Annotated in this window: 53 protein-coding genes and 1 pseudogene (2 of these 54 only partly in view); 21 read left to right on the top strand and 33 right to left on the bottom strand. The window is 61.4% G+C overall.

Features of this window, described 5'->3' with window-relative positions:
• From atpD to rpmH, 17 genes are all read right to left on the bottom strand, one after another.
• Positions 1-157, bottom strand: the start of a protein-coding gene (atpD, locus tag FFS12_RS06915) for a F0F1 ATP synthase subunit beta (protein ID WP_137886154.1). 1220 nt of this gene lie to the left of the window's left edge; the window shows 157 of its 1377 coding nt (coding positions 1-157); its start codon is at positions 155-157; its stop codon lies beyond the left edge, outside the window.
• 30 nt (positions 158-187) lie between these two features.
• On the bottom strand, positions 188-1048 hold the full coding sequence (gene atpG, locus FFS12_RS06910; protein ID WP_137817548.1) for a F0F1 ATP synthase subunit gamma: 861 nt from the start codon (positions 1046-1048) through the stop codon (positions 188-190).
• Between the two features lie 50 nt (positions 1049-1098).
• Positions 1099-2643 (bottom strand): F0F1 ATP synthase subunit alpha, encoded by a 1545-nt coding sequence (gene atpA, locus FFS12_RS06905; protein WP_137886153.1) that lies wholly within the window; start codon positions 2641-2643, stop codon positions 1099-1101.
• 21 nt (positions 2644-2664) lie between these two features.
• Positions 2665-3201, bottom strand: coding sequence for a F0F1 ATP synthase subunit delta (locus FFS12_RS06900; RefSeq protein ID WP_137817550.1), 537 nt, complete (start codon positions 3199-3201; stop codon positions 2665-2667).
• Positions 3202-3215: 14 nt separating this feature from the next.
• Positions 3216-3686: a F0F1 ATP synthase subunit B gene (locus FFS12_RS06895; RefSeq protein ID WP_137886152.1), complete on the bottom strand. Its 471-nt coding sequence runs from the start codon at positions 3684-3686 to the stop codon at positions 3216-3218.
• A 70-nt stretch (positions 3687-3756) separates the two neighbouring features.
• Positions 3757-4014, bottom strand: a complete 258-nt coding sequence (atpE, locus tag FFS12_RS06890; RefSeq protein WP_002555987.1) for a F0F1 ATP synthase subunit C — start codon at positions 4012-4014, stop codon at positions 3757-3759.
• Positions 4015-4190: 176 nt separating this feature from the next.
• Positions 4191-5060 carry a F0F1 ATP synthase subunit A gene (atpB, locus tag FFS12_RS06885; RefSeq protein WP_137886151.1) on the bottom strand — a complete coding sequence of 290 codons (870 nt, stop codon included), beginning with the start codon at positions 5058-5060 and terminating at the stop codon, positions 4191-4193.
• 16 nt (positions 5061-5076) lie between these two features.
• Positions 5077-5484 (bottom strand): F0F1 ATP synthase subunit I, encoded by a 408-nt coding sequence (locus FFS12_RS06880; protein WP_137886242.1) that lies wholly within the window; start codon positions 5482-5484, stop codon positions 5077-5079.
• A 187-nt stretch (positions 5485-5671) separates the two neighbouring features.
• Entirely contained in the window at positions 5672-6544 is an 873-nt protein-coding gene (locus FFS12_RS06875; protein ID WP_137886150.1) for a ParB/RepB/Spo0J family partition protein, read from the bottom strand.
• A 9-nt stretch (positions 6545-6553) separates the two neighbouring features.
• Complete coding sequence (locus FFS12_RS06870; protein ID WP_137886149.1) at positions 6554-7342, bottom strand: ParA family protein; 789 nt, start codon at positions 7340-7342, stop codon at positions 6554-6556.
• Positions 7335-8015 carry a 16S rRNA (guanine(527)-N(7))-methyltransferase RsmG gene (gene rsmG / locus FFS12_RS06865; RefSeq protein ID WP_137886148.1) on the bottom strand — a complete coding sequence of 227 codons (681 nt, stop codon included), beginning with the start codon at positions 8013-8015 and terminating at the stop codon, positions 7335-7337. Before rsmG ends, FFS12_RS06870 begins: the two co-directional genes overlap by 8 nt.
• A complete protein-coding gene (mnmG, locus tag FFS12_RS06860; protein ID WP_137886147.1) occupies positions 8015-9907 on the bottom strand; it encodes a tRNA uridine-5-carboxymethylaminomethyl(34) synthesis enzyme MnmG in 1893 nt (630 codons plus the stop codon). The genes rsmG and mnmG overlap by 1 nt, the downstream gene beginning before the upstream one ends.
• 569 nt (positions 9908-10476) lie before the next feature.
• Positions 10477-11844 (bottom strand): tRNA uridine-5-carboxymethylaminomethyl(34) synthesis GTPase MnmE, encoded by a 1368-nt coding sequence (mnmE, locus tag FFS12_RS06855; RefSeq protein WP_137886146.1) that lies wholly within the window; start codon positions 11842-11844, stop codon positions 10477-10479.
• 179 nt (positions 11845-12023) lie between these two features.
• Positions 12024-13766: a membrane protein insertase YidC gene (yidC, locus tag FFS12_RS06850; protein WP_137886145.1), complete on the bottom strand. Its 1743-nt coding sequence runs from the start codon at positions 13764-13766 to the stop codon at positions 12024-12026.
• Positions 13767-13768: 2 nt separating this feature from the next.
• Positions 13769-14014: a membrane protein insertion efficiency factor YidD gene (gene yidD / locus FFS12_RS06845; protein ID WP_137817560.1), complete on the bottom strand. Its 246-nt coding sequence runs from the start codon at positions 14012-14014 to the stop codon at positions 13769-13771.
• Positions 14007-14408 (bottom strand): ribonuclease P protein component, encoded by a 402-nt coding sequence (rnpA, locus tag FFS12_RS06840; protein WP_218568965.1) that lies wholly within the window; start codon positions 14406-14408, stop codon positions 14007-14009. The genes yidD and rnpA overlap by 8 nt, the downstream gene beginning before the upstream one ends.
• A gap of 16 nt (positions 14409-14424) precedes the next feature.
• Positions 14425-14559, bottom strand: coding sequence for a 50S ribosomal protein L34 (gene rpmH / locus FFS12_RS06835; RefSeq protein ID WP_002551315.1), 135 nt, complete (start codon positions 14557-14559; stop codon positions 14425-14427).
• Between the two features lie 528 nt (positions 14560-15087).
• On the opposite strand from rpmH, the gene dnaA reads away from it, so the two are divergent.
• The 5 genes and pseudogenes from dnaA to FFS12_RS06810 form a co-directional block, all read left to right on the top strand.
• A complete protein-coding gene (dnaA, locus tag FFS12_RS06830; RefSeq protein WP_137886143.1) occupies positions 15088-16563 on the top strand; it encodes a chromosomal replication initiator protein DnaA in 1476 nt (491 codons plus the stop codon).
• A gap of 38 nt (positions 16564-16601) precedes the next feature.
• The gene (gene dnaN / locus FFS12_RS06825) at positions 16602-17705 is read left to right on the top strand and encodes a DNA polymerase III subunit beta (protein WP_137886142.1); all 1104 of its coding nucleotides are present in this window, start codon (positions 16602-16604) and stop codon (positions 17703-17705) included.
• Positions 17706-17728: 23 nt separating this feature from the next.
• Positions 17729-18832 carry a DNA replication/repair protein RecF gene (gene recF, locus FFS12_RS06820; RefSeq protein ID WP_137817564.1) on the top strand — a complete coding sequence of 368 codons (1104 nt, stop codon included), beginning with the start codon at positions 17729-17731 and terminating at the stop codon, positions 18830-18832.
• A gap of 4 nt (positions 18833-18836) precedes the next feature.
• Complete coding sequence (gene gyrB / locus FFS12_RS06815) at positions 18837-21254, top strand: DNA topoisomerase (ATP-hydrolyzing) subunit B (RefSeq protein WP_137886141.1); 2418 nt, start codon at positions 18837-18839, stop codon at positions 21252-21254.
• A gap of 127 nt (positions 21255-21381) precedes the next feature.
• Positions 21382-21744: pseudogene (locus FFS12_RS06810) on the top strand (transposase); the annotation flags it as partial.
• A 35-nt stretch (positions 21745-21779) separates the two neighbouring features.
• On the opposite strand, the gene FFS12_RS06805 reads toward FFS12_RS06810, so the two are convergent.
• Entirely contained in the window at positions 21780-22625 is an 846-nt protein-coding gene (locus FFS12_RS06805) for an AraC family transcriptional regulator (RefSeq protein WP_137886140.1), read from the bottom strand.
• An 83-nt stretch (positions 22626-22708) separates the two neighbouring features.
• On the opposite strand from FFS12_RS06805, the gene FFS12_RS06800 reads away from it, so the two are divergent.
• The 4 genes from FFS12_RS06800 (at position 22709) to FFS12_RS06785 (ending at position 27079) form a co-directional block, all read left to right on the top strand.
• A complete protein-coding gene (locus FFS12_RS06800; protein WP_137886139.1) occupies positions 22709-23332 on the top strand; it encodes a glutathione S-transferase family protein in 624 nt (207 codons plus the stop codon).
• 130 nt (positions 23333-23462) lie between these two features.
• Positions 23463-24794 (top strand): SidA/IucD/PvdA family monooxygenase, encoded by a 1332-nt coding sequence (locus FFS12_RS06795; RefSeq protein ID WP_137886138.1) that lies wholly within the window; start codon positions 23463-23465, stop codon positions 24792-24794.
• Positions 24795-24861: 67 nt separating this feature from the next.
• A complete protein-coding gene (ectB, locus tag FFS12_RS06790; RefSeq protein ID WP_137886241.1) occupies positions 24862-26184 on the top strand; it encodes a diaminobutyrate--2-oxoglutarate transaminase in 1323 nt (440 codons plus the stop codon).
• Positions 26174-27079, top strand: coding sequence for a DMT family transporter (locus tag FFS12_RS06785; protein ID WP_137886137.1), 906 nt, complete (start codon positions 26174-26176; stop codon positions 27077-27079). The genes ectB and FFS12_RS06785 overlap by 11 nt, the downstream gene beginning before the upstream one ends.
• 391 nt (positions 27080-27470) lie before the next feature.
• Here FFS12_RS06785 and FFS12_RS06780 read toward each other — a convergent pair whose 3' ends face one another.
• The 4 genes from FFS12_RS06780 to glyQ form a co-directional block, all read right to left on the bottom strand.
• Positions 27471-28244 carry a 1-acyl-sn-glycerol-3-phosphate acyltransferase gene (locus tag FFS12_RS06780; protein ID WP_137886136.1) on the bottom strand — a complete coding sequence of 258 codons (774 nt, stop codon included), beginning with the start codon at positions 28242-28244 and terminating at the stop codon, positions 27471-27473.
• A 31-nt stretch (positions 28245-28275) separates the two neighbouring features.
• On the bottom strand, positions 28276-28818 hold the full coding sequence (gene gmhB / locus FFS12_RS06775) for a D-glycero-beta-D-manno-heptose 1,7-bisphosphate 7-phosphatase (RefSeq protein WP_171011838.1): 543 nt from the start codon (positions 28816-28818) through the stop codon (positions 28276-28278).
• Between the two features lie 84 nt (positions 28819-28902).
• Positions 28903-30957: a glycine--tRNA ligase subunit beta gene (gene glyS, locus FFS12_RS06770; protein WP_137886134.1), complete on the bottom strand. Its 2055-nt coding sequence runs from the start codon at positions 30955-30957 to the stop codon at positions 28903-28905.
• Positions 30954-31946: a glycine--tRNA ligase subunit alpha gene (glyQ, locus tag FFS12_RS06765; protein WP_137886133.1), complete on the bottom strand. Its 993-nt coding sequence runs from the start codon at positions 31944-31946 to the stop codon at positions 30954-30956. The genes glyS and glyQ overlap by 4 nt, the downstream gene beginning before the upstream one ends.
• Positions 31947-32026: 80 nt before the next feature.
• Here glyQ and FFS12_RS06760 point away from each other — a divergent pair, with 80 nt between their 5' ends.
• Together FFS12_RS06760 and FFS12_RS06755 are read left to right on the top strand one after the other, a co-directional pair.
• Entirely contained in the window at positions 32027-32584 is a 558-nt protein-coding gene (locus FFS12_RS06760) for a DNA-3-methyladenine glycosylase I (protein WP_137886132.1), read from the top strand.
• A gap of 108 nt (positions 32585-32692) precedes the next feature.
• Positions 32693-33580: a lysophospholipid acyltransferase gene (locus FFS12_RS06755; RefSeq protein WP_137886131.1), complete on the top strand. Its 888-nt coding sequence runs from the start codon at positions 32693-32695 to the stop codon at positions 33578-33580.
• A gap of 54 nt (positions 33581-33634) precedes the next feature.
• On the opposite strand, the gene FFS12_RS06750 is transcribed toward FFS12_RS06755, so the two are convergent.
• The 5 genes from FFS12_RS06750 to def all read right to left on the bottom strand — a co-directional run bounded on the left by FFS12_RS06750 (position 33635) and on the right by def (position 38434).
• Complete coding sequence (locus tag FFS12_RS06750) at positions 33635-33955, bottom strand: tetratricopeptide repeat protein (RefSeq protein WP_137886130.1); 321 nt, start codon at positions 33953-33955, stop codon at positions 33635-33637.
• Between the two features lie 110 nt (positions 33956-34065).
• A complete protein-coding gene (gene trkA / locus FFS12_RS06745) occupies positions 34066-35439 on the bottom strand; it encodes a Trk system potassium transporter TrkA (protein ID WP_137886129.1) in 1374 nt (457 codons plus the stop codon).
• A gap of 12 nt (positions 35440-35451) precedes the next feature.
• A complete protein-coding gene (gene rsmB, locus FFS12_RS06740) occupies positions 35452-36780 on the bottom strand; it encodes a 16S rRNA (cytosine(967)-C(5))-methyltransferase RsmB (protein WP_137886128.1) in 1329 nt (442 codons plus the stop codon).
• Positions 36777-37715 (bottom strand): methionyl-tRNA formyltransferase, encoded by a 939-nt coding sequence (fmt, locus tag FFS12_RS06735; RefSeq protein ID WP_171011833.1) that lies wholly within the window; start codon positions 37713-37715, stop codon positions 36777-36779. The genes rsmB and fmt overlap by 4 nt, the downstream gene beginning before the upstream one ends.
• 212 nt (positions 37716-37927) lie before the next feature.
• Entirely contained in the window at positions 37928-38434 is a 507-nt protein-coding gene (def, locus tag FFS12_RS06730) for a peptide deformylase (RefSeq protein WP_137886126.1), read from the bottom strand.
• Positions 38435-38587: 153 nt separating this feature from the next.
• Here def and FFS12_RS06725 point away from each other — a divergent pair, with 153 nt between their 5' ends.
• The 3 genes from FFS12_RS06725 to FFS12_RS06715 all read left to right on the top strand — a co-directional run bounded on the left by FFS12_RS06725 (position 38588) and on the right by FFS12_RS06715 (position 41461).
• Positions 38588-39613 carry a LysM peptidoglycan-binding domain-containing protein gene (locus FFS12_RS06725; RefSeq protein ID WP_137886125.1) on the top strand — a complete coding sequence of 342 codons (1026 nt, stop codon included), beginning with the start codon at positions 38588-38590 and terminating at the stop codon, positions 39611-39613.
• A 105-nt stretch (positions 39614-39718) separates the two neighbouring features.
• Positions 39719-40813 (top strand): DNA-processing protein DprA, encoded by a 1095-nt coding sequence (dprA, locus tag FFS12_RS06720; protein ID WP_137886124.1) that lies wholly within the window; start codon positions 39719-39721, stop codon positions 40811-40813.
• Between the two features lie 90 nt (positions 40814-40903).
• A complete protein-coding gene (locus FFS12_RS06715; RefSeq protein WP_137886123.1) occupies positions 40904-41461 on the top strand; it encodes an L-threonylcarbamoyladenylate synthase in 558 nt (185 codons plus the stop codon).
• 132 nt (positions 41462-41593) lie between these two features.
• On the opposite strand, the gene FFS12_RS06710 is transcribed toward FFS12_RS06715, so the two are convergent.
• Positions 41594-42571 (bottom strand): NADPH:quinone reductase, encoded by a 978-nt coding sequence (locus tag FFS12_RS06710; protein WP_137886122.1) that lies wholly within the window; start codon positions 42569-42571, stop codon positions 41594-41596.
• Positions 42572-42879: 308 nt separating this feature from the next.
• On the opposite strand from FFS12_RS06710, the gene hemF reads away from it, so the two are divergent.
• Together hemF and aroE are read left to right on the top strand one after the other, a co-directional pair.
• Positions 42880-43800: an oxygen-dependent coproporphyrinogen oxidase gene (gene hemF / locus FFS12_RS06705; protein WP_137886121.1), complete on the top strand. Its 921-nt coding sequence runs from the start codon at positions 42880-42882 to the stop codon at positions 43798-43800.
• Positions 43800-44618, top strand: coding sequence for a shikimate dehydrogenase (gene aroE, locus FFS12_RS06700; RefSeq protein WP_137886120.1), 819 nt, complete (start codon positions 43800-43802; stop codon positions 44616-44618). The genes hemF and aroE overlap by 1 nt, the downstream gene beginning before the upstream one ends.
• A 194-nt stretch (positions 44619-44812) precedes the next feature.
• Here the strand turns inward: aroE and FFS12_RS06695 are convergent, their stop codons facing one another.
• The 3 genes from FFS12_RS06695 to betC all read right to left on the bottom strand — a co-directional run bounded on the left by FFS12_RS06695 (position 44813) and on the right by betC (position 49072).
• Positions 44813-46381 carry a SulP family inorganic anion transporter gene (locus FFS12_RS06695; protein ID WP_137886119.1) on the bottom strand — a complete coding sequence of 523 codons (1569 nt, stop codon included), beginning with the start codon at positions 46379-46381 and terminating at the stop codon, positions 44813-44815.
• 198 nt (positions 46382-46579) lie between these two features.
• Positions 46580-47506 carry a choline ABC transporter substrate-binding protein gene (gene choX / locus FFS12_RS06690; protein WP_137886118.1) on the bottom strand — a complete coding sequence of 309 codons (927 nt, stop codon included), beginning with the start codon at positions 47504-47506 and terminating at the stop codon, positions 46580-46582.
• A gap of 42 nt (positions 47507-47548) precedes the next feature.
• Positions 47549-49072 (bottom strand): choline-sulfatase, encoded by a 1524-nt coding sequence (gene betC, locus FFS12_RS06685; protein WP_137886117.1) that lies wholly within the window; start codon positions 49070-49072, stop codon positions 47549-47551.
• 130 nt (positions 49073-49202) lie between these two features.
• On the opposite strand from betC, the gene FFS12_RS06680 reads away from it, so the two are divergent.
• From FFS12_RS06680 to FFS12_RS06665, 4 genes are all read left to right on the top strand, one after another.
• Complete coding sequence (locus FFS12_RS06680; RefSeq protein WP_137886116.1) at positions 49203-50099, top strand: LysR family transcriptional regulator; 897 nt, start codon at positions 49203-49205, stop codon at positions 50097-50099.
• Between the two features lie 201 nt (positions 50100-50300).
• Complete coding sequence (locus FFS12_RS06675; protein ID WP_137886115.1) at positions 50301-51290, top strand: phospholipase; 990 nt, start codon at positions 50301-50303, stop codon at positions 51288-51290.
• Complete coding sequence (locus tag FFS12_RS06670) at positions 51271-52551, top strand: peptidylprolyl isomerase (protein ID WP_137886114.1); 1281 nt, start codon at positions 51271-51273, stop codon at positions 52549-52551. Before FFS12_RS06675 ends, FFS12_RS06670 begins: the two co-directional genes overlap by 20 nt.
• Positions 52548-53144 (top strand): hypothetical protein, encoded by a 597-nt coding sequence (locus FFS12_RS06665; RefSeq protein WP_137886113.1) that lies wholly within the window; start codon positions 52548-52550, stop codon positions 53142-53144. The genes FFS12_RS06670 and FFS12_RS06665 overlap by 4 nt, the downstream gene beginning before the upstream one ends.
• 327 nt (positions 53145-53471) lie before the next feature.
• Here FFS12_RS06665 and FFS12_RS06660 read toward each other — a convergent pair whose 3' ends face one another.
• Together FFS12_RS06660 and FFS12_RS06655 are read right to left on the bottom strand one after the other, a co-directional pair.
• On the bottom strand, positions 53472-54581 hold the full coding sequence (locus FFS12_RS06660; protein ID WP_137886112.1) for a hypothetical protein: 1110 nt from the start codon (positions 54579-54581) through the stop codon (positions 53472-53474).
• A 560-nt stretch (positions 54582-55141) separates the two neighbouring features.
• Positions 55142-55513 (bottom strand): helix-turn-helix domain-containing protein, encoded by a 372-nt coding sequence (locus tag FFS12_RS06655; RefSeq protein ID WP_137886111.1) that lies wholly within the window; start codon positions 55511-55513, stop codon positions 55142-55144.
• 132 nt (positions 55514-55645) lie between these two features.
• Between FFS12_RS06655 and FFS12_RS06650 the strand changes: the two genes are divergently transcribed.
• Positions 55646-56979: the 5' portion of a site-specific DNA-methyltransferase gene (locus FFS12_RS06650; RefSeq protein WP_137886110.1), read on the top strand. The gene runs 268 nt beyond the window's last position; 1334 of the gene's 1602 nt are visible here — the first part of the coding sequence; it begins with the start codon at positions 55646-55648; its stop codon lies off the right edge, out of view.

Here is a 56979-nt window from a genome sequence, read left to right as displayed (position 1 = left end):
TGGTACGGACCACGCCGTCGCCCAGCTGCTGCTGGACTTCCAGGGTGGTTTCGGCGCCTTGGACTTTCAAGGCGTCGTAGATGCTCGGGACCTGATCGCGTGGAAATTCCACGTCGATCACGGCGCCGATGATTTGTACGATACGTCCGCTACTCATAGCTGGATCCTCTGAATATTTGAACCGGTATCAGACCGCGGCAGCGCCGCCAACGATTTCCGAGATCTCTTGGGTGATCGCCGCCTGACGCGCCTTGTTGTAGATCAGCTGCAAATCGCTGATCAGGTCACCGGCGTTGTCGGTAGCGTTCTTCATCGCGATCATCCGCGCCGCTTGTTCAGCCGCGTTGTTCTCGACCACCGCCTGGTACACCTGCGACTCCACGTAGCGCACCATAAGGCCGTCAAGCAGCTCTTTAGCGTCGGGTTCGTAGAGATAGTCCCAGTGATGCTTGAGCTCTTGATCCGGATCAGCCACCAGCGGAATCAACTGCTCCACTGTCGGCTGTTGCGTCATGGTGTTGATGAACTTGTTGGAAACCACGGACAGGCGATCGATGCGGCCATCCAGGTAGGCATCCAGCATCACCTTGACGCTGCCGATCAGATCATTGATCGACGGTTCTTCGCCCAAGTGGCTGATTGCAGCGACGACGTTACCGCCGAAGTTGCGGAAAAATGCCGCACCCTTGCTGCCTACTACGCAGATATCGATCTCTACGCCTTGTTCGCGGTTTACCGCCATGTCCTTGACCAGGGCCTTGAACAGGTTGGTGTTCAAGCCACCGCACAGACCACGGTCACTGCTCACGACTACATAGCCGACACGCTTGACTTCGCGGTCGATCATGAACGGGTGACGGTATTCCGGGTTAGCGTTGGCCAGATGACCAATCACCTGGCGGATGCGCTCCGCGTAGGGACGGCTGGCAGCCATGCGCATTTGAGCCTTGCGCATCTTGCTGACAGCCACCTTTTCCATGGCGCTGGTGATCTTTTGCGTGCTTTTGATGCTCGCAATCTTGCTGCGAATCTCTTTTGCGCCTGCCATGTAACACCTATCGGGTTAGCAGGCGGGGGTCTTGCGACCCCCGCTGCGGCTTACCAGGTTTGGGTGGCCTTGAACTTCTCGATGCCGGCTTTGATGCCTGCGTCGATTTCGTCATTGAAGTCACCCTTCACGTTGATCTTCGCCATCAAGTCGGCGTGATCGCGGTTGAAGTAAGCAATCAGAGCTTGTTCGAAGCTGCCGATTTTGACGATCTCGATGTCCTGCAGGAAGCCACGCTCGGCGGCGTACAGGGACAGCGACATGTCGGCGATAGACATCGGCGCGTATTGCTTCTGCTTCATCAGTTCGGTAACGCGCTGACCATGCTCAAGCTGCTTACGGGTGGCTTCGTCCAGGTCAGAGGCGAACTGGGCGAAAGCCGCCAATTCACGGTACTGAGCCAGAGCGGTACGGATACCACCGGAGAGCTTCTTGATGATCTTGGTCTGAGCGGCACCACCCACACGGGATACCGAGATACCGGCGTTCACTGCCGGACGGATGCCGGAGTTGAACATAGCCGATTCCAGGAAGATCTGGCCGTCAGTGATCGAGATCACGTTGGTCGGAACGAACGCGGAAACGTCGCCAGCCTGGGTTTCGATGATCGGCAGAGCGGTCAAGGAACCGGTCTTGCCTTTCACGGCGCCATTGGTGAACTTCTCGACATACTCTTCGGATACGCGGGAAGCGCGCTCCAGCAGACGGCTGTGGAGATAGAACACGTCGCCTGGGTAAGCTTCACGGCCTGGCGGACGGCGCAGCAGCAAGGAAATCTGGCGATACGCCACGGCTTGCTTGGACAGATCGTCATAGACGATCAGCGCGTCTTCGCCGCGGTCACGGAAGTACTCGCCCATGGTGCAACCGGCGTACGGTGCGATGAACTGCAACGCAGCGGATTCGGAAGCACTGGCCGCGACGATGATGGTGTTAGCCAACGCGCCGTTTTCTTCCAGCTTGCGCACCACGTTAGCGATGGTCGATTGCTTCTGACCGATAGCGACGTAGACGCAGCGGATGCCGCTGTCTTTCTGGTTGATGATCGTGTCGATCGCCAGAGCGGTTTTACCGATCTGACGGTCACCGATGATCAGCTCACGCTGGCCACGGCCAACCGGGATCATGGCATCGACGGACTTGTAACCAGTCTGTACCGGCTGGTCGACCGACTTACGCCAGATCACGCCCGGTGCAACCTTCTCAACCGCGTCGGTAGCGACGTTGTTCAGAGGGCCTTTACCGTCGACCGGGTTACCCAGGGCATCGACTACGCGACCTAGCAGTTCCGGACCAACCGGCACTTCCAGGATGCGGCCGGTGCACTTGGCACTCATGCCTTCGGCCAGCGACTGGTAGGCGCCGAGAACCACGGCGCCGACGGAGTCGCGCTCCAGGTTCATCGCCATACCGTAGACGCCACCCGGGAACTCGATCATTTCGCCGTACATAACGTCGGCCAGACCGTGAATCCGCACGATACCGTCGGACACGCTGACGACTGTGCCTTCGTTACGGGCTTGGGAGGTCACATCGAGCTTTTCGATGCGGCCCTTGATGATTTCACTTATTTCGGAAGGATTGAGTTGCTGCATTGCTCTGCTGCCCCTTCAAACTCAAGATTTCAATGCTTCGGCTAGTTGCGCGAGTTTGCCGCGAACTGAGCCATCGATAACCAGGTCGCCGGCGCGGATCACGACACCACCGATCAAGGTGGCATCCTCCGCAGCGTGCAGGCGCACTTCCCGGCCGAGCCGTGCACTGAGAACCTTGGCGAGTTTGTCTTGCTGTTCTTCGTTCAATGCAAAGGCACTGGTGACGTCCACATCTACCGATTTTTCCTGTTCGGCCTTAAGCAGCTCGAACAGTTCGGCGATCTCCGGCAACAACTCCAGACGGTTGTTCTCGGAAATGACGTGAAGGAAATTCTGTACCTTGGCGTCGAACTTATCACCACACACCTCGATAAAGGTGGTGGCCTTATCTGTACTCGTCAGACGCGGGGCCGTGAGCACGCGCTGCATGCGGTCGTCTTGCGACACCGCTGCAGCCAGGCCGAGCATGGCTGACCAATTGGCCAGTTGCTGGTGGGCCTGAGCGTACTCAAAAGCAGCCTTGGCGTAAGGTCGGGCCAACGTGGTCAGTTCTGCCATGATCGCGCCCTCGCTTAAATTTCGGCTGCCAGTTTGGAAACCAGCTCCGCATGCGCGTTACGGTCGATAGTGGCGCCCAGAATCTTCTCAGCACCGCTGATCGCCAAGCCACCCAGTTGGGCCCGCAGGGCGTCTTTGACGCTGTTCAGTTCCTGTTCGATCTCGGCCTGAGCCTGAGTCTTCAGGCGCTCACCTTCAACACGGGCCTGATCGCGAGCTTCGTCGACGATCTGGGTAGCGCGTTTCTTGGCTTGCTCAATGATTTCAGCTGCCTGGGTTTTGGCTTCGCGCAGTTGCAGACCCACTTTTTCGTGGGCGAGCTCCAAATCACGAGCCGCACGGCTGGCAGCGTCCAGTCCATCCGCAATCTTCTTCTGACGCTCCTGCAAAGCCGCGATGACCGGAGGCCACACGAACTTCATGCAGAACAGCACAAAGATGAAGAAGGCAACGGACTGGCCAATCAGGGTTGCATTAATGTTCACGCCAACACCTCGCTCGTTCGTTGTCCGTCAAACCAATCACTCGAAATCCCATCGCTGGGATTTCAGAGCATTAGCCTGCGAGTTGACCAACGAAGGGGTTCGCGAAGGTGAAGAACAGTGCGATACCGACGCCGATCATGGTCACGGCGTCCAGCAGACCAGCGACGATGAACATTTTAACTTGCAGCATCGGAACCATTTCCGGCTGACGCGCTGCGCCTTCCAGGAACTTGCCGCCCAGCAGGCCGAAACCAATGGCGGTACCCAAGGCACCCAGGCCAATCAGCAGTGCAACGGCGATCGCGGTCAGACCAACTACAGTTTCCATCTTTCCTCCCGACTTTTTATGTCGTATTGGTTAAGGTTTTTAAGGTAAAGCGGTAAAGCAAAATCGGTTGTTGCCTTTGCCCTTGCGGGCATCCACTCAAAACACCGCACACCCTCTTCCGCCCTTCGGGCGCCCTCTCCCTAAAGGGAGAAGGTCAGCGGGTGCGCTACGCGTTTTTAATGGTTGTCTTCGTGAGCCAGCGACAGATAGATGATGGTCAGCACCATGAAGATGAACGCTTGCAGGGTGATGATCAGGATGTGGAATACCGCCCACGCCCACTGCAGTGCTACGCCCAGACCACTCAGCCAGAGAATGCCGGTGCCAAACATCACGGCGATCAGGATGAACACCAGTTCGCCGGCATACATGTTGCCGAACAGACGCAGTGCCAGCGAAATCGGCTTGGCTATCAGGGTCACGAACTCCAGCAGGAAGTTGACCGGAATAAACAGCGCTTGAACGACCAGGTTCTTGCTGCTGAACGGGTGCAGGGTCAGTTCGCCGATGAAACCACCGATGCCCTTGATCTTGATGCTGTAGAAAATGATCAGCGCGAACACCGACAGGGACATGGCCAAGGTGGCATTCGGATCGGTAGTCGGCACGGCGCGGAACACCAGATGCTCATTCCCGGAAATGAACGCCGCCACCTGGGGAATCCAGTCCACTGGAACCAGGTCGATGGCATTCATCAGGAAGATCCAGACGAAGATCGTCAGGGCCAGCGGGGCAATCAGCGGGTTACGGCCGTGGAAGGTGTCCTTGACGCTGCCGTCGACGAACTCAATCATCACTTCAACGAAGTTCTGCAGACCACCCGGTTGACCGGAGGTCGCCTTTTTCGCGGCCAGGCGGAACAGCAGGATAAAGATCAGACCCAGGGCAATGGACCAGCCCAAAGTGTCGACATGAAATGCCCAGAAGCCCATTGCTTTGGCTTCTACTGCAGTGTGGGCGAAACCCCAATCACCATTCGGCAGTTGCCCGAAAGTCAGGTTCTGCAAGTGGTGCTGGATATAGCCCGAAGCGGTTTGTTCTGCCATGTTTGCCTCAAACGCCCTAAGGTCTCAAAAGTCTTATTTTCATCAGCAGGGGCGCAAACCAATTGACCAACTGGGTCAATAGGAACACGCCAAATACCGCCAGCGCTTCCAATGGCTTCACACCTGCAAACGTCAGCGCGAACAGCACTGCCGTCAAAATCAGTTTGCCCGCTTCACCGGCATAAAAAGACCGGACTATGGCTTGGGCAGCCCGCGCTCCCGTGAAACGGAACGCCTTGTGGGCAAAATACACATTCGGCAGCCAGGCAATCAGCCCGCCACACAGCCCAGAGTATCCACTTACCGCTCCGCGCCACCGCCACAATACGACCGCGGCAAGTAACAGCACGACGAACTGGGCAAGCAGAACGGGAAACACCGGTAAACGATGGAAGGGCAGGCGGTTGGGCGTGCGGACATCCATCAAGCTTTATCTCCGGCTTTTCGGCCTCTGGTGTCAGTCGCTTGCAAGTACCAACTTGGCAACGACTTGGCATAGTTTGTGCCGACAAAATGCGCGCAGAGTATAGGGGGCGTTCCCCCCCTATTCAACTGCCCGCTAGTGATTTTCGACTAGCCGCTAGATGGGCAATTGTTTCAGCGCCATGGTTTTAGCGAATGTGGGCCAGCACACCTTGCAACTCATCCAACGAGTTGTAGCGGATAACCAATTGCCCCTTACCCTTTTGCCCGTGCTTGATCTGCACCGGAGAGCCCAGGCGCTCGGCCAGGCGCTGCTCCAGACGGCTGATGTCCGGGTCGACCTTGGGGGGTTCAAGCGGCTTTTCTTTGCTGTTCAGCCAGTGGCGTACCAGCGCTTCGGTTTGGCGCACGGTCAGACCGCGTGCGACAACATGTCGCGCCCCTTCGACCTGCTGTTCTGCCGGTAAACCGAGCAAGGCACGGGCATGCCCCATCTCCAGGTCACCGTGGGACAGGAGGATTTTAATCTCTTCCGGCAGGGCAATCAGGCGCAGCAGGTTGGTGATGGTGACGCGCGATTTACCGACCGCTTCGGCGACTTGCTGCTGGGTCAGTTGGAACTCCTGCTGCAAACGCTGCAAGGCGACCGCTTCCTCGATCGGGTTGAGGTCTTCGCGCTGGATGTTCTCGATCAAGGCCATGGCGATGGCCGCCTCATCCGGCACTTCGCGCACCATCGCCGGAATCTTGTCCAAGCCAGCTTGCTGGCTGGCGCGCCAACGCCGTTCACCGGCGATGATCTCGAACCGGCCGGCACCAATCGGGCGCACCACGATGGGCTGCATCACGCCTTGGGCCCTGATCGATTGCGCCAGTTCGTCCAGCGCGGTGGCGTCCATGTCGCGACGCGGCTGGTATTTACCGCGCTGGATCAGGTCCAGCGGCACGTATTGCAGCTCACGGGTATCGGTCTGCGCAGCTTCTTCTTGCAAAGCATTGACACTGCTGCCCCCCAACAGGGCGTCCAGTCCGCGTCCAAGACCTCGTTTTTTGGTGGCCATGCGAGTTCCTTATGCTTTTGCGGTTCGGGTGGCGCTGCGCTGACGCCGCGACAATTCACCGGCCAAGGCCAGGTAGGCGAGGGCACCACGGGATTGCTTGTCATAGACCAGCGCCGGCATACCGAAGCTCGGCGCTTCGGCCAGACGCACGTTGCGCGGGATCACGGTGTCGTAGAGTTTGTCGCCGAAGTGTTCTTTCAGCTGGGCGGAAACATCGTTGGTCAGGCTGATGCGGGGGTCGTACATGGTGCGCAGCAGACCTTCGATCTTCAGCGCCGGATTGAGCAGCTTGCCAATCCGCTGGATCGAGTTGACCAAGTCGCTAAGCCCTTCCAGTGCGTAATACTCGCACTGCATCGGAATGATCACCCCATCGGCGGCAACCAGCGCATTGACCGTCAGCATCGACAGTGACGGCGGGCAGTCGATGAGGATGTAGTCGTAGTTTTCGCGAATCGGCGCCAATGCCTGGCGCAGGCGGTTTTCCTTGGCCGGCATGTCCAGCAGGGCAACTTCGGCGGCGGTCAGGTCGCGGTTGGCCGGCAGCAGCTGATAGCCGCCGTGCTCGGAGAACTGCATGGCCTCGCCCAGGCTGCACTCGCCGATCAAGACGTCGTAGATCGAATGCTCGAGCGCCAGCTTGTCGACACCGCTACCGGTGGTCGCGTTGCCCTGCGGATCGAGGTCGATCAACAGCACCCGGCGCTTGGTGGCAACCAGGGAAGCCGCGAGGTTGATGCAGGTGGTGGTCTTGGCGACACCGCCTTTCTGATTGGCGATGGCGAATACTTTAGCCATGGTCAGCGTCTGTCCCGGTTTGAGGCCCTAGGGTGCGGCGCAGTATCAGCAGATGGCGTTGGCCTTGGCAACCGGGAACCTTGAGCACATGGGTAGCGGTCAGCCGGAAGTCCGCCGGCAACGCCTGCAGCTCGTCGTCCGGATGCACGCCTTTCATCGCCAACCAGCGCGTATTGAGATCGCCCAGGTGACGAGTCCAGTTGGCAAAATCTTCCAGCGAACTGAACGCCCGCGAACAGATACCGGCGAACGGCTGCGCAGGCGTGAAGCTTTCCACCCGGCTGTGGATAACTTCCAGATTGGCCAGTTTCAGTTCCAGCTTCACCTGAGTGAGGAAACGAGTCTTCTTGCCGTTGGAATCCAGCAGCGTGAAGTGGCGCTCGGGGAACAGAATCGCCAGTGGAATACCCGGCATACCGCCGCCGCTGCCGACGTCGAGCCAGTTATCCCCAGCTTCGCGCACGAAGGGCACCACGCTGAGGCTGTCGAGCAAGTGCCGCGAGACCATTTCGTCGGGATCGCGCACGGCGGTGAGGTTATAGGCCTTGTTCCACTTGATCAGCAGTGCCAGGTAAGCCAGCAACTGGCGGTGCTGGCTTTCACTCAGGCTGACGCCCAACTGTTCGGCACCACGGGTCAGTTCAGTTGCGTGTAACGCGGTAACCAGGGACATCAGGCGCTTTGCTCCAACTGACGCCCGGCGCCGCGTTTTTTCAGGTGAATCATCAGCAGGGAAATCGCCGCCGGGGTGACCCCGGGAATCCGTGAGGCCTGCCCGAGGGTTTCCGGGCGAGACTGGCCGAGCTTGTGCTGGATCTCTTTCGACAGGCCGGAAATACCCGCGTAGTCGATATCCTCGGGCAGTTTGATCTCTTCACTGGCGCGCAGACGGGCGATCTCGTCCTGTTGGCGGTCGATGTAACCGGCGTACTTGGTCTTGATCTCGACCTGTTCCGCGACTTGCGGATCGCTGCTACCCGCGCCTGTGACTTCGATCAGCCCGGCGTAATCGATTTCCGGGCGAGTCAGCAGGTTGAGCAGGTTGTATTCGTGGGTCAGCGGCGTGCCGAAACGCTCGGCAAGCGCATCGCCCTGGGCTGTGCCCGGACGCACCCAGGTGCTTTTCAGCCGTTGCTCTTCCAACTCGATGCCTTCGCGCTTGGCGCAGAACGCCGCCCAACGCCGATCATCGACCAGGCCGAGTTCGCGGCCTTTTTCGGTCAGGCGCAGGTCGGCGTTGTCCTCACGGAGGATCAGCCGGTATTCGGCCCGCGAGGTGAACATGCGGTAGGGTTCTTGCGTGCCCAGGGTGATCAGGTCGTCGACCAGCACGCCGATGTAGGCCTCGTCGCGACGTGGACACCAGCTGTCTTTGCCCTGGGCGCGCAACGCGGCGTTAGCCCCGGCGAGCAGACCTTGGGCGCCGGCTTCTTCGTAACCGGTGGTGCCGTTGATCTGGCCGGCGAAGAACAGCCCGCCGATCACCTTGGTTTCCAGGCTGTATTTCAAGTCGCGCGGATCGAAGTAGTCGTACTCGATGGCATAGCCCGGACGCACGATGTGGGCGTTTTCCAGGCCGCGGATCGAGCGCACCAGTTCCAGCTGCACATCGAAGGGCAGGGAGGTGGAGATACCGTTCGGGTACAGCTCGTGGGTGGTCAGGCCTTCAGGCTCGATAAACACCTGGTGACTGTCCTTGTCGGCGAAGCGATGGATCTTGTCTTCGATCGACGGGCAGTAGCGCGGACCAATCCCTTCGATCACCCCGGAATACATCGGCGAGCGATTGAGGTTGGCGGCGATGATTTCGTGGGTGCGCGCATTGGTGTGGGTAATCCAGCAGCTGACTTGCTGCGGATGCTGCTCTTTCGAACCGAGAAAGGACATCACCGGAATCGGCGTGTCGCCGGGCTGCTCGGTCATCACCGAGAAATCCACCGAGCGGCCATCGATACGCGGCGGTGTGCCGGTTTTCAACCGGCCGACGCGCAGCGGATGTTCACGCAGGCGTTGCGCCAAGGCAATCGACGGCGGGTCGCCGGCACGGCCGCCGGAATGGTTCTGCAAACCTATGTGGATAAGTCCACCGAGGAAGGTGCCGGTGGTCAGCACCACCGATTCGGCGAAGAAACGCAGCCCCATCTGCGTCACGACGCCACGAACCTGATCCTGCTCGACGATCAGGTCGTCACAGGCTTGCTGGAATATCCACAGGTTCTCTTGGTTTTCCAGGCTGTGGCGGATCGCCGCCTTGTACAGAACACGGTCGGCCTGGGCACGCGTAGCGCGTACGGCCGGGCCTTTGCGGCTGTTCAGGACCCGGAATTGGATGCCACCTTGGTCGGTGGCTTGCGCCATAGCGCCGCCGAGGGCGTCGATTTCCTTGACCAGATGGCTTTTACCTATGCCGCCGATGGCTGGGTTACAGCTCATCTGCCCGAGGGTTTCCACGTTATGGGTCAGCAACAGGGTTTTCACGCCCATACGTGCAGCCGCTAGCGCAGCCTCGGTACCGGCATGGCCGCCGCCGATGACGATCACATCAAAACGGGAAGGGAAATCCACCACGCACCTCGTGCCTGTTGAGAATTGGGGAGGCTTTTAACTTGGGAAAAGCGGAAAGGCGGCAAGTATAGGGACTAAGCCGTGGTGAAAGAAGCCTTTTGCACAAAAAATAGCCAGTTGAGCTTTGGCTCGAAAAGGACGGCGGTTAATAAAGATTAAGAGAATGAATTTTTATAAAGCTTTGTTTTTATGTTTATTACTTATGAATAGCTTTTCTGTGGATAGATCGCTAGAGGCCAATGAATTCAAGCTACTCAGAGTTGTATAAGGCTGTGCCCAGTAGGCCAAGAGGCCCTTGGATAAGTGCTTTAAGGCTGTGGATGAAATGCCTAGTTGTACACAGGGGGGATTATCCTCAGTTTTTAGGCCTAGTTATCGACTGGCCTTAGGCGGGGTTTTCCACAGGGCTTATCCGTCCATGTAGTCACCTTTGCTCCAGGCGAAAAGCGCCCGCAGAGAGGCCTAGAAGCGCTAAAGCTTCCAAGCCTCTCGAAGGAGACAGGGGGATCAGGAATGTTGACGGCTTAGCGAGGAGACGGTTGGGCTGTTTCCCAACCTTGATGGCAGGCTTATTTACCGATGCAGAAGCTGGAGAAGATCCGCCCGAGCAGGTCGTCAGAGCTGAAGGCGCCGGTAATTTCCCCCAGTGCCTGTTGCGCCTGGCGTAAGTCTTCCGCCAGTAGCTCACCGGCACCGGCCTGGGTCAGTTGGGCACGCCCATGCTCGAGGGAGGCGCTGGCCAGGGCTAGCGCTTGCAGGTGGCGTCTGCGCGCGCTGAAGCTGCTTTCAGAGGTCTGTTCGTAGCCCATGCAGGCCTTCAGGTGTTCACGCAACAGCTCCAAACCGGCCGTGGATTTGGCCGAGAGGCTGATGCTGACGTGGCCGTCAGTGCTGACTTCCAGGGCGATGGCTTCAGCCGTCAGATCTGCCTTGTTGCGAATCAGCGTGACCTTGGCCGGATCCGGCCGCTGATCGAGAAACTCCGGCCATAGGGCAAAGGGGTCGGCGGCCTCGGGGGCGGTGGCATCGACCACCAGCAGCACCCGATCGGCTTCGCCGATAGCCTTGAGTGCCCGTTCTACCCCGATTTTTTCCACCTGATCCTCGGTGGCGCGCAAGCCGGCGGTATCCACCACATGCAGCGGCATGCCATCGATGTGGATATGTTCGCGCAAGACATCTCGAGTGGTGCCGGCGATCTCGGTGACGATGGCCGCTTCCCGCCCGGCCAGGGCATTCAGCAGGCTGGATTTGCCCGCATTCGGCCGACCGGCGATCACCACTGTCATGCCGTCGCGTAGCAATGCACCCTGACCGGCCTCGCGTACCACCTTGGCCAGTTCGGCACGCACTTCATCCAACAGGCCGAGGACGTGACCGTCGGCAAGAAAATCGATTTCTTCCTCGGGGAAGTCGATGGCGGCTTCGACATAGATGCGCAGGGCAATCAGCCGCTCGGTCAACTCATGCACGCGCCGGGAAAACTCACCCTGCAGTGAGCGCAAGGCATTGCGCGCCGCTTGTTCGGAACTGGCTTCGATCAGGTCGGCAATCGCTTCAGCCTGGGCCAGGTCGAGTTTGTCATTGAGAAAGGCCCGTTCGCTGAATTCCCCCGGTCGGGCCAGGCGGGCACCCAACTCCAGGCAACGGCGCAACAGCAGGTCGAGGACGACCGGGCCGCCATGACCTTGCAGTTCGAGCACGTCTTCGCCGGTGAAGGAGTTCGGCCCGGGGAAATACAGGGCCAAGCCTTCATCGAGCACCTGGTCATGGCCATCATGGAATGGCCCGTAGTGGGCGTAGCGCGGTTTCAGTTCCCGCTGGCTCACCGCTTTGGCAATCTTCGCGGCCTGCGGCCCGGAGACGCGCACGATGCCCACGCCAGCACGGCCCTGAGCGGTGGCGACGGCGGCGATAGTTTCACGAAGGGTGCTCATGGCGGTGTCTCTCACATTCGTAGGCTGGTGTAGAGCGCCAGCGAAACCCAGCGCTTTTAGATTTCAGGATCGCTGGGTTTCGCCAAAAAGCCGGCTCTACCCAGCCTACGAGGCTGAACGGCGCATAGCAAAACGCCCCAACAAGAGGGGCGTTTTGTTTTATCTCGGAGCGACTGTAATCAGGCGTCGGCCTTCTTCGTGGCTGCTTCGATTTTGCGGGTAATGTACCACTGCTGGGCGATCGACAAGCAGTTATTGACCACCCAGTACAGCACCAGACCGGCGGGAAACCAGAGGAAGAAGAAGGTGAAGATGATCGGCATCAGCTTCATCACCTTGGCCTGCATCGGATCCGGCGGGGTCGGGTTCAGTTGCTGCTGGATAAACATGGTGGCGCCCATGATGATCGGCAGGATAAAGAACGGGTCCTTGATCGCCAGGTCGGTAATCCAGAACATCCACGGCGCCTGGCGCATTTCCACGCTTTCCAGCAACACCCAGTAAAGCGAGAGGAACACGGGCATCTGCACCAGAATCGGCAGACAGCCACCGAGCGGATTGATCTTCTCTTTCTTGTACAGCTCCATCATCGCTTGCGACATCTTCTGCCGGTCATCGCCATGCTGCTCTTTCAGAGCGGCCAGTTTTGGCGCGACGGCACGCATGCGGGCCATGGACTTGTAGCTAGCCGCCGACAGCGGGAAGAAGGCCAGTTTGATCACGATGGTCAGCGCGATAATCGACCAGCCCCAGTTACCCAGCAGGCTGTGGATATGTTGCAGCAGCCAGAAGATGGGTTGGGCGATAAACCAGAGAATGCCGTAGTCGACGGTCAGCTCAAGACCTGGGGACAACTGTTTGAGGTATTCCTGGCTTTTCGGACCGGCGTAGAGGGTCGCCGCGGTTTCCGCCTTGGCGCCCGCCGCGACAGTCAAGCTTGGGCCGGTGAAACCGATGATGTAGTTGCCCTGGCTGTCTTTGCGAGTCTGCACCAGGTTGCTGCTGTCCTTGGCCGGAACCCAGGCAGTCACGAAGTAATGCTGCAACCAGGCGACCCAACCGCCTTCGACCGTCTCTTTCAGCGGCTGTTTGTCGATGTCTTTCATCGACACTTTCTTGTACGGCTCTTCCTTGGTCCAGAGTGCCGCACCGAGATAGGTAGCGGTGCCGGTGGCGGTGGTCGAGGACGGATCGTCGCTGGAATCACGCTTGAGCTGAGCGAACAGGTTACCGGTCCAGGCTTGGGTGCTTTGGTTATCGATCAGGTAACGAACATCCACCTGATAGGACGAAGCATCGACACAGCCGGTTTTTTTCTGTTGCTGTTCCTTGGCGGAACACTGCGGATTCAAACCGCGCTTGAAGCTGAAGCGTTTGATGTAGTTAACACCGTCGGCACTGTAATTCAGGTCGACAGTCAGTTGATTTTTCCCCTCGGCCAGCGCGTAGGAACTCTGCGCGCTGCTGTAAAGCGGCCGACCGTTGCTGCTGGCATCCGGGCCGTTGGCGCCGGTCAGGCCACTTTGCGCCTGATACAGACGTTCGCCACCGTTATCGAACAGCTGGAACGGCACATCGGGGTGATCTTGCCGGCGCGGGTATTGCGGCAGAGTCAACTGCACGATATCGCCGCCACGTGGGTCGATGGCCAGCTCAAGAACATCGGTCTTGACCCGAATCAGCTTGTCGCTGGTCGCTGCCGGTGCCATTGCGCCAGGTTCACTCTGCGCAACGTTGGTTGTTGGCACATCGTCACTGGCGGTATTCGCGGCAGGGGTATCCGGCAACGAGGAAGCAGCGCTGTTGGTGGCTGCACTCGGAGTTGGCAGCGCGGCTTGACCGTAGTCCTCGTTCCACTTGAGAACCATGACATAGGACACGATTGCCAGGGCGGCGATCAGGATCGAGCGTTTAATATCCATGATTACTCGGCCATCGAAGGGGGTCGGGAAGTTGGGGCGACTGGAACCGGATCGTAACCACCGGGATTCCACGGGTGACAGCGACCAAGCCGACGCAAGGTTAGCCAGCCACCGCGTATGAGGCCATGATGTTCGATGGCTTCATACGCGTAGCAGGAACAACTGGGGTAAAAGCGACAGTGACTGGCCATCAGCGGACTGATGGCATAGCGGTAAACCTGAATCGAGGCGAGTGCCAGTTTACGCATGGGGACTGTCGGTTACCCCTGCTTCGGTGAGGACTTCCGGGCGTGGCCGACTGCGTGCCAAGCGTTTCCAAAGCTTGCCGAACTGTTGAGCGAGTTCGGAATTCTCTAGATCACCTAGGCCTTTACGCGCAACGATCACGATATCCCAACCCACCAAGGACTCTTGGTTCAGGCGAAATGAATCGCGAATCACCCGCTTCAGGCGATTGCGCTCAACCGAGAGCTTGACGCTCTTCTTACCGATGACCAAACCCAGGCGGGGATGATCAAGATCGTTGTTGCGCGCGAGCAGCAGGACGTTTTTACCCGGAACCTTACCGCTGGGGGAGTCAAAGACAGCCTTGAATTGTCGAGGGGTCAGCAGGCGCTTTTCCCGACTGAAGTCTTGACTCACCGCCGGTGCCGAATTATCAGACTGCCAGACGCTTACGGCCTTTGGCGCGACGACGCGACAGAACTGCACGACCGTTCTTGGTGGCCATGCGGGCACGGAAGCCGTGGGTGCGAGCGCGCTTGATAGTGCTGGGTTGGAAAGTGCGTTTCATGGTGCGTTACCTGGGTGGTCGACTACGGGCCGGAATGGCCCCCGTTTTAAGAGACCGGCAATTCTAGAGAAAGCAGACGGTCAGGTCAATTTCCAACCAACCTTTCCTGTGCAGATAAAGAATATTAAGAAAGAAGATATTTAAATCTTTTAGTGATGTTAATAACTCTTAGAGGAGCGTTTTTCTGTGGATAACCTTATGCAGCCCTTCTACGGCGTGGATTTCAGCGCTTTGAAAGGCTGTCGAGAAACCGTGCTCCGGGTGTGCGATGCCGGCGGATAAGCTGGGGATAGAGTCGGTAGTTATGCACAGAGCGGTTATCCACCCGGTTCCGCTGGTGGTTATCCAGGGAGCTTACGAAAGGTTATCCACAGAGATTCATGGATGCCGACCAGAACCCATGAAACCCGAGTAAAGCATTGATTTTACTTGCTGAGAACGCACGCTTCGTGTGGATAACTCCCTCTCCGGTCGCTACAATGACGGCTGTTTTTGGCCTCGCGGCCTTTTCGACCTTAGGGGATATCCGTGTCAGTGGAACTTTGGCAGCAGTGCGTGGAGCTTTTACGCGACGAGCTGCCTGCCCAGCAATTCAACACCTGGATCCGTCCGTTGCAGGTCGAAGCGGGTAGCGACGAGTTGCGCATTTATGCGCCGAATCGCTTCGTCCTCGATTGGGTCAACGAAAAATACCTGGGCCGCTTGTTGGAGTTGCTGGAGGAGCGCAGCGAGGGCATGGCTCCGGCGCTTTCCTTATTAATAGGCAGTAAGCGCAGTGCCGCTGCTCGCGTTGCTCCTGCTGCGCCGCTAGCTGCCGCTGTTGCACCGGCAAGCAATGTTGCCCGTAGCGATGAGCCGACTACGGCTACTGCTGTTGCGAATGAGCCTTCGCGCTCCAGCTTCGATCCGATGGCCGGAGCCAGCACTCAGACTGCGCCGGTACGCACCGAGCGTTCGGTTCAAGTAGAAGGTGCGCTGAAGCACACCAGCTATCTGAATCGTACCTTTACCTTCGAAAACTTCGTTGAGGGTAAATCCAACCAGCTGGCTCGCGCGGCGGCTTGGCAGGTGGCGGACAACCCTAAGCACGGCTACAACCCGCTGTTTCTCTATGGCGGCGTCGGTCTGGGGAAAACCCACCTGATGCATGCGGTGGGTAATCACCTATTAAAGAAGAACCCGAATGCCAAGGTGGTCTACCTGCATTCGGAGCGCTTCGTTGCGGACATGGTCAAGGCGCTGCAGTTGAACGCGATCAACGAGTTCAAGCGGTTCTACCGTTCGGTGGATGCCCTGCTGATCGACGATATTCAATTCTTCGCCAAGAAAGAGCGTTCCCAGGAAGAGTTCTTTCACACCTTTAACGCGCTTCTGGAAGGCGGCCAGCAGGTGATCCTCACCAGCGACCGCTACCCGAAGGAAATCGAAGGTCTGGAAGAGCGCCTCAAGTCGCGTTTCGGCTGGGGCCTGACGGTGGCCGTGGAGCCGCCGGAACTGGAAACGCGGGTGGCCATCTTGATGAAGAAGGCCGACCAGGCGAAGGTCGATCTACCCCATGATGCGGCCTTCTTTATTGCTCAGCGCATTCGCTCCAACGTACGTGAGCTGGAAGGTGCGCTGAAGCGGGTGATTGCCCACTCGCACTTTATGGGCCGCGATATCACCATCGAGCTGATCCGTGAATCGCTGAAGGATCTGTTGGCGCTGCAAGACAAGTTGGTCAGCGTCGACAATATTCAGCGCACGGTCGCCGAGTACTACAAGATCAAAATTTCCGATCTGCTTTCCAAGCGCCGTTCGCGTTCTGTCGCGCGTCCGCGTCAGGTCGCCATGGCCTTGTCGAAAGAACTGACCAACCATAGCTTGCCGGAAATTGGTGACGCCTTCGGCGGTCGTGATCACACCACGGTATTGCACGCTTGCCGTAAGATTGCTGAACTTAGGGAATCCGACGCGGACATCCGCGAGGACTACAAGAACCTGCTGCGCACGCTGACCACCTGACACCACACGACGCAGCCCACGAGGCAAGGGACGAGACCATGCATTTCACTATTCAACGCGAAGCCCTGTTGAAACCGCTGCAACTGGTCGCCGGCGTGGTTGAACGCCGTCAGACTTTGCCGGTGCTGTCCAATGTGTTGCTGGTGGTTGAAGGCCAGCAGCTGTCGCTCACCGGCACCGACCTGGAAGTCGAACTGGTTGGCCGCGTGGCGCTCGAAGAACCTGCTGAACCGGGCGAGATCACCGTGCCGGCGCGCAAGCTGATGGATATCTGCAAGAGTTTGCCGAATGACGCACTGATCGATATCCGTGTGGATGAACAGAAGCTGGTGGTCAAGGCCGGCCGTAGCCGCTTCACCTTGTCGACTCTGCCCGCGAATGACTTCCCGACGGTTGAGGAAGGTCCTGGTTCGTTCACCTTCAACCTGGTGCAAAGCAAGTTGCGCCGCCTGATCGAACGCACCAGTTTTGCCATGGCGCAGCAGGATGTGCGTTATTACCTGAACGGCATGCTGCTGGAAGTGCAGACCGGCGTGTTGCGCGCGGTCGCTACCGATGGTCATCGTCTGGCCATGTGCTCGATGGAAGCCGGTATCGAACAGGCCGATCGTCACCAGGTGATAGTCCCGCGCAAAGGCATTCTGGAACTGGCGCGTCTGCTCACCGAGCAGGATGGCAGCGTCAGCATCGTCCTCGGCCAACACCATATCCGCGCGACTACCGGTGAGTTCACCTTCACCTCGAAACTGGTCGACGGCAAGTTTCCGGATTACGAGCGCGTGCTACCCAAGGGTGGCGACAAGTTGGTGTTGGGCGATCGTCAGGCGCTGCGTGAAGCCTTCAGCCGTACGGCGATTCTTTCCAACGAGAAGTACCGCGGTATCCGTCTGCAACTGGCGGCCGGACAACTGAAGATTCAGGCGAACAACCCCGAGCAGGAAGAAGCCGAAGAAGAGGTGGCGGTCGACTACAACGGCGGCAATCTGGAAATCGGCTTCAACGTCAGCTATCTGCTCGACGTGCTGGGGGTGATGACGACGGAGCAGGTTCGCCTGATTCTGTCCGACTCCAACAGCAGTGCGCTGGTGCAGGAATCCGACAACGACGATTCCGCTTACGTCGTAATGCCGATGCGTCTCTGACACTGACGTTGAAAAACGCCTAGATGTCCCTCAGTCGCGTCACGGTCACCGCGGTGCGCAATTTACACCCGGTGACCCTCTCCCCCTCCCCCCGCATCAACATCCTTCACGGCGCTAACGGCAGCGGCAAGACCAGCGTGCTGGAAGCCATCCACTTGCTCGGCCTCGCCCGTTCCTTCCGCAGTGCCCGGCTACTCCCGGTCATTCAGTACGAGCAATTGGCCTGTACGGTATTCGGTCAGGTTGAATTGGCTGAAGGTGGCCACAGCAGCTTGGGGATATCCCGTGATCGTCAGGGCGAGTTTCAGATTCGCATCGATGGCCAGAATGCGCGCAGTGCGGCGCAATTGGCCGAGACACTGCCGCTGCAACTGATTAACCCGGATAGCCTTCGCTTGCTCGAAGGCGCGCCGAAGATTAGGCGGCAGTTTCTCGATTGGGGGGTGTTCCACGTGGAACCTCGCTTTCTACCGGCCTGGCAGCGCCTGCAGAAGGCCCTGCGGCAGCGAAACTCATGGCTGCGGCATGGTACACTTGACCCCGCTTCGCAAGCGGCCTGGGACCGTGAACTGTGCCTGGCTAGCGATGAAATTGACGGTTATCGGCGCGCCTATATTCAGGCCCTGAAACCGGTGTTTGAACGCATCCTCGCCGAGCTGGTTGAGCTCGAGGGGTTGTCGCTTAGTTATTATCGCGGCTGGGATAAAGAGCGTGAGTTGAATGAAGTGCTGGCCACTTCCCTTCTCCGCGACCAGCAGCTTGGACACACTCAAGCGGGCCCTCAGCGGGCCGACCTCAGGCTTAGGTTCGGTGCGCACAATGCGGCGGAGATACTCTCCCGCGGCCAGCAGAAGTTGGTGGTCTGCGCCTTGCGAATTGCCCAGGGGCATTTGGTCAGTCAGGCCCGTCGCGGGCAGTGCATTTATCTGGTGGATGACTTGCCGTCAGAACTGGATGAGCAGCATCGCAAGGCCCTGTGTCGATTGTTAGAAGATTTGAACTGCCAGGTGTTTATCACCTGTGTAGACCATGAATTGTTGCGGGACTGCTGGCACACGGATACGCCGGTAGCCATGTTCCACGTGGAACATGGCCGTATCACCCAGACCCACGACCATCGGGAGTGAAGGCATGAGCGAAAATCAAACGTACGACTCCTCCAGCATTAAAGTGCTGAAAGGGCTAGATGCCGTACGCAAGCGTCCCGGTATGTATATCGGCGATACCGACGATGGCAGCGGCCTGCACCATATGGTGTTTGAGGTGGTCGATAACTCGATTGACGAAGCACTGGCTGGCCATTGCAACGACATCAGCATCACCATCCACCCGGATGAATCCATCACCGTGCGTGACAACGGGCGCGGCATCCCGGTCGACGTCCACAAAGAGGAAGGCGTTTCCGCCGCCGAGGTCATCATGACCGTGCTGCACGCCGGCGGTAAGTTCGACGACAACTCTTATAAAGTGTCTGGTGGCTTGCACGGTGTGGGCGTTTCGGTCGTCAACGCCTTGTCCGAATTGCTGCTGTTGACCGTGCGCCGCAGTGGCAAAGTCTGGGAGCAAACCTACGTGCATGGTGTGCCGCAGGCGCCGATGCGGACGGTTGGCGATACCGATAAGACCGGCACCGAGATTCACTTCAAGCCGTCGGCCGAGACCTTCCATAACATTCACTTCAGCTGGGATATTCTGGCCAAGCGCCTGCGCGAACTGTCCTTCCTCAACTCCGGTGTCGGCATCGTCCTCAAGGACGAGCGCAGCGGTAAGGAAGAACTGTTCAAGTACGAAGGCGGTTTGCGCGCCTTCGTCGAATACCTGAACACCAATAAGACCCCGGTGAACCAGGTATTCCACTTCGACGTGCAACGTGACGACGGTATCGGCGTGGAAGTGGCACTGCAGTGGAACGACAGCTTCAATGAGAACCTGCTGTGTTTCACCAATAACATCCCGCAGCGCGACGGGGGTACGCACTTGGCCGGCTTCCGCTCGGCGTTGACGCGTAACCTGAACACCTACATCGAACAGGAAGGCCTGGCGAAGAAGCACAAAATCGCCACCACCGGTGACGATGCCCGCGAAGGTCTGACTGCGATTATTTCGGTGAAAGTGCCGGACCCGAAATTCAGCTCGCAGACCAAAGACAAGCTGGTCTCCTCCGAGGTGAAAACCGCGGTCGAACAGGAAATGGGCAAGCACTTCTCCGACTTCCTATTGGAAAACCCCAGCGAAGCCAAGGCGGTGGTCGGCAAGATGATCGACGCCGCCCGTGCCCGTGAAGCCGCGCGTAAGGCGCGGGAGATGACCCGACGCAAAGGCGCGCTGGATATTGCCGGCCTGCCCGGCAAGCTGGCCGACTGCCAGGAGAAAGACCCCGCACTCTCCGAACTCTACCTGGTGGAAGGGGACTCTGCTGGCGGCTCAGCCAAGCAGGGGCGGAATCGGAAAACCCAGGCCATTCTGCCGCTCAAAGGCAAAATTCTGAACGTCGAGCGCGCGCGCTTCGACCGGATGATTTCTTCCCAGGAAGTCGGCACGCTGATCACCGCCTTGGGCTGCGGTATCGGCCGTGACGAATACAACATCGAGAAGCTGCGTTACCACAACATCATCATCATGACCGATGCCGACGTCGACGGTTCGCACATCCGCACCCTGTTGCTGACCTTCTTCTTCCGCCAGCTGCCCGAGCTGATCGAGCGCGGCTACATCTATATCGCCCAGCCGCCGCTGTACAAAGTGAAGAAAGGCAAGCAGGAGCAGTACATCAAGGATGACGAGGCCATGGAGGAATACATGACCCAGTCGGCCTTGGAAGATGCCAGCCTGCACGTCAACGAGAACGCGCCGGGTATCGCCGGTGAGGCGCTGGAGCGGCTGGTTAACGACTTCCGCATGGTGATGAAGACCCTCAAGCGCTTGTCGCGGCTGTACCCACAGGAGCTGACCGAGCACTTCGTCTACCTGCCGGCGGTCAGCCTCGACAACCTGGCCGATCAGAGTTCGATGCAAGGCTGGCTGGAGCAGTTCAACGAGCGTCTGCGCGGTGTCGAGAAGTCCGGCCTGGTCTATAAGACCAACCTACGCGAAGACCAGGAGCGGCATTTGTGGCTGCCGGAAGTCGAGTTGATTTCCCATGGCGTCTCCAACTACATCACCTTCAACCGCGACTTCTTCGCCAGTAACGACTACAAAACCGTTACCAGCCTGGGTGAGCAACTGAACAACCTGTTGGAAGAAAGCGCCTTCGTTAAACGCGGTGAGCGCAAGAAGCCGGTGGCTAGCTTCAAGGACGCCTTGAACTGGCTGCTGGCGGAAAGCACCAAGCGCCACAGCATCCAGCGCTATAAGGGGCTGGGCGAGATGAACCCGAGCCAGCTGTGGGAAACCACCATGGATCCGGATGCCCGGCGCATGCTGAAAGTCACCATCGAAGACGCCATCAGTGCCGACCAGATCTTCAACACCCTGATGGGTGATGAAGTTGAACCGCGCCGTGAGTTTATCGAGACCAACGCCCTGGCGGTGTCCAACCTGGACTTCTAAGGATTTGTGGATGGGCACATTAAGTGTCCCAAGTGGGCGGGTTATTGTCGCGCCCTAAGTCAAAAAACCCGGCCTATGTGCCGGGTTTTTTGCTTTATAAAATAGTTAGGTAGGAACAGGCTAACTGCTCCACCGCTGCACGCCTGCCGAACTGGATCTGCATGTGATCCTGGATAACAGTTCGACGCACAAGACCCTGGCCATCAAGCAGTGGCTGGAGAAACACCCGCGCTTCAAGCTGCACTTCACACCCACCAGTGCCTCGTGGCTGAACGCGGTGGAGGGCTGGTTTGCCCAGTTGGAAAGGCGGGCTCTGTATCGTGGCGTATTTACCAGCGTGGCAGACTTGAAAACAGCTATTCGTCAATTCATTGAGGCCCACAACGAACTCTCCGCCAAGCCGTTCAGGTGGAACAAAACGGCCGAATCGATCATCAGCTCAGTGCACAAAGCTAAACTAGGGGCGATGAAAAATAGATTATTGAATTAACCGCACAGGACACTAGCGTGGGGTTGCGCACAGGTTCAGGCGTGGTTGTTGCGGAAGCTGCCGGGCGTGATGCCGACCACTTTTTTGAACGCCCGGGTCATGTGGCTTTGATCGAAGAAACCGCAAGCGAATGACGCTTCCGCGAGGCTGGCCCCGGTGCGTAACAGCTTTTGGACCTGGGCGATTCTTTTCTGGATTTGATAGCTGTGGGGGGAGATTCCAACGCTCTTTTTGAACACCCGGATCAGGTAGAGCGGGTCAAGGTTCACCAGCTGCGCCAGTTCTTCCAGGGGGATGTGTTTGTCAAACTCGTCTTCGAGTTTCTTCTTGATCCTTTTCACTGCGTGCTGCTCAGCCGCACTGACCGGTGCGATGGGGGCGCCGGTGCGCTCGAAGAGCTGCGTCACCAAATCCAGCAGGATGGTTTCCCGTTCAAGGCTGGGATTGGATTTTTCAATGATTTGATGTTGATGCAAAAAGGTCCGGGCAAAGTCCGGTGCCTGGCTCAGGCCTGTTTGAAAAAGGTGGATATGATCACCCGAAAAGCGCCCTTGGAACACCGCCCGGTTGACCCATTCCGGATCGATGTAGAGCATTCGATACATCCAGCCCTGGTCGTGTCCCGGCAAGCCGTCGTGGATCTCGCCGGGGCTAATGGTGACCACGCTACCCGCGCCCCCTAAGTAGTAGCTGCCGCGATAGAAAAGCTTTTCAACGCCGCTACTTATAACGCCAACCGCATATCGGTCATGTGAATGCCTGCCGAAAGACTGAGTACTGTAACGCGCGGATAACAACTCACAGTCGCCTTCGGGTATACGCCAGAACTGAACAAAGTCCTTGCATTCGCGAGGGTCTTTATTGCGTCGACTCTCTTCCATGATTTGTCCAGTTTTGTGCAATACGCTTGAAAAAAAGGCAGCTAAATTTAGCACCTATTTCATAACACAAACTAGGGGGATCGATGTCTACAAAACTAGTTATTGGGGATTTTAATAAGTCTTCATGGTCATTACGCGCATGGCTGGTTCTTGTGACAGCTGATGTTTCATTTGAAACCCTTCAGATCAAACTGGAACAGAGCGAAACCCGTAAGCGTATTCTTGAGTATTCACCTTCCGGCAAAGTGCCGGCGCTGTTGCTCGACGACATCGTCATCAACGACAGCCTGGCCATCAGCGAATACATTGCCGGCGCCTATCCTGCTGCCAACCTATGGCCCCAGGACTCGCGGATCAAGGCCATGGCTCGAGCCGCTGCAGCGGAAATGCACTCCGGTTTCACCCACCTGCGCACGCAGATGTCGTTCGGCCTGAACACCGGCGACACCCCTGAAAGCCTGACCGCAGAGACCCAGGAAGAAATCCAGCGGATTTTCGCCATCTGGAACCACCTGCGCGACGTGAGCGGCTCAAAGCAGTTCCTCTGTGGTGACTTCGGAATTGTTGATGCGATGTTTGTTCCTGTGGTGTTTCGCTTCCGTCGTTATGGTATTGCCGTGCCCGCGCAACTACAGGGGTATGTTGAAAAAGTTCTGGCATATCCACCCGTACAAAAATGGTTGAAGTTGGCCGAACAAGAGGCTTAAGAAGCCGCGTTACTTGTAACGATCAAAGCCAATTGGAAATTACTAATTATTTTGACTGGCGGCAGAAAAGACCTTTTGGTCTTTTCTGCTTTGTCGAGTCTGGCTTTTGTGGCAAGAAGGGGAGGAAGTTATGAGCGTTCATAAAGTTAATGCCAGGGATTCGGGCCGTGATAGGCAAGTCTACGATGTGATCGGCATAGGTTTTGGTCCGGCGAATATTGCCTTGGAGGAGTTGGAGTTTGCTGGGACGCGACTGTTTCTTGAGCGCCATTCCAGTACGAAATGGCAGCCGGAGATGATGTTGGCGGGTAGCGATATTCAGAACCATCCGAGTCGCGACCTGGTGACTCCGCGCAACCCTCGTAGCCGCTACACCTTCACCAACTTCCTGTTCGAGAACGATCGGCTTTTTGAGCACCTCAACCTCGGTCTGGAGTTTCCCCTGCGCAGCGAATTCGCGGAATACGTGCGTTGGGTCGCGGGTTTCTTTGCCAAGGATGTGGCTTATAACCAGGCAGTGATGACGATTCAGGTGGACCCTGCAAGCAATCTGTATTGCGTGACCACTCAGGCCGGGAATCAGTTTTTTGCCCGCTCGCTGGTGCTCGCCCCGGGTCGCACGCCAGTGATTCCGCAAGCGTTCGCCGACTGTGCCCCGGATCGGGTGTTCCATCTGACTCAGTACCTCGGGCGTTTGGCACAACTGGCCCAGCAGCGCGAGCTGAAGCGGGTGGCGGTGGTGGGCGGCAGCCAGAGTGCGATCGAGATCATGCTGCATCTGCGGCATAGCTACCCGCAGCTGGAAATCATCAACGTGCAGCGCGGTTATGGTTTCCGCCTCAAGGACACCAGCCAGTTCAGCGAGCACGTGTACTTCCCGGCCTTTGTCGACCAGTACTACAACAGCTCCGCCGAGGCGAAAAAGAACATCAATCGCCACCTGCATTACACCAACTATTCCGCCGCCGACGCCGACGTGATCTCGGAGTTGTATGTGGGCATGTACGAAGACAAGTTGCAGGGCAAGGACAGGATCACGATCAAGAACCTTAGCGAAATCCAGAGCTGCACGCCCGCGGCGCAGGGCTACACGTTGACGGTACTCGGCACTCAAGGCCAAACCACCGAACAGCTGCCCGACCTGGACGCCATCGTTCTGGCCACGGGGTTCCGCAACCTTGGGACGGGAGCACAGGACGAGCGTTTCCCTGCCATCCTCCGAGACCTTGCCGAGAGCCTGGACTGCGATGCGCAGGGCGTGATTCGCATCGGTCGCGATTATCGCCTATCTGCGCGCAAGGGCTACAGCCTGCCGGCGCTTTACCTCAATGGCTTGTGCGAGTCGTCCCACGGCTACGGCGATGCCGGCTCCTTCAGCCTGCTGTCGTTGCGTGCCCGGGATATTTTCAACTCGTTGAGCGAGCAGCTGGGGCTGTTGGAACCCGCGGAAAAAATCGCCTGAGTAGTGGCTGAATCGAATTCTGAACCTCGACCCTTTATGCAGTAGGCAGTGAATGGAAATTTCAGGAATGGATGAGTTGGGTGTATTTGCTGAAGTCGAGTCTCAGGCGCGCAGTTATTGCCGCAGTTTTCCGGTGGTCTTCGACCAGGCTCAAGGCAGCTATCTGTACGACCTCAAGGGACTGGCGTACATCGACTTTCTAAGTTGTGCCGGCTCAGTTAACTATGGTCACAATCCCAAGCCGGTCAAGGCGGCGGTGATCGACTACCTGCAGCGTGATGGTATCCAGGCTGCATTGGATATGCACAGCCGAGCCAAGCAGGAATTCATCTTCAACTTCCGCAAGATCATCCTCGAACAGCGAGCCTTGCCCTACAAGATGCAGTTCACTTCGCCCACCGGCACCAGCGTGGTGGAGTCGGCGATCAAACTGGCTCGCAAGGTCACCGGACGGCGGCATATCGTGGCCTTCACCAATGGCTTTCACGGGATGTCCAGCACCTCCCTGGGGTTGACCGGCAACCGCGACAACCGCCAGCCTGGCGTCGACCCTTATGTGTTCCGCATGCCCTATGACGGTTATTTGAAGGGGCTGGATTCCGTCGAGTATTTCGAGCGCCTGCTCAACGACAACAGCTCTGGCATGGATATTCCGGCCGCCGTGATACTGGAAACCATCCAGGGCGAAGGCGGGATCAACGTAGCGTCTTCTGACTGGTTGCGGCGTCTGCGCAAGCTGACCTCCGAGCACGACATCCTGTTGATCATTGACGATATCCAGGCCGGTTGTGGCCGGACGGGCACCTTCTTCAGCTTTGAACCGGCCGGAATCACGCCGGATATGGTCTGCCTGTCGAAGTCCCTCAGTGGTTATGGCTTGCCGTTCGCGCTGTTGCTGCATCGCCCTGAGCTGGATCAGTGGGCGCCCGGCGAAGACAACGGCACCTTCCGCGGCAACACCCTGGCCTTTGTCGCGGCGACCAAAACGCTGCAGGAGTTCTGGAGCGACGACCGTTTGGTCAAGCACATCCAGGCCAATGAAGCACTGCTCAAGACCTGGCTCGGCGTGATGACTGAGCACTTCGCTGCGCATATCAAGCAGGTGCGTGGACGCGGACTGTTCTATGGCATCGAGTTCCACGATGCGTCGCTGGCCGCAGCGGTGATGCGCGCCTGCTTTGCGCGTCGTTTGATCATTGAGCGCTGCGGTCCTGAAGATCAAGTGCTTAAGCTGATGCCGGCCCTGACGATCGGCACGGAAACCCTGCAGGCTGGTCTGGACAGTATTTTCGAGGCCATGCAACAGGTGCTGGGGCAGGCCACGTTCAGCGAACTGGACAGTGACACGGATACTTTGGTCTTTATCAATGAGGTCTCTCATGTCGACTAATAGCAATCGATCGATCATCGAGTTGACCATCGGCGGGCTGATGCTCAGCCTGTCTGCCTTGGCTGTCGCCTTCGCCCATATCGGTGCGGGTGGCGCAGGGTTCTATCGGATGCTGTTCGCCTCGATCCTGTTCTTCCTGCTGCTCAAGGTGCGCAGAATCCCGGTGCTGCTCAAAAGCTTCAGGGCACAGCTGTACACCGCGTTGGCCGGGGTCTTCCTGGCCATCGATCTAGTGCTCTGGCACCAGAGCATCTATATCGTCGGCCCGGGCATCGGCTCGATCCTGACCAACTGTCAGGTGTTCTTCATGACCCTGCTGGGATTTTACCTGTTGAAGGAAAAACCTTCGATCTACTTCCTGATTTCCATCACCTTGGCATTCGTCGGGCTGTATCTGTTGCTGCTGCCCGAAATGAACAGCGCGGTGGGGATCAAGGGCGTGGTGTATGGCGTGCTGTCGGGGCTGGCGTATGCCATCTGCGTGTACTTCCTGAAGATCAATACACAGTTGCCTGACGGCGGTGGCGACAAGATCGCACAGATGCTCAATCTGAGTCTTTGGGCGGCGCTGGTGTTGCTGGTGTATGCGCTGGCGACTGGGGAGAGCCTGGCGATCGTGGATGGGCAGACCCTGCTGATGCTGATCATCTACGGGGTGTTGGTGCAATTCGTCGGCTGGCTGCTGGTCAACCGTTCGATCGGTGCTCTCAGTCTGGGGCTGGCCGGTCTGATCCTGTTGCTGGAGCCGGTGATCACGTACTTCATCGATATCGCCTTTCTCGGCAAGGCCAGCTCCGCGCTGCAGATTTGCGGCGCGCTGCTGACCATCTTTGCGGTGTACATCGGTTCGATCAAACCGCCGGAGAAAGCGCAGCCTTTACCCGAGGCGACCTGACACGAGGTATGTCACGGCAGTGTCGTGATCATCGACGGGCTACCGTAAACCGATCAATACGCTACGCGCAGGCCCGCAAGGTCTGCGCGTAGTCGTTTCTAGCCCGTCGCGGCCGGTGCTCCTGATCTGCTTTCTGGGGCCTGAGACCGCATGCAGCGGTGGCGAGAAAGAGTCAGGGCCCGAAAGTACTGGTCATGGGCATTCGCACGGGTGATGCCATAAAAAAGAGGCACAAAAGTGCGGCCTCTTTTTCAATTCGCTGTTGATTGATGTACGTATAGAAAATAGGCCGGGCCGCTTCGATAAGCTATCGATCTTATCTCGCCACCCCAGTTTATCGACAGCCTTGTCGGGCCGCCGACAAGGCTCTGAGCGGCGCTCCGCGCGTGGCCTAGAGTGGCGCCGCAGCTTCGCTTACGGGTGAGCTGGCCGGCAAGGCGCCGATCTCGCGCTGGGTCTGCTCGACCCAGGCATAGGCGCGCTCATTCAGTTCGGCAATGGCGCGTGGGCCGGTGCCCTCGGCGTACATCAGCGGGCCTATCACTACCTTAATGGTGCCTGGGCGTTTGCCCCAGCCTTGCTTCGGCCAGAACTCGCCGGCGTTGTGCGCAATCGGCAGTACCGGCAGGTTGGCGTTGACTGCCAGCGCCGCGCCGCCGCGGGAGAACTTGCCGATCTGCCCGGCGGGTACCCGCGTGCCTTCCGGGAAGATCAACACCCAGATGCCCTCTTCCAAGCGCTCATGGCCCTGCTTGGCCAGCTGCTTGAGGGCGGCTTTGGGGTTATCCCGGTCGATGGCGATGGGTTTCAGCATGGCCATCGCCCAGCCGAAGAACGGCAGGAACAACAACTCGCGTTTCAGCACCTGGCTGAGCGGCTCGAAGTAGCAGGAGAGAAAGAAGGTTTCCCAGGTGCTTTGGTGTTTCGAGAGGATCACGCAGGGCCGTTGCGGCACGTTTTCCGCACCCCTGACTTCATAGCGGATGCCAATCATCGCCGCCGTCAGCCACACCGCGAAGCGGCACCAGTTGACGTTGATAAAATGGTAGCGCGCCTTGAACGACAGAAAGGGCGCGATAAAAAAGCTTAGGCTGCACCAGAGCAAAGCACTGGTGGACAGCAGCAGGTAGAAGAGAAAGATCCTGATGGCCTGCACTGTCGACATGTGAGCTTTATCCGTCGCGGGCATTGCCCGCTTAGTGGGAGTGGAGTAGCTGGGCGGCAACCGCCGCCAGATCGTCAAATATCAAGGTGCCCGCAGGCACTGCGGTGCCCAGGGTCTGTTGGCCCTTACCGGTTTTCACCAACACGGGCTGACAGTCGACGGCCAACGCCGCCTCCAGGTCACCCTTGCTGTCGCCGACGAACCACAGACCGGCAAGCTCGACGCGGTAATGCGCGGCGATGGCCTTCAGCATGCCCGGTTTGGGTTTGCGACAGTCGCAGCCCTCGTCCGGCCCATGGGGGCAGAACACGATCAAACCCAGCTCACCGCCCTGCTCCGCCACCAGCTCACGCAGGCGCGCGTGCATGGCCTCCAGCGTGGATAGATCGTAATAGCCGCGCGCCAGGCCGGATTGGTTGGTGGCGACCGCCACCGTCCAACCGGCTCGGCTCAATTGCGCGATGGCCTCGATCGAGCCGGGAAGCGGAATCCACTCCTCCAGCGACTTGATATAGGCGTCGGAGTCGTAATTGATCACTCCGTCCCGATCGAGAATCAGCAGTTTCATAGACAGATCCGGTAGGGCGGACTCGCCGCAACGCGACAGTCCGCCTTGTCTGATTGGCGTACTGCCCTGCGGGCGAATACGCCCTACATATCAGCTCAGCAACGAAATATCGGCGACGCCGAGGAACAGCCCGCGCAGTTGCGCCAGCAACGCATAGCGATTGGCGCGTACCGCGGCATCCTCGGCGTTGACCAGCACCGCCTCGAAGAAGGCGTCGACCGGCTCACGCAGGCTGGCCAGGTGCTCCAAGGCTTCGCGGTAGCAGCGGGCTGCCGCCAGCGGCGCGACGGCTTGGGCGGCTGCGGCAACCACCTGGGCCAGGGTCTGCTCGGCGGGCTCCTGCAGCAGTGCGACATTCACGCTGGCCGGTACTTGGCCGTCGAATTTGCTCAGCAGATTGGAGACGCGCTTGTTCGCCGCCGCCAGCGCTGCCGCTTCGCTACGGGCGCGGAAAGCCTGTACCGCCTGGACGCGCTGATCGAAGTCCAGCGGCGCAGTGGGCGTCAGCGCACGGACGGCCTGGTACACGCTCACCTCCACGCCCTCGTCTTCGTAACGGGCACGCAGGCGGTCGAAGATGAAGTCCTGCACCTGAGCCGCGAGGCCTTCGACTTTGACCTTGTCGGCGAACTGCTGGATGGCGAAGGCGATGGCCTCGGCCAGATCCAGATCCAGCTGCTTCTCGATCAGAATCCGCAGCACGCCCAGGGCCGCGCGACGCAGCGCGTAGGGGTCCTTGCTGCCGGTCGGCAGCATGCCGATGCCGAAGATCCCTACCAAGGTGTCGAGCTTGTCGGCGACCGCGACGGCCGCACCGGTCAGGGTGCTCGGCAATTCGGCGCCGGCGCCGCGCGGCATGTACTGCTCGTTCAGCGCCAGGGCCACATCGTCGGCTTCGCCGTCATTCAGCGCGTAGTAGTAACCGGCGATGCCCTGCATCTCCGGGAACTCGCCGACCATCTCGGTGGCCAGGTCGCACTTGGACAGCAGGCCGGCGCGGGCCGCACGTTGGGCGTCGCCGTCGGTGCGTTCGGCGACGTAGGCCGCGAGCCCGGCAACCCGCTGGGCCTTGTCGAATACCGAGCCGAGCTGGGCCTGGAACACCACATGGGCCAGGCGCTGGTTGAAGCTTTCCAGCGGCTGTTTCTTGTCCTGCTTGAAGAAGAACTCGGCGTCGGTCAGGCGCGGGCGCACGACCTTCTCGTTGCCGGAAATGATCTGCGCCGGGTCTTTGCTTTCGACGTTGGCCACGGTGATAAAGCGCGGCAGCAACTTGCCGCTGGCATCCAGCAGGCAGAAGTACTTCTGGTTGTCCTGCATGGTGGTGATCAAGGCTTCCTGCGGCACGGCGAGGAAGCGCTCCTCGAAGGAGCACACCAGCGGCACCGGCCATTCGACCAGGGCGGTGACTTCATCGAGCAGGGCGGCGGGCACTATGGCCGTGCCCTGCTGCTCGGCCGCCAGTGTGGCGACACGGGTGCCGATCAGCTCGCGGCGCTCGGCGAAGTCGGCCAGCACATGGGCGCCGCGCAGGTCTTCTAGATAGGTCGATGGCTTGCTGATGCGCACCTGGTCCGGGTTGTGGAAGCGATGGCCACGGGATTCGCGCCCGGCCTTCTGCGCGAGGATCTCGCAGTCGATCACCGCGTCGCCGAACAGCATCACCAGCCACTGGGTCGGGCGGACGAACTCGTCCTTGTGCGCGCCCCAGCGCATGCGCTTGGGAATCGGCAGCTCGTTCAATGACGCAGTGACAATGCCGGGCAGCAGGTCAACGGCCGGCTGGCCGGGGATGCTTTGGCTGTATTTCAGCTTCGGGCCGCTCTGGTCGATCTCGGCCAGCTCGACGCCGCACTTCTTGGCGAAGCCGAGGGCGGCCTGGGTCGGCTGGCCTTCGGCGTCGAACGCGGCCTGCACGGGCGGGCCGTCGAGGTTGTGGCTGCGGTCCGGCTGCTGGGCGGCCAGCTGTTCGACCAGCACCGCCAGGCGCCGTGGTGCGGCGTAGACGCGGGCGGCAGAGTAGCTCAGGCCGGCGGCTTTCAGGCCTTTCTCGATGCCGCCGAGGAAGGAGTCACCGAGGCTTTTCAGGGCTTTGGGTGGCAGCTCTTCGGTGCCCAGTTCAACCAGGAAATCTTGCGCACTCATTCTGCTGCCTCCTGGCTGTTGGCCAATACTTCATCGCTTAAAAGCCCCGCTTCTTTCAGCTTGGCCAACACTTCATCGCGCAGTTCGGGGCTGGCCATCGGGAAGCCGAGCTTGGCCCGCGCTTGCAGGTAGCTCTGCGCCACGGCGCGGGCCAGGGCGCGCACACGCAGGATGTATTGCTGGCGTGCGGTCACCGAGATGGCGCGGCGGGCGTCGAGCAGGTTGAAGGTGTGCGAGGCCTTGAGGACCATTTCATAGGTCGGCAGCGGCAGTTGCAGCTCGATCAGGCGGTTGGCTTCACTTTCGTAGAAGTCGAACAGCTCGAACAGCTTGTCGACGTTGGCGTGCTCGAAGTTGTAGGTCGATTGCTCGACCTCGTTCTGGTGGAACACGTCGCCGTAGGTGACCTTGCCGAACGGGCCGTCGGTCCAGACCAGGTCGTAGACCGAGTCGACACCTTGCAGGTACATGGCCAGGCGTTCCAGGCCGTAGGTGATCTCGCCAGTCACCGGGTAGCACTCGATGCCACCGACCTGCTGGAAGTAGGTGAACTGGGTGACTTCCATGCCGTTCAGCCAGATTTCCCAACCCAGACCCCAGGCGCCGAGGGTCGGCGATTCCCAGTTGTCTTCGACGAAGCGGATGTCATGCACCAAGGGGTCGAGGCCGATGTGCTTGAGCGAGCCGAGGTACAGCTCCTGGAAGTTGTCCGGGTTCGGCTTCAACACCACCTGGAACTGGTAGTAATGCTGCAGGCGGTTGGGGTTTTCGCCGTAGCGGCCGTCAGTCGGGCGACGACTGGGTTGCACGTAGGCGGCGTTCCAGGTTTCCGGGCCGATGGCGCGCAGAAACGTGGCGGTGTGGAAGGTGCCGGCACCGACTTCCATATCGTAGGGCTGAAGCACCACACAACCTTGCTCGGCCCAGTATTGCTGGAGGGCGAGGATCAAGTCTTGGAAGGTGCGCACGGCAGGCGTAGGCTGGCTCACGAAATTCACCTGTACTGAGGCTGCGACAGAAAGGGCGGGAGTATACCCGATTCCCACTCGCCTCTACCCCCTGGAGCCTTATGCCACGCTGCTTCTGGTGTACCGACGACCCGTTGTATAGGGCTTACCACGACCAGGAATGGGGCGTGCCGCTCCACGATCCGCAACAGCTGTTCGAATTGCTGTTGCTGGAAGGCTTCCAGGCCGGTTTGTCCTGGATCACCGTGCTGAAGAAGCGCCAGCGCTACCGTGAGCTGCTGTTCGGCTTCGACGTGCAGCGTCTGGCGCAGATGAGCGACGCCGAGATCGAGGAGCGGCTGCTCGATCCGGGGATCATCCGCAATCGCCTCAAGCTCAAGGCCGCCCGGCAGAATGCCCAGGCCTGGCAGCAGCTGGAGGAGCCGGTGACGCTGCTCTGGTCCTTCGTCGGCGGGGTGCCGAAGATCAATCACTTCCAGGATCGCAGCCAGGTGCCGGCGGTGACGGCGGAGGCCGAGGCGATGAGCAAGGCGCTGAAAAAGGCCGGCTTCACCTTCGTCGGCCCGACCATCTGTTACGCCTTTATGCAGGCGGCCGGGATGGTCATGGATCACACCACCGATTGCGATAGCTATGCCGTGCTGACCGGCGAGCCGTGACACTTTCGTAGCGCTGCCCCCCTGCTGGGTTTCGGCGCGAACGCCTCTACCCAGCCTACGGCGCTTGGCGGGTACAATGTCGGCCCGGTTTTCCCCGAGGAGTTATCTGTGGAGAAGTTCAAAGGTGCGCTGGTGGTGGGCTTTCTGCGTCTGTTCGCCCTCCTGCCCTGGCGGGTGGTGCAAGGCCTCGGCGCCGCGATTGGCTGGTTGATGTGGCGACTGCCAAACAGCTCGCGCGAGGTGGCGAGCATCAACCTGAGCAAATGCTTTCCCGAGCTGGATGCCGCTGCCCATGACCGTCTACTGCGCCAGAGCCTGATGGATATCGGCAAGACGCTGACCGAAAGCGCCTGCGCCTGGGTCTGGCCGGCGCAGAAGTCCCTCGAGCTGGTGCGTGAAGTGCAAGGCTTGGAGGTGTTGCAGGCGGCGCTGGCGTCCGGCAAGGGCGTGGTCGGCATCACCAGCCACCTGGGCAACTGGGAAGTGCTCAACCACTACTATTGCAACCTGTGCAAACCGATCATTTTCTACCGCCCGCCGAAGCTCAAGGCGGTCGATGAACTGCTGCGCAAGCAGCGCGTGCAGCTCGGCAACCGGGTGGCGCCTTCGACCAAGGAAGGCATCCTCAGCGTCATCAAGGAAGTGCGCAAAGGCGGCGCGGTGGGGATTCCCGCCGACCCCGAGCCGAGCCTCTCGGCCGGCTTCTTCGTGCCCTTCTGCGCGGTGCAGGCGCTGACCAGCAAATTCGTTCCGGGGATGCTCGCCGGCGGCAAGGCGGTGGGGGTGTTCCTGCATGCGCTGCGCCTGGAGGATGGCTCGGGTTACAAGGTGATACTCGAAGCGGCGCCCGAGGCGATGTACAGCGAAGACCCGCACACCGCCGTGGCGGCCATGAGCCGGGTGGTCGAGAGCTATGTGCGGGCTTACCCGAGCCAATACATGTGGAGCATGAAACGCTTCAAGAAGCGTCCGCACGGCGAGCCGAGGTGGTACTAGTTTTGTTCGCGAAGGCTTGCTGAGCCGAACGCCGCATCGATCCTGGCGCCGGCTTCAGGCGGCGGGGTGCTGGCGTTCCAGCTTCTTCAGAAACACGCTCATTTCCTTCTCGGCTTGCTTGTCGCCATGGGCCTGGGCGGCGGCCAGGCCCTGCTCCCAGGCCCGGCGCGCGCCAGCCAGATCACCCTGGCCTTGCCGGGCCTTGCCGAGCAGCTTCCAGGCCGCGGAATACTTCGGGTCGAACTCGACGCAGCGCTGCAGGTGCTCGGCGGCGCGGGCGTATTCGCCGGCATCCAGATAGGCCTTGCCCAGGCCGAAGCGTAGCAGGGCGTTGTCCACGCCCTTGGCGAGCATCTTTTCCAGACCTTCGAGCATATAGGCGCGACCTCATTTCGTAGGCTGGGTAGAGCGCAGCGACACCCAGCGCGGCAGATGGTAACGCTGGGTTTCGCCCTTCTGGCTCTACCCAGCCTAGGGATCGGAAGTTAGAAGAACGTCAGGCCGACCTGGAACAGCCGCTCGACATCGCGGATGTACTGCTTGTCGACCAGGAACAGGATCACGTGGTCGCCGGCCTCGATCACCGTATCGTCGTGGGCGATCAGCACCTCTTCGTCACGCACCAGCGCGCCGATGGTGGTGCCCGGCGGCAAGGCGATGTCCTCGATGGCGCGGCCGATCACCTTGCTCGACTTGGCGTCGCCGTGGGCGATGGCCTCGATGGCCTCCGCCGCCCCGCGCCGCAGCGAGTGCACGCTGACGATATCGCCGCGGCGCACGTGGGTCAGCAGGGCGCCGATGGTCGCCAGCTGCGGGCTGATGGCGATATCGATCTCGCCGCCCTGGACCAGGTCGACATAGGCCGGGTTGTTGATGATACTCATCACCTTGCGCGCGCCCAGGCGTTTGGCCAGCAACGAGGACATGATGTTGGCCTCGTCGTCGTTGGTCAGGGCGAGGAAAATGTCGGCGTCGGCGATATTTTCTTCCAGCAGCAGGTCGCGGTCGGACGCGCTGCCCTGCAGCACTACGGTGCTGTCCAGGGTCTCGGAGAGCGCGCGACAACGGGCCGGGCTCATCTCGATGATCTTCACCTGGTAACGGCTTTCGATGGCCTCGGCCAGGCGCTCGCCGACATGCCCGCCGCCGGCGATGACGATGCGCTTGTAGCTGTCCTCGAGACGGCGCAGCTCGCTCATCACCGATCTGATGTGGGCTTTCGCAGCGATGAAGAACACCTCGTCATCGGCCTCGATCACGGTGTCCCCCTGGGGAATGATCGGCCGGTCGCGGCGGTAGATCGCCGCCACCCGGGTGTCGACATTCGGCATGTGCTGGCGCAGCTGGCGCAGCTGCTGGCCGACCAGCGGGCCGCCGTAGTAGGCCCTGATCCCCACCAACTGGGCCTTGCCCTCGGCGAAGTCGATCACCTGCAAGGCGCCGGGGTGCTCGATTAGGCGCTTGATGTAGTGGGTCACCAGCTGTTCCGGGCTGATCAGCACATCGACCGGGATGGCCTCGTTGTCGAACAGCTCGGTGCGGGCCAGGTAGGCCGCCTCGCGCACCCGGGCGATCTTGGTCGGGGTGTGGAACAGGGTGTAGGCGACCTGGCAGGCGACCATATTGATTTCGTCGCTGTTGGTCACCGCGATCAACATGTCGGCATCGTCGGCACCGGCTTGGCGCAACACGGTCGGGAAGGAGCCGCGGCCCTGGACGGTACGAATGTCGAGGCGGTCGCCGAGGTCGCGCAGGCGGTCGCCGTCCGTGTCGACCACGGTGATGTCGTTGGCCTCACTGGCCAGGTGTTCGGCCAGGGTACCGCCGACTTGGCCGGCGCCGAGAATGATGATCTTCATCCGTGTCCTTCCTCAGCCGCGAGAGGAGGCGGCGATCTTGATCAGCTTGGCATAGTAAAAGCCGTCGTGGCCGCCTTCCTGCGCGAGCAACTGGCGGCCGTGGGGTTGTTTCAGGCCGGGCGGTTGCTGCCCGAGCTGACCGGCGATGTCCAGTTCACGGGCCCCGGGAGTGCGGGCCAGGAAGGCCGCGAGCACCTCGCTGTTCTCGGTTGGCAAGGTCGAACAGGTGGCATAGAGCAGCACCCCGCCGACCTCCAGGGTTGGCCAGAGGGCGTCCAATAGTTCGCCTTGCAGCGCGGCCAGGGCCGGAATGTCCTCGGCCTGACGGGTCAGTTTGATGTCTGGATGGCGGCGGATCACCCCGGTGGCGGAACAGGGCGCGTCGAGCAGGATGCGCTGGAAGGGTTGACCGTCCCACCACTGCTCGGTCTGCCGGGCATCGGCGGCGATCAGTTGCGCGCTAAGGCCCAGGCGCTCAAGGTTTTCCTGCACGCGCAGCAGCCGCTTGGCTTCCAGATCGATGGCCACCACCGAGGCCAGGCCGGGCTCTACCTCGAGCAGATGGCAAGTCTTGCCGCCGGGCGCGCAGCAGGCATCCAGCACCCGTTGCCCGGGCGCCAGTTCCAGCAGGTCGGCCGCCAGCTGCGCGGCTTCGTCTTGCACGCTGACGCGGCCTTCGGCAAAACCGGGCAGGGTCGTGACATCGCAGGCCTCGCCGAGGAGGATGCCGTCACGGCTGAAGGTGCAGGCAGTGGCGGCAAAGCCGACGCGTTGCAGTTCGGCGAGATAGGCATCGCGACTGCCCAAGCGGCGGTTGACCCGCAAGATCAGTGGCGGATGGGCGTTGTTGGCCGCGCAGATGGCTTCCCACTGCTCCGGCCAGAAAGCCTTCAGGGCCTTTTGCAACCAGCGCGGATGGGCGGTGCGGGCCATGGGGTCGTGGTCGATCTCGACCAACAGCGTTTCGGCTTCACGCTGGGCGCGGCGCAGCACGGCATTCAACAGGCCCTTGGCCCAGGGCTTTTTCAGCTTGTCGGCGCAACCCACCGTCTCGCCGAGGGCGGCATGGGCGGGAATGCGGGTGTAGAGCAGTTGATAGAGGCCGACCAGCAACAGCGCCTCGACATCTTTATCCGCCGCCTTGAACGGTTTTTGCAGCAGCCGCTCGGCCAGCGCGGACAGCCGCGGCTGCCAGCGCGCGGTGCCAAAGGCCAGCTCCTGGGTCAGGCCGCGGTCGCGGGGCTCGACCTTGTCCAGCTGCGCCGGCAGGGAACTGTTCAGCGAGGCCTTGCCGGCGAGTACCGCCGCCAGGGCACGGGCGGCGGCCAGACGCGGATTCATGCTGCCGCCCCCAGCAGCGTGCCGAGGGCAAACTGCTCGCGGCGGCTGTTGAACAGGTCGGCGAAGTGCAACGGCTTGCCGCCGGGGAGTTGCAGCCGAGTCAGGCGCAGCGCCCCTTCGCCGCAGGCCACGGTCAAGCCCTCGCGGCCGGCCTGGATGACTTGGCCGGGCTGGCCCTGGCCTTCCGCCAAGTGCGCGGCGAGGACTTTCAGGGGCTCGCCATTGAGGCTGCTGTGGCAGATCGGCCAGGGGTTGAAGGCGCGAATCAGGCGCTCCAGTTCAAGGGCCGGGCGCTGCCAGTCCAGGCGCGCTTCGTCCTTGTTCAACTTGTGCGCGTAGGTGGCCAGGCCGTGGTCTTGCACCTCGGCCTCGAGCGTGCCGGCGGCCAGACCGGCGATGGCGTGCAGCACGGCGGGCGGGCCCAGTTCGGCGAGGCGGTCATGCAGACTGCCGCCGGTGTCGGAGGCCGAGATCGGGGTGTGGACTTTCAGCAGCATCGGCCCGGTATCCAGGCCGGCTTCCATCTGCATCACAGTCACTCCGGATTCGCGATCGCCGGCTTCGATGGCGCGCTGAATCGGCGCCGCCCCGCGCCAGCGCGGCAACAAGGAGGCGTGGCTGTTGATGCAACCCAGGCGCGGAGTATCCAGCACCACCTGCGGCAGGATCAGGCCGTAGGCCACCACCACCAGCAAGTCCGCTTGCAGCGCCGCCAGCTCCGCTTGCGCGGCGGGGTCGCGCAAGGTCTGCGGTTGGTACACCGGCAGCGCGTGTTGCAGGGCCAGCTGTTTCACCGGGCTGGGCATCAGCTTCTGGCCACGGCCGGCGGGGCGGTCCGGCTGGGTGTAGACGGCGACCAGCTGGTGCTCGCTAGTCAGCAAGGCCTGCAGATGCTGTGCGGCAAATTCCGGGGTGCCGGCAAAGACGATGCGCAAAGAAGGTTGCTCCTGAAATAAAGTGCACCAGAAAAGAAAAAGGCTTGCGCAGGCCGTGAGAAAACTACTGCACTCGGTTATACGGCGTTAAAAACAGGCTCAAAATGCTCATTTACCACACGTAAACTGCGCTTTTTCGCCTGTTTTTGCCTTGTCTAACCTTCGCTCGCTACGTTTTCACACGGCCTGCCGGCAAGCCTTTGGTGTCGGACTCAAGCGTGCTGGCGGTGTTGCTTCTCCAGCTTCTTCTTGATCCGGTCGCGCTTGAGCGTGGACAGGTAATCGACAAAGAGTTTGCCGTTGAGATGGTCGCACTCGTGCTGAATGCACACCGCCAGCAGGCCTTCGGCGATCACTTCGAAGGCTTGGCCGTCGCGGTCCATGGCCTTGATCTTGACCTTCTGCGGGCGGTCGACGTTTTCGTAGAAACCCGGCACCGAGAGGCAGCCCTCCTGGTACTGCTCGACTTCCTCGGTCAAGGTCTCGAACTCAGGGTTGATAAACACCCGCGGCTCGCTCTTGTCTTCGCTGAGATCCATCACCACCACGCGCTTATGCACATTGACCTGGGTGGCGGCCAAACCAATGCCCGGGGCGGCGTACATGGTTTCAAACATGTCGTCGATCAGCTGACGCAAGGCGTCATCGACCAGGTCCACCGGCTTGGCGATGGTGCGCAGGCGCGGATCGGGAAACTCGAGGATGTTTAGAATTGCCATATGCGTTGTGTGATGCACTTGTGGAATAAAGTCAAAATCCGCTGCTAATATGCTGAGCAGCATTGAAAAACGGCTTCAGGCCGCGGCTCCCGAGGGTTTCGGGGCAGCCCTTGGGCGTTCCACGTGAAGACACATAATAAAGGGATTCACCGCATGAGGAAATCACTACTCGCCCTGCTGCTCCTTGCCGCCAGTGGCTTGGCCCAGGCCGAAGTGCAGCTCAAGGATGGTCACCCGGACCGCTATACCGTGGTCAAGGGCGATACCCTCTGGGATATTTCCGGGAAATTCCTGCGTGAACCCTGGAAGTGGCCGGAAATCTGGCACGCTAATCCGCAAGTGGAAAACCCCCATCTGATCTACCCGGGCGATACCCTCAGCCTGACTTATGTCGATGGCCAGCCGCGCCTGGTGCTCAATCGTGGCGAGTCGCGCGGCACCATCAAGCTGTCGCCGCAGGTGCGCAGCACGCCGATGGCGCAAGCGATTCCGACCATCCCGCTGGAGGCGATCAACAGCTTCCTGATCACCAACCGCATCGTCGACACGCCCGAGCAGTTCCTGGGCGCGCCCTACATAGTCGCCGGCAACGCCGAGCGCGTGGTCAGTGGCGCCGGTGACCGCGTGTATGCGCGTGGCCGCTTCGATGAAGCGCATCCGGCCTACGGCATCTTCCGCCAGGGCAAGACCTACACCGATCCGTACACCGACGAGTTTCTCGGGATCAACGCCGACGACATCGGCGGCGGCGAAGTGGTTGCCGAAGAAGGCGATGTGGCGACCATGAACCTGACTCGCACCACCCAGGAAGTGCGTAATGGCGATCGGCTGTTCCCCACCGAAGAGCGCGCGGTGAACTCGACCTTCATGCCGAGTGCGCCGGCCAAGGAAGTGCAAGGCCTGATCATCGATGTGCCGCGCGGCGTCACCCAGATCGGTCAGTTCGACGTGGTGACCCTGAACAAGGGCAAGCGCGATGGGCTCAGCGAAGGCAACGTGCTGGCGGTGTACAAAACCGGGGAAACCGTGCGCGATCGCATCACCGATGAGTCGGTGAAGATCCCCGACGAGCGTGCCGGCCTGCTGATGGTGTTCCGCACCTACGACAAGCTTTCCTACGGCTTGATCCTGGGGGCCACTCGCTCGCTGGAGCTGATGGACAAGGTGCAAAACCCCTAACACCCAAGACCCCCGCGCCGCGGGGGTTCTGCTTTCTAGCCCAGTAGTTTTCCCCGAGTAGTTGTCTGCCACCCGCTGCGGCGGGCCCGATCAAGGATGATCAGCATGTCACTCGCCTCTCCCGCCGAGCTGGAGGCCCGCCTCCGTCTGCATTGCCTGCCCGAACTCGGGCCGCGGCGCTTGCGCAAATTACTCGCGGCCTTTGGCAGCGCCTCCTCGGCCCTCAGCGCGCCGGCCACGGCCTGGCGCGCCCTGGGTTTACCGGCAGCCTGTGCAGAGCCGCGGCGCAGTGCCGAGATCCGCGAGCGGGCCGCAGCCGCCTTGGCCTGGCTCGAGCAGCCCGGCCAGCATCTGTTGATGTGGGACGATCCGCATTACCCCGCGCTGTTGGCCGAACTGGCGGATGCCCCGCCGCTGCTGTTCGTGGCCGGCGAACCGAGCATTCTGCAGCAGCCGCAACTGGCGATGGTCGGCAGTCGCCGCGCGTCCAAGCCCGGGCTGGACACGGCGCAGGCCTTCGCACGGAGTCTGGCCGGCGGCGGTTTCGTGATCACCAGCGGTCTGGCCCTGGGCATCGACGGTGCGGCCCATCAAGGCGCGCTGGAGGCCGGCGGAAAAACCGTCGCGGTACTCGGCACGGGGCTGCAGCGTCTCTATCCGCAACAGCATCTGCGCTTGGCGGCGGCGATTCGCGAGCAGGCTGGCGCGCTGGTGTCCGAGTTGCCGCTGGACTGCCCGCCGCACGCGAGTAATTTTCCACGGCGCAATCGGATCATCAGCGGCCTGTCGCTTGGCGTGCTGGTGGTCGAGGCGAGTCCGTCGAGCGGCTCCTTGATCACGGCGCGCCTGGCGGCCGAGCAGGGCCGCGAGGTCTACGCGATTCCGGGTTCGATCCACCACCCAGGCGCCCGCGGTTGCCATCAATTGATCCGTGACGGCGCCACTCTGGTGGAGAGCGTCGAGCATATTCTGGAGGCGCTGCGCGGCTGGCAAGCCTTGCCGCCCGCCGCCGACACAGCGCCAGTGGCGCCCGCCGCCGTCGTCCATCCGCTGCTGCAACTGCTGTATGCCGCGCCCCATAGCAGCGAGGCCCTGGCCGCGGCTTGCGGCTGGCCGTTGCCGCAGGTGTTGGCGGCGCTGACCGAGTTGGAGTTGGAGGGCCGGGTGGCCTGCGAGGGCGGGCGTTGGGTGGGCCGCTAGAGCTGGTAGCTCGCCAACCCTTCGCCAAACTTATGAGTCGAGATACCAGCTTGGGTACACTGCACGCCAGTTATGCGCGAAGAGGTGGCGATGGTGAGCAGTTGGCGGGTACAGCAGGTGGCGCGCGTGGTGCGCAACGGTGGGGTGATCGCCTATCCGACCGAGGCCGTCTGGGGCCTGGGCTGCGATCCGTGGAACGCCGAGGCGGTCGAGCGCCTGCTGGCGCTGAAGGATCGGCCGATCGACAAGGGCCTGATCCTGGTCGCCGACAGCATTCGCCAATTCGACTTTCTCCTCGAAGACTTTCCCGAGCTCTGGCTCGATCGCCTGGCCAGCACCTGGCCGGGGCCGAATACCTGGCTGGTGCCGCACCAGAACCGCCTCCCGGCGTGGATTACCGGTCAGCACGACAGCGTAGCCTTGCGCGTCAGCGGCCACCTGCTGGTGCGTGAGCTGTGCGCGTTGACCGGGCCGCTGGTGTCCACCTCGGCCAATCCCGCCGGCCGTCTGCCGGCGCGTACGCGGCTGCGGATCCAGCAGTACTTTCCGCGGCAGCTCGACGCGGTGCTCGCTGGCGCCTTGGGCGGGCGCAAGAACCCCAGCGTGATTCGTGATCTGGTCAGCGGCCAGGTGATACGTTCGGCGTAGGCCGGCCATATGCCGAAACCCAGCTTGGGCGGTGCTGGGTTTTATGAGGTGCATCCATGCACCTCGCCCGGCGGGCAGCTAAAGCTGTGCAAAACGGCTTTCCTGCCGTTTTGTCGCTGCGCTCTACCCAGCCTACGGCAGCAAAATGGTCGAGCCGCTAGTCTGTCGTCCGGTCAGTGCGCGATGGGCCTCGGCGGCTTCGCTCAAGGCGAAGCGCTGGTTGATCTCCAGCTGAATCTTGCCACTGGCGATCATCGCGAACAGTTCATCGGCCATGGCCTGCAGGTGCTCGGCGCTGTCGGCATAGCTGGCCAGGGTCGGGCGGGTGACGTAGAGCGAGCCTTTCTGCGCGAGGATGCCGAGGTTGACCCCGCTGACCGGCCCGGAGGCATTGCCGAAGCTGACCAGCAGGCCGCGCGGCGCGACGCAGTCCAGCGAGGTTTCCCAGGTATCCTTGCCGACCGAGTCGTAGACCACCGGGCACTTCTGCCCGTCGGTCAATTCCAGTACGCGCGCGACCACGTTCTCGCGGCTGTAGTCGATAGTCGCCCAGGCACCGAGGGCCTTGGCCCGCTCGGCTTTGGCGGGCGAGCCGACGGTGCCGATCAGCTTCACGCCCAGGGCCTTGGCCCACTGGCAGGCCAGGCTGCCGACCCCGCCGGCCGCGGCATGGAACAGGATGGTTTCGCCGCCTTGGAGCGGATAGGTCTGGCGTAGCAGGTACTGCACGGTCAGGCCCTTGAGCATCACGCTGGCGGCCTGCTCGAAGCTGATGCTGTCCGGCAGCTTGACCAGCTTCTGCGCCGGCAGCACATGCAGTTCGCTGTAGGCACCCAACGGGCCGGTGGCGTAGGCGACGCGGTCACCGACCTGCAAATGGGTCACGGCGCTGCCCACCGCCTCCACCACCCCGGCGCCTTCGGTACCTAGGCCGGAGGGCAAGGCCGGCGGCGCGTAGAGGCCGCTGCGGAAATAGGTGTCGATAAAGTTCAGGCCGATCGCCTGGTTCTCTACCCGGACTTCCTGCGGTCCCGGCTCGGCGGGGCTGTAGTCGACGTAGTCGAGCACTTCGGGGCCACCGTGGGTGGCGAACTGGATGCGTTTGGCCATGGGCAAGCTCCTCTGGACGGTTCGGCAAAGGCCCTATGCAACTCTCCCGCTTGATCTGCGTCAACAGCGAAGGGGCCGGTGCAGATGCTATGCTAGCGCCCCTGTTCAGCCTATAGGCCACGCGCGGCGTGGCTTTGCCCGCCGTTTAAGTGTTGCCCAAGTCCGCCCGGGCTTGGGCGCAAGGATGCCGAGTCTGGTACAGGTCCGGACTCGGCTCACGACAACGCAAAGAGCCGTCTTTGCTTGGCGGGCGGCACATCCATGTACTGCAGAAATCTGGCGAGGCCAGATCTCCAAAAGGTGATGCTGTGAGTGACCGTACCGCGGCCGTGAAGGCCTATCTGCTCGACCTGCAAGACCGTATCTGTGCCGCGCTGGAAGGCGAAGACGGTAGCGCGCGCTTCGTTGAAGACGCCTGGCAGCGCCCGGCCGGCGGCGGCGGGCGCACGCGGGTGATCGAGAACGGCGCGCTGTTGGAAAAAGGCGGGGTGAACTTCTCCCACGTCTTCGGCAGCGGCCTGCCGCCGTCGGCCAGCGCCCATCGGCCGGAGCTGGCCGGGCGTGCCTTCGAGGCCCTCGGCGTGTCGCTGGTGATGCACCCGGAAAACCCCCATGTGCCGACCGCCCACGCCAACGTGCGCTTCTTTATCGCCGAGAAGGAAGGCGAAGAGCCGGTCTGGTGGTTCGGCGGTGGCTTCGACCTGACCCCCTACTACGCCGTCGAGGAAGACTGCGTGCACTGGCACCGCATCGCCGAGCGAGCCTGCGCACCGTTCGGCGCCGAGGTTTACCCGCGCTACAAAGCCTGGTGCGATCGCTACTTCCACATCAAGCACCGCAATGAGCCGCGCGGCGTGGGCGGCCTGTTCTTCGATGACCTCAACGAGTGGGATTTCGACACCAGCTTCGCCTTTATGCGCGCCATCGGCGACGCCTTTATCGAGGCCTACCTACCGATCGTACACAAGCGCAAAGCCATGCCCTTTACCGAGCAACAGCGCGAGTTCCAGGCCTTCCGCCGTGGCCGGTACGTCGAGTTCAACCTGGTCTATGACCGCGGCACGCTGTTCGGCCTGCAGTCCGGCGGGCGCACCGAGTCGATCCTGATGTCGCTGCCGCCCCTGGTGCGCTGGGGTTATGACTGGAAGCCCGCGCCCGGCAGCGAAGAAGCGCGGCTGACCGAGTATTTCCTCACCGACCGCGATTGGCTGGCTGAGGCGGCACGTTGATGGATCGTTATGCGGTATTCGGCAACCCGATCGGCCACAGCAAGTCGCCGCTGATTCAGCGTTTGTTCGCCGCGCAGACCGGCCAGCAACTGACGTACGAGGCCCTGCTGGCACCGCTGGACGACTTCAGTGGCTTTGCCCGGGCGTTCTTCCAGACCGGCGAGGGTGCCAATGTCACCGTGCCGTTCAAGGAGCAGGCCTATTGGCTCGCCGATAGCCTGAGCGCCCGTGCCCAGCGGGCCGGCGCGGTGAATACCTTGAAGAAGCTGGCCGATGGCAGCCTGCTCGGCGATAACACCGACGGTGCCGGGCTGGTGCGTGATCTGACGGTGAATGCCGGCTTTGCCCTGGCGGGTAAACGCATTCTCCTGCTCGGCGCCGGCGGCGCGGTGCGTGGGGTCTTGGCGCCGTTCCTGGCCGAGCGGCCGGCGGCGCTGGTGATCGCCAACCGCACGGTGGAAAAAGCCGAAGCCTTGGCCCAGCAGTTCGCCGACCTCGGGCCGCTGTGCGCCAGTGGTTTCGACTGGTTGGAAGAGCCGCTCGACCTGATCGTCAACGGCACCTCGGCCAGTCTGGCCGGCGAGTTGCCGCCGATCTCGGCGAGCCTGATTCGGCCTGGCCATACCCTGTGCTACGACATGATGTACGGCAAGGAGCCGACCGCGTTCTGCCGTTGGGCCAGCGAGCACGGCGCGCCTCGCGCGCTGGATGGTCTCGGCATGCTGGTCGAACAGGCCGCTGAAGCCTTCTTCCTCTGGCGCGGCGTGCGGCCTGCCACGGCGCCGGTCTTGGCCGAGCTGCGCCGCCTGCTGGCGTAGATAGGGTTCGCTCGTAGGGTGCGCTGCGCGCACCAAGGGCCGCTGTAGCTGGTGCGCACAGCGCACCCTACGGGATCAGGCTGGGCCAGAAGTGGCTGCGCGCCTAACCCACCATCGATGCCACCTGGTATCGCCATGACCGGCCCGTTGGGCCGGATGGTGGGTTGCACCCACCCTACATCAGCTAACCCACCCTAGGTCTCGAAACGGATCGGGCAGTGCTCGGCCCCTTCCAGCTTGCGCAGCTCTTCGATCACCTGCGCCCTGGCCCGTCTCAACGTCAGGCTGCGGCCCTGGGCCAGCAGGCGCCGGGCTTCCTGGTGGAGCATGGCCACGCCGGCGTAGTCGATGAAGTTGATGTGCTGCGCCTCGATGACCACCCGCGCGCCCTGGCTGCGCTGCAGGCGCAACTGCAGATAGTGGCAGGCGCCGAAGAAGATCGAACCCTCCACCCGCAGCACCTCCTCTTCGCCTTCACGCCACTGCTGCACGCGCGGCTGCGAGGTGCGTTTCAGGTAGAAGAACAGCGATGCAAGCACCCCTGCGTAGATCGCCGTTTGCAACTCCAGCAGCAGGGTGGCGAGCAGGGTCAGGGTCATCACCAGAAATTCCGCGCGGCTGACCCGATACAGCGCGCGGATGCCGTGAAAGTCGATCAGCCCCCAGCAGATCAGCAGGATGCTCGCGGCCATGCTGGGCAGCGGGATATGCGCGATCAGGCTGGCGCCAAACACGGCGAACAGCGCCACCAGCAGTGCGGAAAACACCCCGGCCAAGGGCGAGTGGGCGCCGCCTTGCAGGTTCAGCGCCGAGCGGGTGAAGGAACCGGCCGAGAGATAGCCGGAAAACCAGGCGCCGAGCATATTCGACAGCCCCTGGGCGCGAACTTCCTGATTGGCGTTGAGCACCTGTTGCGACTTGCTGGCCAGGCTGCGGGCAATCGATAAACTGGTGACCAGCCCGAGCATGCCGCAGGCCACTGCCGTGGGCAGCAGCCGCAGCATGCTGGCTGGGTCGAGCGGCAGTGGGCTGAACGGTGGTAGTTGGCCGCTGAAGGCGCGGACCAGGGGCACGCTGGCGCTGAACTGGGGCAAGGCCCAGACCGCCAGGCTGCCGGCCAGAATGCCCAGCAGCAAGGCTGGCGCCCGTGGCCAGAAGCGCCTGACCAGCAGGCTGACGGCCAGGGTCAGGGCGGCGATCAGCCAGGACGCCGGGTGCGCCTGGGGCAGCTGCTGGCCCAGTTTGAGCAGGCTGGCGAGGGCGGTCGCCTGGCTGGGGATCTCGAGGCCGAGCAGGTTGGGCAGTTGGCCGATGGCGATCACCACTGCCGCGCCCGCGCTAAACCCGAGTACCACCGACTGTGAGACGAAGTTGACCAGCGAGCCGAAGCGCAGCAGGCCGAGCAGCCACTGGAACACGCCGGCGAGAAAGGTCAGCAGCAGAATCAGCTCGATGTAATCGGTGCTGCCCGGCACCGCCAGCGGGCTGACGCTGGTGAACAGGACGATGGAAATGGCCGCGGTCGGCCCGCAGATCAAATGCCAGGACGAGCCCCACAGGCAGGCGACGATCACCGGCACTATGGCCGCGTACAGCCCGTATTCGGCCGGCAGGCCGGCGATCAGGGCATAGGCGATAGATTGCGGCAGCGCCAGCACGGCGCCGCTCAGGCCGACCAGCAAGTCGCGACCCACGGTGGTGCGACGCTGCTGGGGTAGCCAGGCGAGGAAGGGCAGCAGCATGAGGCGGTTGGGCCAGCGCATGGCGGTCTCTGTTCGTTCGCGTAGGAGCGGGCCATGCCCGCGAAGCTCTAGAGACAAGGGCTTCGCGGGCATGGCCCGCTCCTAGATGTTCAAGCAATGCGACCTGAGAAAACATAGGTGCAAGCCGTTCAGCACTCTAGGGTAACCAGACAACAAGCGCCGCGCTGGGTGGTGACGCCTTCTACAGGTTAAGTCGGTTTAAAGATTGGCTTTGACCGTCGGCAGTGCGTCGGCGCCATCTTTAGTCTTGACCCCGCTCAACCACTGCTCCAGCACTTGCGGATGGGCCTTGATCCAAGCCTGCACCGCTTCGCTGGTGCTGCCCCTCTTCGCCAGCGCCGCGGCCATGATGCTGTTCTCCATCTCCTGGGTGAAGCGCAGGTTGCTCAGCAACTGGCCGACATTCGGACAGGCCTCGGCGTAGCCCTTGCGAGTCAGGGTATAGACGCTGCCGCTGGCACCGAAGTATTTCTCGCCGCCGGTCAGGTATTTCATGTTGAACTGCACATTCATCGGGTGCGGGGTCCAGCCGAGGAAGGTGATGAAGCGTTCGCGCTTAACCGCACGGCCGACTTCCGAGAGCATCGCCTGCTCGCTGGATTCCACCAGTTTCCACTGACCGAGGTCGAACTCATTCTTGCTGATGATTTGCTGCAGCGACTGGTTTGCCGGAGCGCCTGAGCCGATGCCGTAGATCTTCTTGTCGAACTTGTCGGCGAATTTGCTCAGGTCGGCGTAATCCTTCACACCGGCATTCCAGACGTAGTCCGGTACGGCCAGAGTGAACTCGGTGCCATCGAGGTTCTTCGCCAGTTGCACGACATCGCCGTTCTTGACGAACTTGTCGTAGTGGCCCTGTTGCGCGGGCATCCAGTTGCCGAGGAAGACGTCCACCTGACCATCCTTCAGGCCGCCGAAAATGATCGGTACCGCCAGGGTGTCGATCTTGCTCTTGTAACCCATGCCGTCCAGCAGGAACGCGGTAACGCCGTTGGTCACGGCGATATCGCTCCAGCCCGGATCGGCCATCTTCACCGTGCTGCAACTGGCGTCCTCGGCCTGGGCCTGGAACGTGGTGGCGGCCAGCAGCAAGCCGCCGGCCAGCAGTGCGTTGATTCTGTTCATGCCGTCTACCTCTCAGGGTGCAGTTCTTGTAGGAGCGAGCGCCTACGGTTTCATGGGTTCGGGTTGCGGAAAGCGGGCGCGGCGTTCCAGATCGTCCAGGTCGATATGGTTGCGCACGTACTGCTGGCTGGCGTCGACCAGCGGCTGGTGGTCCCAGCTCTTCAGCTGGCCGATGGTCAGGGCCTGGGTGACGAAACGGCGGCGGCGCTGGCTGGCCAGCACCTGTCGGTGTATCGCCGGGACGTCCCACTTGGCCCGCGCCTCCGCCACAAAGGCGGCGAACAGCGCCTGGTGCTGCGGCGACTGGCTGAGTTCTTCCCGTTCGTCCGGGTCGTTGTGCAGGTCGAACAGCAGGCAGGGGTCCTGCTCGGAATAGATGAACTTGTAGGGGCCGCGGCGAATCATCATCAGCGGGCCAGTGCTGCCTTCGGCCATGTATTCGCCGAACACCTCGTCATGCCCGCCCTCGCCCTGCAAATGCGCCAGCAGGGAGCGGCCGTCCAGCGGCAGATTGGCTTCGACCGAGCCGCCGGCCAGTTCCACCAGGGTCGGCAACAGGTCGGCGGTGGAGACCGCGGCGCTGACCCGCCGTGGGCCGAACTGCCCCGGCGCATGGATCAGCAGCGGCACCCGCGCGGCCATCTCGAACCAGTGCATCTTGTACCAGAGGCCGCGCTCGCCGAGCATGTCGCCGTGGTCGCCGGAGAAGACGATCAGGCAGTTCTCGGCCAGCCCGGTTTCCTCCAAGGTTTGCAGGAGTTTGCCGACGTTGTGGTCGATATAGCTGCAAGCGCCGTAATAGGCGCGGCGCGCATCGCGGATCTTGGCCTCGGGCAGTGGCTTATCCCAGAGGTCGTAGACCTTGAGCAGGCGCCGCGAATGGGGGTCCTGCTGCTCCTGGCTCAGCTGCACGCGCGGCAGCTCGATATCGTCGTCGCTGTACAGGTCCCAGAACGCCTTGGGGATGGTATAGGGGTCGTGCGGGTGGGTCATGGACACGGTCAGGCAGAACGGCTGCTCGCCCTCACTGCGCACATGGTCGAACAGGTACTGCTGGGCCTTGAACACCACCTCCTCGTCGAAATCCAGCTGGTTGGTGCGCACGCAGGGCCCGGCTTGCAGCACCGAGGACATATTGTGGTACCAGCTCGGGCGCACCTCCGGTTCGTCCCAGTTCACCGCCCAGCCGTAGTCGGCCGGGTAGATGTCGCTGGTCAGGCGTTCCTCGTAGCCGTGCAGCTGGTCCGGGCCGCAGAAGTGCATCTTGCCGGACAGCGCGGTCTTGTAGCCGAGGCGGCGCAGGTAGTGGGCGTAGGTCGGCACGTCGGCGGGGAAGTCGGCGGCATTGTCGTAGGCGCCGATCTTCGACGGCAGTTGGCCGCTGACCAGGGTGAAGCGCGAGGGTGCGCACAACGGGCTGTTGCAGTAGGCGGAATCGAACAGCACGCCTTCGCCGGCCAGGCGGCTGAGGTTGGGCAGCTTGATCGGCGAGGCGGCGTGGTAGAACGGCAGCAGCGGCGCAGCCATCTGGTCGGCCATGATGAAAAGGATGTTAGGGCGCTTCATTTTGGCAGGCTTATCCTATGCGGATCGGTTATGCGATAGTTCGTTGACTGATCTTCTGCCTGCTGATTGGAGGGGTAAAGCGCATGGCCAGACATGTTTCGGATAACCGGTGCTTATGTGAGAGCTGCGCTTGAAGCTGTCCCTCGACTTGCTGCGGGTGTTCGAGTCCGCCGCCCGCCAGCTGAGCTTCACCGCGGCGGCGGCGGAGCTGGGCACCACTCAGCCGGCGGTCAGCCAGCAGATCAAGCGGCTGGAGAAGGAACTGGGCGTGCGGCTGTTCGACCGCATCCACCGTGGCATTGCGCTTACCGAAGCCGGGCAGTTGTTGCAGCAGCACGTCCAGCTCGGTCTGGAGTCGATCGATGCCGGCCTCGCCGCAGTGACCGCGCAGAATCAGCATGAGGTGTTGCAGGTCGCCACCGACTTCGCCTTCGCCGCCTACTGGTTGATGCCGCGCCTGCCGCGTTTCCGCCAGGCCAATCCGCAGCTGGACGTCAGCCTGATCACCAGTGACCGCAGCATGACCGCCCTGCGCAGCGACATCGACGTCGCCATCGCCTTCGGTGACGGGCGCTTCAAGCACGGCGAGGCGCTCCGCCTGTTCAGCGAGGAAGTCTTCCCGGTCTGCAGCCCCCGATTGCTCGAAGGCCGCCAACTACCCTTGGCGAAAGAGCAACTGGCAGGTCTGCCGATGCTCCACCTGAAGCCGGAAGTGGCGAGCCGCTGGTTCGATTGGGCCGGTCTGTTCCAGGCCTTGGGCATTGCTCAGCAGCCGAGTTCCGCGGCCCTGCGCTTCGACAACTACACCCTGCTGATCCAGGCTGCCATCGCGGGTCAAGGCGTGGCCATCGGCTGGCGCCATCTGGTCGATGAGTTGCTCGAACAGGGCTTACTGTGCCGGGTCATCGCCGAGAGCGCCGAATCGCGCTTCGGTTACTACGCCGTGCTGCCCGAGCGCAAACGGCGGATGCGGTTGGTGCAGCGCTTCGTCGATTGGCTGCAGACGGAACTCGAGGCCGGCGCCTGAATCGACACCGCGATGTGTGAATCCCCCCATTTGGCTGGGGCCTATGCGGGGCCTCCCCGTCTTTGGTTGGGCGCGCCGGGCGCGGCCAGAGTGTTTAGTACGCAGTAGCCGCAGTAGCCGCAGTAGCCGCCGTTGCCACACGCTTGCCATCTGCGCGGCTTATAGATGCTCAACTCCAATAACAACTCGAGCGCACTCGCCATGAAACCCATCACCGCTCTCGCCGCCGGCCTCTGCCTGGCCGCCGTCGCCGGCCAAGCCGGCGCCTGGTCGCAACCCACCCACAAGAACATCGTCAAAGACGCCCTGACCTATATGAACTCGGCCAGCGCCACGGCGGACATGCGCCGGGCCTACCAGTTCTATGTCGGCGCCGCCGGCAGTCCGGCCCAGGCCGGCGAGATCCTCGGCCAGGCGGCCTACGACGTCGACGACTTCAAGGACACCCGCCTCGGCGGCTGGTGGATCGGCTACGAGTACGCGCCGGTCGCCGGCGCTGCGTCCTCCCTGGTCAACTACACCTCCTACTGGCACTTCATCAACATGGGCCGCCAGGGCGATGCCCACGGCAACGACCACGGCGGCTACGACTACCGCTACCGCAAGGTCGACGGCAGCTGGGGCGGCGACGTCGACTGGTACGCCATGGTCTATCTGTACAACCGCGAGCTGAAAAAGGACGACTTCAACAGCACCGAGACGCACTACCGCCAGGGCAGCTCCTCGGACTGGCAGCAGCACTACGGCGATTTCCAGACCGCGGCCTTCCAGCCGATCGACAACCTGGCCAAGTACTGGTTCGACCAGTTCAAGGCGGCGCCTTCGCTGCAGACCATCGGTTATTCCCTGCACGCCACCGGCGACGTGGCGCAGCCGCACCACGCCTGGATCACCTCGGGCAACGGTCACTCCGGCTGGGAAGGCTGGGTCGACGACCATTACTTCAGCGAGAGCCTCAACGACCCGACGGCGGTGGCCAACCTGGTCGGTCGCTACGATGCGCAGCAGCCGCTGCGCGACCTGCTGACCCAGACCGCGCAGGTCGCTTACCAGCATCCGGAGCCGCTGTACGACACCAGCTACCCGACGCGCCTGCGGGTGGCCAAGGAGATGATTCCGGAATCCATCGCGCTGACCGTCAGCGTGCTGACCAAGGGCGCCAACAGCTTCTATGGTCAAGGTGGACTGTAAGGCACGCGGCCCGGCCGCCGGGCTGGGCCGCGCCCTAGTGCTCGCTCTCGGCCTGGGCCTGGGCTTCGCCGCCCAGGCCGCCGGCGATCTGCGCATCGACGGCGAACGCCTGCCGGGCAAGAGCATCGAGCTGCTGCAGCAGGCGCTGCTGCGGGTGAAGTTCAACACCGACCCGCGCCAGTTGCGTGAGGGCCTGGTGGAAAACCGCCTGCTGGCGCGGGCGGTGGAGGCCGAGCTGAACGAGGCCAACCGCCGCGACCTCGACGCCCTGGTGGAGGAGGAAGCCGCCAGCCTGATCGAGCGGGTTCATGGCCAGCGTCTGCAGCGCGATATCGGCCCCTTCCTGCGCAACCCGCAGCCGCTCAGCGCCGAGCTGCTGCGCCAGACCCTGGCGCCCGCGGCCCAGGGCGTGGTGGTCAATAGCCTGTGGCTGAGCGAGGCGCAGCGTCAGGCCGCGGCCGGCATCGCCCTGCTCGACTGGCAGTTCCCCGCGCAGCCGGCGCGGCGGCTCAGCCTGTTGGAGCTGTATGAGGGCGTGTCGGTGCAGGGCCAGGTGGAGTTGCAGCAGGGCAACCTGGAGTACCTGGCGCGCGAGGTGCAGCAGCGGGTGCGGCGCGATTACCTCTGGTACCAGCTCGGCCAGCAGGGCTTCGGCGCCGAGGAGCAGGCCGGCGTGCGGCGGCTGGTGCGCGACAAGCTGGTGCGGCACAAGTATTTGCACCAGATCGGCCTGTACAGCGACTTCCACCACGAGACGGAAAGCCTGAAACAGTTGGCGCGCCAGGTCAGCGACGCGGAGGCGCAGGCCTACTACCAGGCCAACCTGGCGCAGTACCAGAACGTCGCCCGGGTCCAGGCCGCGCATATCCGCCTGGCCGATCAGGCCACGGCCGATAAGGTCTATGCCGAGCTGCAGAACGGCTTGGCCTTCGACGAGGCGGTGCGGCGTTATTCCACTGCCGCGGACAAGACCCGCACACCGCCGGGCGACCTCGGCCTGATCCGCCATGACGACCCGCAACTGGATTTCCTGCACAAGGCCGCCTTGATCCAGAAGGCCGCTAGCCAATCGCAGCCGATGCTGATCGACGGCGCCTTCGAGATCATCCGGGTGCGCGCGCGCGAGGACCGCCAATTGCCGCTGAGCGATCCCAGCGTGCGCTACGAGATCAATCAGGCGGTGGCCAAGCAGAAGCTCGCGGTGCAGTTCGACGCACGGCTTAAAACGCTGCGCGCCGCAGCCCAGGTGGCGGGGGCATGAAGGCCTGGCTGGGGCTGGCCCTGCTGGCCCTGCTGGCCGTGGCGACGGCGCTGGGGGTGGTCTGGCTGAGTCGGCCGGCCGAGGCGCCGGTCGCGGCTGTGCCGCTGCCGCCGCGGGCCGCCGAGCCAACACGGCCGCTGGCCGCGCCGCAACCCTCGCCGAGCGCGAACGTGGCGGACTTTAGCGTGACCGCGGTGCCGGTCAGCCTCCCGGCCGAACCGGCGCAGGTCGAGCCCGCCCGCCTCAGCGCCGAAGAAGCCGTGACCCTGATGCAACTGATGGCCGAACAGGGCGACCCCCGCAGCCCGGCGCTCCAGCCCAGCCAACCGCGGGCCAAGGCGCCCGCCGCCGCCCTGGCCGACCCGGCGCGCTATGCCCAGTTCGAAGACCGCCAGAGCCGCGAGCAGATCCAGGCCTACGCCGCCGGGGTGCAGCAGATTCCGGAAATCCGCGAACGCATCGAACAGGCCGCGCAAAGCGGCGAACGCAACGCCGAGGAACTCAACGAGGCACGCGCCGCCCTGGAGCAGTTGGAGATGCTGCAGAGCCAATTGCAGCGCGAAGCGCCGGAGTTGTTGCCAAGCGCGCCCTAGGGTGGAGGCAGCCACCCTGCTTCTCATGGTCTCGCCGACTGGGCGCCGGTGTGTAAGCAGCAGCGTGGCGCAGTTTTTGAGCTGCGTGCATTACTGACCCATCTCGCCCTTTTAATTGACTGGGTCGGCCAAAAGCGGGCTTACCCGGCTCGCCAGAACTGGATGGGAGGACGTCCAGACCGCACCGGTACCTGACATTCGCGACACATTGATCTTTGCCACCTCTTCGGGCAAAGCCGACCCTCGATCAAGACTGTCGATTGGACTCGGGGCGATTCCCATCCCGTTCCTGGTGCGGATAAAAATGCCTGCCAGCGGCCGTGCGGGTTATTGATCCGCGCTCCCATCGTCGGTAGGGGCGTCGTAGACACTTCCTCCGTCCTGAAGCGGTTGCTCGCCTGGCAGGGGAACTTCTCGCGGTACCGGTTCGAATTTGACCGGCAGCGCAGCGGTTTTGGCGAGACTTCCTTCGACTTGTCCAGATATGTGATAGACCCCTGCCAGCACCCCCGTGGCGGGGTTGCGCATCAGATCAAGCCACTCATCGTCAAAGTCTGCGTTCAGGTTTTCCCGAAGCTGCGCTTCCATTTCCGGCCGTTCGTTCTCGCGGGCGATGGCGCTGAAACCCGCCACTCCCAGGGAAATCAACGTGCCGGCTATCCGGGGGAGCACCGCTGAGGCAGCGCTTGCGGCACCGCTGGTGACGAGCTCGGCCGCCAGTGTTTCGCTGGTCCGTTTCGCCACCGAGGATATCCCTGTGTCCGATGACCCGGCTCCCGCGCCACCAGCGGCATTGCGGATCCGATCGACCAGGGCCACATAGGCCGGCAGCCTGTCGAGCGGATCGGCGTGGACAATCTGGTAGAGCGAAGCGCTGTGGGCTGCTGGAGGCGCCAGCGCGATCGCTGGAATGTCCTGGAGCCGCCGGTCGAATTGATCCAGAGGTACACCGTAGCGCTGCGGGATTCCCTGAAGTTGCTCGCCGAGGAGCTGGACGTAGAATTTCGTCGCCTGCCCCATGATCACGTCGGGATCGATCTCCTCGGCGACTGGGTCCAGCACGCGATCCTGGTATTGCTCCTGCAGATAGGTAGCCAGTCGATTAACGGCCGGATCTGTCCCTTCCCCTGTGCTCAGCTTGTACCAGGCCACCTTCATGCTCAGCCATTGCTGGGTCCAGTAGCTGGTAAACCAAGGAATGAAGTCTGCATCGGTGCGCTGGTAGACGAGGTCCATCCAGCTCTCCATGGAGCCGCGTGCGTAGTTTTGGGCCTGTCCTGTCGCGGCTAGCGACGCGGCGACTATGTCGCTATCGACCTGCCGCCAGGTACTCTCCGCGATCACAATCGGCGGAGTCAGGTCGGGGGCGCGATCTGGAGTGGCGCATCCCGCCAGCGCCAGCATCAAGGCGACGATCAGGGAGCGCAGATTCAACATCGCAGTCCCCTAAAACAGACTCGACAGCGGTAGCCCACCCGCCATCGGATAGGTTTCAACCGAGTACTTCACACTGCTCATACGGGTTTAATTGCTCCGCAGACCTCAATGGCCTGCTCTCTTCCTCCTAACAAGCTGCATGTGGTGCTTTTGCAGTTTTGCCAGCCCCCTCTCCGAACGGAACGTCCAGCGCGTCCGACCATGGTGTCTTGAGTATAGGTGGCAAGCACGGGATCAAGAGAATCCGGCGGGAAGGTACGGTTTCGGCTCGCACCGGGGGCAGGCTGTTGAAGAAGGTGCCACCACACCATCGGCCAGGCGGGCGATGGTCGCCGCGTGTTCCGGGGTGCAGTAGATTCCGGCGACTCGCGAACGCATCGAGCAGGCCGCGCAAAGCGGCGAAGGCAACGCCGAGGAATTCAACGAGGCACGCGCCGCGCCGATTTTCTTGGGCGTCTGGCTCGACGGGGCTTGGGGTAAGGGCAGCGAATGACTCCGTGCCGTGTGGCGGCTGTATCTAGTTTATGAGCGATGGGTAGCCTTTTGTCTGGGCGGCGAACTCAGGTCTCTTTCTGCAACCTGCCCAGCATGCGCACGAATTCGAGCGTGAGGTGTTTGTTGCCGGGGCTGAGGTCGCGAAAGCCTTGGCGTAGCTGAATCGCATCCCGCGAGTAGTCGGCATCCTCTTCTGTTACAGCGGCTTTGCCGCTGCGGACTTGGCTGAGGCCAACGCCCTCTGTGCGCGCATAGATGGCCGTCACGCTGGTGCCGAGCGCGGCGGCGAGGCGTTCGAGTAAGGCGCCGGAAGGTCTGCGCTGGCCCTTTTCGATACGCGACAGATTGCTGGTGGCGGTGTCCGCCTCCAGCGCCAGCGCTTCCTGCGTCAGCCCTTTTTCCTTGCGCAACGCGTAGATGATTTGCCCGATATGCATGGGCGGCGATTGTTCGCCTCAGCTTGCCTTGTAGGCAAAACCGCTATGTCAATTTGCGCTATGTACTTGCCATGGTGTCAAATTGCAGACCGCTTTAGGCGGCCTGCAATTTTCAAGGACAAGGCGAACACCATGCCGACACTGCACTGGGTGGGCAAAGACAAGGTCAAGCACCACCACCGCGACGTGCCTTACCGCGTCCTAAACACCGACTACGGCTACCAAGCCCCCGAAGGCGTGCCCGCCAACAGCGCCGATAACCGCATCATCCGCGGTGACAATCTGGAAGCCTTGAAAAGCCTGCTGCCCGAATTCGAGGGCAAGGTGAAGTGCATCTATATCGACCCGCCCTACAACACCGGCAATGAAGAGTGGCGCTACAACGACAACGTCAATGACCCGCGAATCAAGAAGTGGCTGGATAAAGTCGTTGGCAAGGAAGGCGAGGACCTAAGCCGCCACGATAAGTGGCTATGCATGATGTATCCGCGCTTGAAGTTGCTGCATAGGCTATTGGCGGATGATGGGGCGATTTTTATATCCATTGACGACAACGAAATGCATTACTTGCGCTGCCTGATGGATGAGATTTTTGCCAGACAAAATTTCCTTGCAAATATTGTCTGGCAAAAGAGGACATCTCCCGACTCAAGATTAAATCTCGGACCTGCCCACGATCACATAGTGGTGTACAGCAAAAATTTGACGCTGGCCAAACCCCGGCTCAATAAGGTTGCTCTCTCATCACAGCGTTCAAAAGACTTCAAAAACCCAGATAAAGACCCACGAGGGCCGTGGGCCTCTGTTGACCTGACAGGCCAAATTGGCAATGCAACAGAGGATCAGTTCTTTGAAATAACAACCCCGAGAGGCAGAAAAATACTACCACCTCGTAATCGGTGTTGGGCGCTAGCAGAGAGAACTTTCCTGCAGCTTGTCAAAGACAATCGCATCTGGTTCGGCAAAGAAGGTAATTCACGACCAAGACAAAAAAAGTTTCTGTCTGAGTCAGAAGGAAGCAATGTTTGGACATGGTGGCCAAATGATGAGGTTGGTCATAACCAAGAAGCCACAAAGGAAATAATTTCAATTATCGGTCATGAAATTTCTTTTGAAACACCAAAACCATCTCGACTTATTGACCGAGTTATTCAAGTTGCAACGAAGCAGGATGACATTATCCTCGACTCCTTCGCCGGCTCCGGCACCACCGCCCATGCCGTGCTGAAACTCAACGCCGAGGACGGCGGGAACCGCCGTTTTATCCTGATCGAGATGATGGACTACGCCGAGAGCCTGACTGCCGAGCGGGTGCGGCGGGTGATGGCGGGTTATGGCGAGGGCAGCAAGGTGGTCGCCGGGCTGGGCGGCGGCTTCAGCTTCCAGAGCCTCGGCGAGCCGCTGTTCGACGAGTTCCAGCACCTCAACCCGGCCGTCGGTTTGGCGGCCATCCGCGACTATGTGGC

The organism is Pseudomonas sp. 2FE, assembly GCF_005503735.1.
GTDB lineage: Bacteria > Pseudomonadota > Gammaproteobacteria > Pseudomonadales > Pseudomonadaceae > Aquipseudomonas.
Note: the sequence above shows the minus strand (reverse complement) of the source record. Positions and strands in the feature narration are given on the sequence as shown.

Bases quoted from the DNA above. Each gene is read 5' to 3' on its own strand.
- yidC (WP_137886145.1), bottom strand. From the start codon at position 13,766: ATGGATATTAAACGCTCGATCCTGATCGCCGCCCTGGCAATCGTGTCC.
- def (WP_137886126.1), bottom strand. From the start codon at position 38,434: ATGGCAATTCTAAACATCCTCGAGTTTCCCGATCCGCGCCTGCGCACC.
- rsmG (WP_137886148.1), bottom strand. From the start codon at position 8,015: ATGTCCCTGGTTACCGCGTTACACGCAACTGAACTGACCCGTGGTGCC.
- FFS12_RS06655 (WP_137886111.1), bottom strand. From the start codon at position 55,513: ATGCATATCGGGCAAATCATCTACGCGTTGCGCAAGGAAAAAGGGCTG.
- FFS12_RS06800 (WP_137886139.1), top strand. From the start codon at position 22,709: ATGTCTACAAAACTAGTTATTGGGGATTTTAATAAGTCTTCATGGTCA.
- rsmB (WP_137886128.1), bottom strand. From the start codon at position 36,780: ATGAATCCGCGTCTGGCCGCCGCCCGTGCCCTGGCGGCGGTACTCGCC.
- FFS12_RS06695 (WP_137886119.1), bottom strand. From the start codon at position 46,381: ATGCGCTGGCCCAACCGCCTCATGCTGCTGCCCTTCCTCGCCTGGCTA.
- FFS12_RS06750 (WP_137886130.1), bottom strand. From the start codon at position 33,955: ATGCTCGAAGGTCTGGAAAAGATGCTCGCCAAGGGCGTGGACAACGCC.
- atpB (WP_137886151.1), bottom strand. From the start codon at position 5,060: ATGGCAGAACAAACCGCTTCGGGCTATATCCAGCACCACTTGCAGAAC.
- recF (WP_137817564.1), top strand. From the start codon at position 17,729: ATGTCCCTCAGTCGCGTCACGGTCACCGCGGTGCGCAATTTACACCCG.
- yidD (WP_137817560.1), bottom strand. From the start codon at position 14,014: ATGCGTAAACTGGCACTCGCCTCGATTCAGGTTTACCGCTATGCCATC.
- rpmH (WP_002551315.1), bottom strand. From the start codon at position 14,559: ATGAAACGCACTTTCCAACCCAGCACTATCAAGCGCGCTCGCACCCAC.
- FFS12_RS06725 (WP_137886125.1), top strand. From the start codon at position 38,588: ATGAGGAAATCACTACTCGCCCTGCTGCTCCTTGCCGCCAGTGGCTTG.
- FFS12_RS06900 (WP_137817550.1), bottom strand. From the start codon at position 3,201: ATGGCAGAACTGACCACGTTGGCCCGACCTTACGCCAAGGCTGCTTTT.
- FFS12_RS06710 (WP_137886122.1), bottom strand. From the start codon at position 42,571: ATGGCCAAACGCATCCAGTTCGCCACCCACGGTGGCCCCGAAGTGCTC.
- aroE (WP_137886120.1), top strand. From the start codon at position 43,800: ATGGATCGTTATGCGGTATTCGGCAACCCGATCGGCCACAGCAAGTCG.
- FFS12_RS06665 (WP_137886113.1), top strand. From the start codon at position 52,548: ATGAAGGCCTGGCTGGGGCTGGCCCTGCTGGCCCTGCTGGCCGTGGCG.
- FFS12_RS06785 (WP_137886137.1), top strand. From the start codon at position 26,174: ATGTCGACTAATAGCAATCGATCGATCATCGAGTTGACCATCGGCGGG.
- dprA (WP_137886124.1), top strand. From the start codon at position 39,719: ATGTCACTCGCCTCTCCCGCCGAGCTGGAGGCCCGCCTCCGTCTGCAT.
- atpA (WP_137886153.1), bottom strand. From the start codon at position 2,643: ATGCAGCAACTCAATCCTTCCGAAATAAGTGAAATCATCAAGGGCCGC.
- ectB (WP_137886241.1), top strand. From the start codon at position 24,862: ATGGATGAGTTGGGTGTATTTGCTGAAGTCGAGTCTCAGGCGCGCAGT.
- FFS12_RS06660 (WP_137886112.1), bottom strand. From the start codon at position 54,581: ATGTTGAATCTGCGCTCCCTGATCGTCGCCTTGATGCTGGCGCTGGCG.
- gyrB (WP_137886141.1), top strand. From the start codon at position 18,837: ATGAGCGAAAATCAAACGTACGACTCCTCCAGCATTAAAGTGCTGAAA.
- atpE (WP_002555987.1), bottom strand. From the start codon at position 4,014: ATGGAAACTGTAGTTGGTCTGACCGCGATCGCCGTTGCACTGCTGATT.
- FFS12_RS06870 (WP_137886149.1), bottom strand. From the start codon at position 7,342: ATGGCTAAAGTATTCGCCATCGCCAATCAGAAAGGCGGTGTCGCCAAG.
- FFS12_RS06670 (WP_137886114.1), top strand. From the start codon at position 51,271: ATGGTCAAGGTGGACTGTAAGGCACGCGGCCCGGCCGCCGGGCTGGGC.
- atpG (WP_137817548.1), bottom strand. From the start codon at position 1,048: ATGGCAGGCGCAAAAGAGATTCGCAGCAAGATTGCGAGCATCAAAAGC.
- FFS12_RS06805 (WP_137886140.1), bottom strand. From the start codon at position 22,625: ATGGAAGAGAGTCGACGCAATAAAGACCCTCGCGAATGCAAGGACTTT.
- glyS (WP_137886134.1), bottom strand. From the start codon at position 30,957: ATGAGTGCGCAAGATTTCCTGGTTGAACTGGGCACCGAAGAGCTGCCA.
- FFS12_RS06715 (WP_137886123.1), top strand. From the start codon at position 40,904: ATGGTGAGCAGTTGGCGGGTACAGCAGGTGGCGCGCGTGGTGCGCAAC.
- FFS12_RS06780 (WP_137886136.1), bottom strand. From the start codon at position 28,244: ATGTCGACAGTGCAGGCCATCAGGATCTTTCTCTTCTACCTGCTGCTG.
- FFS12_RS06880 (WP_137886242.1), bottom strand. From the start codon at position 5,484: ATGGATGTCCGCACGCCCAACCGCCTGCCCTTCCATCGTTTACCGGTG.
- choX (WP_137886118.1), bottom strand. From the start codon at position 47,506: ATGAACAGAATCAACGCACTGCTGGCCGGCGGCTTGCTGCTGGCCGCC.
- mnmE (WP_137886146.1), bottom strand. From the start codon at position 11,844: ATGAGCACCCTTCGTGAAACTATCGCCGCCGTCGCCACCGCTCAGGGC.
- FFS12_RS06760 (WP_137886132.1), top strand. From the start codon at position 32,027: ATGCCACGCTGCTTCTGGTGTACCGACGACCCGTTGTATAGGGCTTAC.
- trkA (WP_137886129.1), bottom strand. From the start codon at position 35,439: ATGAAGATCATCATTCTCGGCGCCGGCCAAGTCGGCGGTACCCTGGCC.
- betC (WP_137886117.1), bottom strand. From the start codon at position 49,072: ATGAAGCGCCCTAACATCCTTTTCATCATGGCCGACCAGATGGCTGCG.
- FFS12_RS06795 (WP_137886138.1), top strand. From the start codon at position 23,463: ATGAGCGTTCATAAAGTTAATGCCAGGGATTCGGGCCGTGATAGGCAA.
- FFS12_RS06875 (WP_137886150.1), bottom strand. From the start codon at position 6,544: ATGGCCACCAAAAAACGAGGTCTTGGACGCGGACTGGACGCCCTGTTG.
- FFS12_RS06675 (WP_137886115.1), top strand. From the start codon at position 50,301: ATGAAACCCATCACCGCTCTCGCCGCCGGCCTCTGCCTGGCCGCCGTC.
- dnaN (WP_137886142.1), top strand. From the start codon at position 16,602: ATGCATTTCACTATTCAACGCGAAGCCCTGTTGAAACCGCTGCAACTG.